The organism is Pseudomonas syringae (assembly GCF_001698815.1).
GTDB classification, from domain to species: domain Bacteria; phylum Pseudomonadota; class Gammaproteobacteria; order Pseudomonadales; family Pseudomonadaceae; genus Aquipseudomonas; species Aquipseudomonas syringae_A.
Window position 1 is genome coordinate 516,168 of record NZ_LGSI01000068.1, and the last position, 41,831, is coordinate 557,998.

Genomic DNA, 41,831 nt, shown 5'->3' on the forward strand with positions numbered 1-41,831 from the left:
CGGGCTCGGTGCGCTGCTGGCAACCCTGCTGCTGGCCTCGCGACGCAATCAGTGGCGGCTGGAAACCTTCATGGCGGGCGGCGCGTTGCTGTTCGGCCTCAGTTGCCTGGGCTTCGCCTGCAATCGGCACCTGTGGCTGGCCTGGCCGTTGATGGTGGCCGCCGGTGCCGGTCTGGTCGCCTGCGTCACGTCCAGCGGCATTCTGTTGCAGAGCCTGGTGACGGATGCGTTGCGCGGCCGGGTGATGGCCTTACATGGCATGGCTTACGTCGGCAGTATGCCGTTAGGTAGCTTGCTGGCCGGTGGCCTGGCGGCCCAGCTATCGGTGCCAGCGGCGTTCGCCATTGCCGGGCTGGGCATGCTGATCCTCTCGGCACTGTTGTTGCGCTGGCTACCGAAACCGGGCATATGCCCGGCTCAGCCCACCAGCGAACCGCTGTCGCTGAAATAGTGATTAAGGTGCAGCTGTGTAGCGCTGTAACGCACCACCAGACAACTGCGGCTGTCGAGCCGTTGGGCATTGACCAGCAAGCCCTGCTGCTGAATCAGCACGTCGCCCTTGTTCAGCGCCAGCAAGCGCAGACCTTGACCCGACGCCTGGGTTTGTCGGGTGTGCATGCCTTCCAACAGGCGACTTTCGAGTGCTTGCCATTGCTCCAGGCTGGCGCCCTCTTCGCGCATCTGTTGCAGAGTCCCGGCCAGCTCCGGGTCTTCGGCCAGCAGGCGTTCCAGGCATTGCCGGTTGTCGGTGTGGCTACCCGGCAAGACACTCAAACCGGCCTCCAGAGTAATCGGCCGCAGGGCAATCCAGGCGGTTATGTGCGGGCTGCCGCCATTGGCCTGGCAAGCATGACAAGTGCGCAACTCCTGGGTGCTTTCCGGCGAACCGATGCCAACCGGGTAACTGCGCTCGCCCGCCAGCATATGCAGCGTCGCGAGCAAACGCTCGTGGTGCACCAGCGTCATCACGCCGCTGGTGCGGCACTCGTAGGCTTGGCGACGGCGAAGGATTTCCGGATGGGCACGGGCGCCAGACTTGCGAATCGGGTCGCTGCGCAATAGGTAAGTCGCCACGGCGGCGGCCTGTTGATCGATCAGCGTCGGTGACAAACAATCGCGCAGCAACAGAAAGCCATCGCGAGCGAAGGCAAAACTGTCCAGGGGCGGCGCTGAAGAGGATAGGGAGTGAAGCATGATCGTTTACCTCGGCTGGCAGAATCCATTTACTGAGAATAATTATCATTCAGATAAATACAAGCACTTTCACTTAAACCTGTTCCAGCGGCCAATCTATATAAGACCGTATACAGATATATTCGACAGGCACTTCTCATGCCAGTCCGACATGATCAATGATTCATGGGTATTGAGCCGATATTTAAGGGCATGATTGTTTATTTATATACATAACACCATAACGAACAGACGCAATTGTCTGCATACCTACAAAGTGCTTTTGTTTTATCGCTGCGGGGGGGCTGGCTTGAGCATGTCGTTCGTCATCAGGATTTTATGTCGTCGATGGATCAAGCACAGACGTAGGTCAGGGCTGGCTTCCCTGGCTGTCGGTTGTCGTATCGGGCTTTGTTAGATTGTCGACAATACGACAATGATTTTCACGTAACCCATTGATTTAACAGGACCACTGTGAGGCATCAATGTTGCAAAGAGACTACTGCAAGGCGCCGTTTTACCTTGCACTCCGTCAACCGCAACAGAGAGAACAGTAATGTCCATCAAGGAAATAAAAGCGTTTTCCGAACACGCCAAAGCGGATCAGGATCTGGCCGAAAAGTTGAAAACCTGTGAGAAGGTTCGCGAGATGATTGCGCTGGGCAAAGAGCACGGCTTCGCCATCGACGAAGTTGAGCTCTATCCGCCTAACGAGCCGCAGTTCACCGAAGACCAGCTCTCCCTCAAGCTGGGCAAGGCGCTGCTGCGCGTCTGAGAACAACCACTGCCAGCCTGGATGGAGTCCACAGACTGCACGGAAGTCTGTCCAGGTTGAGCTGATGATTCACGGCCAACACTACCCGATCAGCACCTCATAGGCCCGACGCAGCAGTTCGCGATCAAGCCAGGGCATACCGATGCTTTTCGTCAGCTCGATCCAGCAGGTACCGGTAGGTGCCGGGCATAGATCGTAGCCGGTCAGCGCGGCGAGGTAGATCGGCATGAGCATGCGCGGGACTTCCAGACTGACCTGAAACTCGCTGACCAGTTCAAGGGCCTGGGTAATGCCAAGATCCTGTTGCAGGTGGCGCAAGGCACTGGCGGGATGGGTCTGTACCGGGTTGTCCGGTACGCCTTCGGCAAATACGGCAAGGGGCGGCAAAGGCAGCGGCAACACCACGCCCTCGCGCTGCGGGATGAGAAAGTGCAGACGCGCACTGACCGGATGCTTGTGACACAGCAACATACGCCAATTCAAAGGATGTTCGTGGCTCATGGTCACAACTCAAGCAAAGCGTATTCGACGGGGCCTGCGAATAGCCGGGTGCCGCCGCCTTCCATGACCACTTGCTGCGCGGCCGCGCCGTCCAGCACGCGCACACCGGCCAAGTAGTTCACGCCGAAGCGACTCCACTCACGCAGCCATGGCAGGCTCGGCCCCATCAGCACCACTTGGGCATGGCGCGACAGCTCCAGCAGGCGCGGCAAGGTTTTGTTGGCGATGCTGCTGGCGCTGACGAACACCCAATCTGCCTGCGGCAGCAAGTATTCAGCGGCGCTGTCCGGCAGATCGCCCTCCTGCACCTGGCGCTCCAGACAGTCATAGGCGACGTCCCGCCACAGCTGTTCGAGGCCGGGATAATGGCCGATCACCACGACCCGTTGCCCTTGCAGGCGGGGGCCGAAATGGCTGAACACCCACAGATGGCCGGGCACCGTGTCGCTGCGCAGCGGGGTGGCCTGCCCGGCGCAGCCATCGGCGGTATTGATGCTGGCATTGAGCACCGCCAGACCGATGGCCGCCTCCGCGTCATTCCACGACAACAGCCAGCGGCGCAGTTGGTCGCTGGGCTGCCCCCGCAGCGTGCCTGCCCAGCTCAGAGTGCGCGGCACCTGTCGCGGGCTGAAGGCGAAGCCCTGATGATCGGCCACTTCGGCCAACGTCCAGTTCAAACCCAGGCAGACGCGCTGCACCGGCGTGACGTGTGTGCTGCTGCCCAGCAGCCAATCGTAGAGCGCGTTCATTCGCCCAGCGCCGGCAATAGACGCAGCTCACTTTTCAGCGCGCCGGGTTTGCCCCAGGCGGTGACGGCTTCGATGACCCATTGCGGCTTGGCCGGGTGCGGCAACAGGATGTCGAATTCAGCGAACACCTGACCATCGCCGGTGAGCAGAATGCTGCCCAAATAACTATTGCGCTCGCTACGCCATTCGGCATACACCGCCAGGCTGTGATCGAATGGATCTTCGCGCAGCTCACTGCGACTGTTTGGCGTGCCGACGACGGCCAATCCGCCCTCGATACCGGCCCGTTGCAGACAGCCAAGCAAGGCGGTCCAGGTCTCCGCGAACAAGGGCTGGGCCTTTTGCAGCATGTGGTCGAGCGGCATCATCAGAAAGTATCCTCATCGAAAGACTGGGCGATCCGCAGAAAGGCCGCACCGCCAATTTCGTCGAACGGGTCAAGCTCAAGCAGTTTTTCCAGCACCCGTCGGGCGTCGGCAACTTTTGCGCGACGCAGGCGGATCACCCCCATTGCTTTAAGGCTGAACAGGTATAAGCGTTCGGCGCCATCACGGCGGCTCCAGTCAGCACTGTCAGGCCCCAAACGGCGATAGTTGCGACTGAATCCGGCGTTCGTGGCGGCGATGCGCAACGCCGCCCACACCGCCGCTTCAGCCTCAACGTAACGGCTGGCGACGAAGTAGAACTTGTACAAACCGATATGCGCGTCCGGCTCGGATGGCCAGCGTCTGCGCGCTTCCAGCAAGGAGGTCTCGACAACCTGCGGCGACTGGGCGCACAGCGCATGGTCAAGCAAATAACGCAGCCCCTGCGGTGTTTTGCTGGAGAAGTACGCAAGCCGGGAACTGAGCAGCGACACGTCAGCCATTGCGTTACCAGATCTGCGCTGGAGTGAGTTTGTCCGCGTAGGGTTCGCCGCCCAGCAAGTGCTGCTCCACGATCAATTCAGCATCCTGCGGCTCGACCCAGCTGTACATGATCGAGCCGGGATAAATCAGCACATTGGCACCCGCCTGGCACGGGCCCAGACACCCGGTGCCGGTCAACGCCATGCGCCATTGCAGGTTGCGACGGATCAACGCCTGAGCAAAAGCATCGAACACCTTTTCGCCGCCCTTGGCGCCGCAACTGCCACGCGGATGCCCCTCCTGGCGGCGCTGGGTACAGATGAAAATATGGAAATCGGGTTTGGCCATGATCGCTTCCTCACTCCTCAACAGACGGTCAGGCCGCTGCGGGCTGATGGGAATGACACTGCTTCGGGCAGACCCTGGAGCACGATGTACAGCCAATGCAGTCCAGACCGTTCTGGATGGTCATGACCTGCATTTCGTCATCGTCGTCGTAATCATCGTCCGCCTCGACCACGCTGCCGCGCTCCACCAAAGTGAAGACGTCCCGTGGGCAGACCTTGTAGCAACGTCCGCAACCGATGCACTTTTGTGCATCCAGAGCAGTAATGAATTGCGGCGTCCACTCGGCTCCGCCCCGGGTAAGCCCGGTGATTGTTCCAGTCATGCCTTATCTCCTATCTCCCCCACGCCTTGAGCGCGGGGTACCCACGGTTTATATGTGTGTCGTCCCTGAATCTGTATTTTTTATGCCGGTCGCCGCCGACCAGACAAAGATCGGTAGGAGCAACTGTCTTCATCCTGCCATTCGTCTGCGCCACTGAGTGCCTGGAGGCCGTCCCGTCCTCATCGCGGGCAAGCCCACTCCTACAGAAGAATGCGCTCGATTGTTGGAACGGGGCGGACGGCCAGTCCTTGCCCGCGATCGACTGCACAGCAGTCGCAGAACGCCAGACGCTGTTTTACTGGAAGAAACGTGAGCGTTGGTTCACGACCGCTACGGTCGGACGCGACCCCGGGCCGATCGCGGGCAAGCCCGCTCCAATTACACGGACCGTGTTTGCTGCGCGACAGCGCGGTATCAGCGACATCGGGAAATCTCCTACTGATCTTTGCCAGCCCGGTCCAGCCGGGCTTTGGCGTCTGCCCAGTCCAGGCAAGCCTGATGGGTGTGCTGCGCCAGTTCCGGCAGCTCTGCATAGGCGCTGAGCAGGCGATCCTCGACCAAGTCGTGGATCTGCCCGGCCCAATCGCTGGCGATGCGTTTCTTCTGGCTGACTTCCTTCTGCAAAGCTTTCAGTTCTTCTTCACTCATGCCTGCGTCCTCAGAGTTCGGCCACGCTACGGTTTTCAGCGATCAGTCGGGTGGCCGTGCCCAGCGCCTTCTCGGACTCAACGATCAACGCTTCAAGGGACTCGAAGCCAAAACGGTGGACATCGCGCAACACCTTGTCCAGCGCCACCAGTTTGCCGACCAGGATCAACGCCCGGCCAAAGCCTTCATGGCTGATATTGATCATTGGCACCGCCATCAACCCGGTTTCGCGTTCGATCATCTGGGCGATGGCGTTGTAATAAGCCTTCACCCGCGCCAGCGTGGTTTCGTCCGGGTCACCGACCACTGGAATAAGGCGACGCCGTTCCTTGGTCAGGACAATCGGGTCGAGCACGCGGGCGTCGGTCCAGGTGTCGTAGGTGCCATAACTGTCCATGGCGCGCAGTTGCACCACCATCTGACGGATGACCGGCTGTTGCAGCGCCGGATCATCTTCGCTGAGCACCTGTGGCTGTTGCGGCTCTTGGTACATGTTATTTCCTCGTTTCTAATGGCTACAACTTAGTCATCCCAGCCTTCGGCGGCCATGGCGTCGAAACGCTGCTGGCCTCCAGCCTGGGTACGTTGAATCGCTTTTGCCAGCCAGGTAGAAGGGCCAGCACGAAGTTCTGCTTGCAACGCCTGGATCAACTCGCCTATGCGCGCCGACTCGCCGACCTTTACCGGCTGCACGCCAATGGCAAGCAGCTGTCGCACTGCCGATGCGCCACAGGCGCGGCAATACACGGCGATGCAGCCATCAAGCAAATCGAGCTTGCTGAGCAGTTTGTCTTCGTTGCCGTCCTGCTCCTGATCGTCGAATTCAGCGAGCGACAACAGCTGCGCCCGCTCCAGGTTGACACCATAGATAACGAAGGCACGCGAGGAGCCAAAATGCTGATCGACCTGATCGCGGTCCGATGAAGCGAAGGCCACTTTCAGCAGCGTGCCGTCATCCTCGCCATCGAGGACTTGCAGTTGTCGAGTAGGGCTGGCCATGGCTCAGTGCCTCTTCTGGTTACGTTCGTCAGTGGGTTTCTGTGCGTAAATCGAGTGATACGCGGCGATGCCCGAATGATGTTCGGTCAGCAGGTTGGCGATATCGAACAGTATCTGGCTGGTGCCGCGATAACCCAGCCAGCAACGTTGAAAGCCCCCCATCAAGTCGTACTGCGGAAAGCCCATGCGCAGCAGCGGTAGATCAAGACGCCGGGCGCAATCGAGTGCATGGCTGTTGCCCAGGATCAGTTGCGCCTGCTGCTCGCGGGCACTGTGTTCGAGGTCTTCGAGATCGCCGACCTGGATCTGTTCCAGGGGCGATGCCGCCAGTGAGGCTGAACGGGCCGGGACCACCGCACTCACGGTGCGCGCGCCCGTGCCGCGCAGCAGCGCATCGAAGCCGAGCAACAAATCCGGGTCGGCGGCAATCGCCACCCGTGCATCGCCGAGCATGAAGTGAGTGTCGAGCATGCAGTCCTGCAACTGCCGACGATGGCGCTGCCAACGCTCCGGGACCGGGTTGCCGCTGATCTCGGCCAGCGCCATCAACCAACCATCCACCGCATCCAGCCCGAGCAGCAAACCGAAGCGCCAATCCGGCACGCCGGTACGCGTGGCCAAGGCATCGGCCGCGCCATGCAGGCTCTGCCCGACCACCAACGTCGCAATACTCAGCGGCGCGGTCGCTAGCTCAGTCAGGCTCAGCCCGCCGGTGGTCAGCGGGTTGAAATCGGCATCGTCCAGGTGCCCGTCCAGCGAGCCGGACAGATCGGGAATCAGCAGCGGGCGCAAACCGAAACTTTCGATGCTGTCGCAGATAAACTCCAGATCGCCCGGCGTCAGATTGGCCGAACACAAGACGTTGACCTGACGCGGGCGTTGACCGGCGCGGCCCCGCTCATTTGGAATCAGGGTTTCGATAATGGCTTTGACCGCCGCCGCGAACCCGCTCTCGAAGCAACCGCTGAAATCCGGGGTGCTTACCGCCACCACCGCCACCTCGTTGTACTCCTCATACTCCTGGCGGAATTCGTGCACGGCCCGGGTCATGTCGCAGCCCTGGGTTTCCGCCAGGCCGGTGCTGACCAGGCCGATAATGGCTGGTTGCTGCTTTTCGCAAATCGTCTTCAGTGCTTCGATGATGTTTTCATCGGCGCCCATGACCGAGCTGACCTGATCCATGGCCGTGGTCTGCAAGGGCACCGGCTCGCGGAAATGGCGCACGAAGAACACCTTGGCGAACGCCGTGCAACCCGCCGAGCCGTGCATCAACGGCATGCTGCGTTGCATGCCAAGGAATGCCAGCGCGGCACCCATGGTCTGGCTGGCCTTCAGCGGGCTGACGGCCAGGGCTTTCTTGCGGTTGACTATCTCGGCCATGTCGCGCTCCTCAACCGTTGACGATTTGCGGATGCGCCAGAACCTGCGCAGTACCAGCCCACGGCGCAGGACGACGTACCGCCTCCCAGACCGGGCTTTCGATGGTCAGGCATAACTGGCGCACCAACTCCAGCATGCCGTCGTAACCGGCGTAGCCAAACTCGCGTTCCTGGTTGATATCCAGGAACGGGATGCGCGCTTTCAGCGCGGTGTACATGTTGCGACCGCCCGCGATAAGAATGTCGGCGCGGTACTCGTCCACCGTCCTGAGCAGTGCTCGCGGATTGCCTTCCTCAAGCATCTTCACGTCGTCGCCCATCAGTTCGCGGATGCGCTCCTTGTCTTCCTCGGTGGACTTCTTGGTGCCGGTGGCGACCACCGTCATGCCCAGATCTTGCAAGGCAGAAATCACCGACCAGGATTTCACCCCGCCGGTATACAGCAGCACGCGTTTGTCATGCAGGCGGGCGCGCCAGGGTTCCAGCGCGGTGCGAATCTTTGCCTCCTCGCGAGCGATCAGCGCTTCGGTACGCGCGCTCAGGTCGTCGTCGCCGATCAACCGGGCGAAATCGCGCAGCGCTTGCGAGGTGTCGGTAATGCCGTAGAAACTGCCCTCGAACCACGGCGTGCCAAAACGCTCCTGCAACTTGCGCGCGACGTTGAGCATGGCCTTGGAGCAGACCATCATGTTCACCTCGGCGGCGTGCATGCTCTGCACCTCGCGAAAGCGCGCATCGCCGGACAGCGTGCAGAGCACCCGCAGGCCCAGCTCGTCGAGCAGCGGCAACACATGCCAGAATTCACCGGCAATGTTGTATTCGCCGATCAGGTTCACATCGTGCACGCGGATACCTTCGCGCTGGCTCTGTGGCGGCAGTACATCCGGCTCCCGGGTGCCGATCACGTACTTGACCATCGCCTCTCCGGCAATGCGGTTGCCCAGGTTCTTGGTGCCATAGAAACCCGCCGCGTCCACCGGGACTACCGGCGTGGCGAACCGCTCACTGGCAGCCTTGCAGATCGCATCCACATCGTCACCTATCAGTGCCGGGACGCAGGTGTTGTAAACGAATACCGCTGGCGGCGCATACGTCTCCACCGCCTGGCGGATGGCATGGAACAGGCGTTTCTCGGCGCGCCCCATGATCACGTCCTGCTCGGTCAGGTCGGTGGTCATGCCGATGCGGTACAACTCTGGCCCGCTAGAGCGGGTGCCGCGGTTGTCCCAGGAACTCCCGGCACAGGCAATCGGCCCGTGGACGATATGCGCCACATCGGCAATGGGCAGCAATGCGATCTGCGCCCCATCGAAGGCACACCCCCCATCGGTGGCGCCCGGTGCGGGTTTAGCGCAGCCGGACTTCTCCTTCTTGTTATGGGTGCAGGCAGGTTCGTCGAGCAACTCGGCAATATTCTTGGCTTTCATCGCACACCCTCCGGTCTTGGCGCATCGCGTAAACCAACTGACGCGACCTGTGAATGACCTTTTGCAATGCCTGTACCAACGCTTAATTTGTTGTTTTATATAAGGTTTTATAGAAACAGAATTGTCGTGAACATACCCGGATGTCGGGTTTGCAACAGACCGAGGGCGGATTGCAGCCATGGTTTGTCTTGGGGGAAGGCTTGCGCATGGCGTGGGTCGCCGGTACTCAGCGCTGTTTCACCCAGAACTGATGGGTCAAGGCATCAAGATTGGCGGTCAATCTGGCCATTTCTACGGCACTCTCGCGGTTGTTTTGCCCAGTCTTGACGTTCATATCAGCGGCGTCACGGATGCTGCTGATACTGCGATTGATATTTTCGCTGGCCGCTCCCTGCTGCTCTACGGCTGCCGCTATTTGCCTGTTCATTTCATTGATTTCGTTCACCTGTCGGCCAATCCCGGACAGCGCATCGGCTGCCTGTTGCGCACGACTGACACTCGCCTGGGCCTGCTCGCGACTTTTACCCATGACGCTCACCGCGCTATGCGCACCGGCCAGTAATACGCCGATCATTTGTTGAATATCGGTAGTCGACTGGCGGGTCCGTGAGGCCAGCGCACGCACTTCGTCGGCAACGACAGCGAATCCCCGGCCTTGCTCCCCCGCACGAGCGGCCTCGATGGCAGCGTTGAGGGCCAGTAAATTAGTTTGCTCTGCGATACCCCGAATCACATCCAGCACTTTGGAAATAGCATGACTATGGTTTTCCAACTCATGGATGACCTGTGCCGCCCGCTCGATATCGTCCTCAAGCTCGCTGATCGAGCCGCTGGTGTGAGCCATCAACTGTTGGCCGCTGAGGGTTTCATCGTCGGCTTTTCTCGCGGCGCCAGCAGCGCTTTGGGCATTGCTTGCCACTTGTTGGACGCTAACGACCATTTGGTTGATGGCGGTGGCGATTTGATCGGTTTCAGCGTGCTGCCTTGCGGTCAATTCGTTGCTGTCGTCGATCTGTTTCACCAGCAATTGGGCATAGGCCCCAAGGCCATTGGCCGAGTCCGCAATACGGCCTATCACTGAGCCGGTCTGCGCCTGTGCCATGCGCAAGGCAAAATCAAGTTGCCCGAACTCATCCAGGCTGGCGCTATAGAGCAGTTGACTCAAAGGATTGTCGGCAACGCTGCGCGTCATGCCCACTAAGGCGCCGAGGGGTGCCAGCAGTACCTTGATGCACAGCGCACTCAGTCCAGCCGCGAGCCCCGACATAAACAAGACGCTGCTCAATGGCAGAGAAAACAGGACAGCACCCGCCAGCAACGCCAGGACGATGACAAGACCGACCAGCAACGAGAGCTTTACCGTCAGGCCCAAGGCAAGGCGCCGGGTCAGGGGCCTGCTGCCCTCTCGCAACTGCGCGTACAGCTTTTCGGCCGCGAGCACTTGGACCTGGTCCGGCCTGGTGCGCACCGATTGGTATTCGACTGTCTGGCCGTTTTTGGCGATAGGCGTGACATAGGCGCTGACCCAGTAATGGTCGCCATTCTTGCAGCGGTTTTTTACCAGCCCCATCCAGGAAGACCCGGACTTGAGGGTCGCCCACATGTGTTTAAAGGCCGCATCAGGCATGTCTGGATGCCTGATGATGTTGTGGGGTTGCCCCAACAACTCGGCTTCGGTAAAGCCGCTTATCCTGACGAAATCAGGATTGACGTAAGTAATGTTGCCCTGAATGTCAGTCGTAGACAGGATGTTGGCATCTGCGGGCAGCTCTATGAACTGTCCGGTTACGGGTTGATTGTGCCGCATTCATGTGTACTCGTATCAGGCTCTCAGGGGACTCCCGTACAGGAGATGGCGTGCATAAGGTGGTATGCAGGAGGTCGTCTCGATTGCATTCCCGCTGCGCAACTAATTGAGAACACCCTCTAAACGTTGTGCTATTGCCATTTTTACTTCGGGGTCTTGCTCGTCCAGTTTGCGCAAGGCATCGAGGGAGGCGTTTTCCACAGCGGCCAGGCGCACGGTCCAATCGGAATCGTGGAGCAGATCAAGCACGTCATCGCCGCTGAGGCGCGCCGCGACCAAACGCCGAACTTCAGGTTCGGGGTCGGTGCTCATCAGCCCGAGGCTTTCTTCGGGCAGGCGCTGGGCAACGAATTTACGCACCTGACGATCATCGTCGCGGATAAAGCGAAACAATCGGCCCGGCGCGATACGCTGCACGACGTAGGCGCGAACCAGATAGTCCGGGTCGCCAGCCATCTGCTCCAGTTGTTCGACCGGCAGGCGGTCAGCGACGGTGATGCGCACTTCGCGGTCAGGGTCGTGCATCAGTTCGCCGAGCTGTTCGCGCGGCAGACGGTAGGCGACGGCGCGGCGTACCACTTCGTCTTCGTCCTGTTTGAGGTTGACCAGCCCCTCCACCGGGGCGTAGCGCACGGCGATGGCGCGGCGCTCCCAAAACGGATCAGCGAGATAACGCACGGCTATCTGCGGATTGTTGCGAAAGAAACGATCGATCTGCCGGCCGCTGTACACCGCCACACAGGTGTCGCCGGGGGTGCAGCGGCCGCTGAGCAGCAGGTTGCCGTGAAAACTGCAGGCGCGGCAGTCGGCAATCGGGGTGATGTCCGCAATCGGGTCGTCGGCCATGGCTCAGTCCTCGATCACTTGGGCCAGGACGATGCCGGAGGCGGCTTCAAGGTCATTGGTGAGCACCGAGCAGTGGCTGCTGGAGTTGACCAGATAGACGTTGAAACCGGGGCAATGGGCAACCGGGCGGGCGTTGGCGACAATATCGTCGTCCATGCAGCAGGTGAAGTGCACGCCGGGCCAAGCGCCGCGCAAGCTGGCGAGCAGCGCATCGTCAAGCGGGCTGCGCTCGGCCTGGTTAATCACGTTATCAAGCAGGCTCTGTTCGATCATGATGGTTTCCATCCGTTGCTATTGCCGGTAAAGCGCACGCGCTGATCGGGCTCGGCACCCATGGCCTTGGCCAGCCAGGGTGGCGGTGCGCTGGCGAGTATGCGTTGCAGTTCTTCGACGATTTCACGGGCTGGCACCGGGGCGGCAACCTTGATCGGGTGCACCCCGACGCGGATCACCTTGGCTGCCGCCGGACCGCCGATGCTCAGGGTGTAAAGCAGTTGGCAGTCGTGCAGCAGTGCGGCGCGGCGGACCAGACGATCCTCTTCCTCCTGCACCGGGGCAGGTTCGCGCAGGGCGATCAGCCGACTGGCCTTGGGCGAAATCTGATAGATGAGAAAACGCGCACAGTTGCCGAAGCTGCCGTTCAAGCATTCGCCCTGATTCGAGGCACAGGCGATGCGCACCGAGTCGCGCAGGTCGCCGTCGCGGTAAGCCTCAGGCGTTGGCAGCGGCTCCTGCGGCATTTGCACACCACGCCCACGCAACAGGCTGACGGCACGTTGCAGCTGACGCTCGTTAATGGCCTGCGGCTGTGCGCTGCCCTCGGTCGGGATGAGCAAGCGCGCGCGCAAGCGCGACAGGCGTAGTTTTTCCAGGCGTGAAGCAGTGATCGGCTCTCCGGTCACCGCGAGTACAGCACGTAACAAACGTGCGCTATCCATCCCCTTGATTTCACGTGCCGCCAAAGCGATACGCAAGGCGAGGTGGGCTGGCAGGCGGGGTTCTGCGTTGGCTGCGGCCATGGGCTCAATCCTCGCTGGCTCGCTTGGCCCGCAGGGTGATGGGCAGGGTCGGCGGGATAGACATGGGCTCCAGGTAATAAGCACTGCCATCGCCCAGAGTGACTTTTCCGCCCCAGCAGTCAGGGCTGTCATGCTCAAGACTGACGATGGTTTCTTCCAGGTCTTTTTTTGCAACGTAGAAGGTCAGTTGACCTTGCGAGTTACGACGGATCATGACGCTCGGCATGGTGTTGCTCCATGGGCGAAGAGTTGGCGTGGCGCTGTATGAAAAGTGGCTGCGACCAACGAAAAAGCCGGGAGGGCGAGCCCTCCCGGCACATACCGGACAGCGACGACTCAGCGAACCAGGTCGTAGTTGTAGTCGGTGGTTTGCATACCACGGGTCTCTTCGTCCAGACGCTCAAGCACGGCGTTGACCAAGGTGGTCAGCATCTGCATGGCGCCTTCGTAACCCATGGTGGTCTGGCGGTGCAGGTGGTGCCGGTCAAAGATCGGGAAGCCGAGACGGATCAACGGCACCTCGAACTCTTTGCCCTTGTGCAAGGTGTCGCGCTGGATGAACTTGCCGTAGCTGTTGCCGATCATGAAGTCCGGCTTGTCGGTGAAGACCAGCGAACGCATGTGCCACAGATCCTTGCCGGTGTAGACCGTGCAGTTCTTGCCATACCGCGAGGTTTCCAGCAGGGCTTCGACTGCCTTTTTCCAGCGCTTGTTACCGTTGTTGCACAGGATGTGTACCGGCTCGGCGCCCAACTCCAGCAAGAACTTGACCATGCCCATGACGAAGTCCGGGTCACCCCAAAGGGCGAAACGCTTGCCGTGTAACCAGGTGTGCGAGTCGGTCATCATGTCGACCAGCCGACCGCGCTCCTTGCTCAGGCTTTCCGGAATTTCCTGGCCGGTGACTTCGCTGACTTTCATCAGGAATTCGTCGGTCCAGTCCAGGCCCATGGGCACGCTCAACTTGGGCACGTCCTGCTTCCAGGTGCCTTCGACCAGTTTGCGGGTCTTGTCCAACTGCCAGGGTTGCAGCAAGAAGGTGGTGTAGGCGTTCGGCGCGTCCTTCATCTCGTCTTGGGTGGTGCCGCCGGAGTACATGCGGAAGTGACCGTCAGCGGGGGTGTCCAGCACTTCGTCCGGGTCGGAAAGGAAGCTGTAGCCAACGTCCATTTCCTTGAGCATGCGCTTGATCACCCGGAAGTTGCCCAGGTAAGTCTCAAAGCCCGGCACGATGTTGACCTTGTGGTTACTGCCAACCACTTTGTCTTCCATGGTCTTGAGGGTGAAGTAACGGGCGATGCCTTCGAACATGTTGTCCCAGCCGGTGACATGGCTGCCAACGAAGCTCGGGGTGTGGGCGTAGGGTACGGCAAAGTCTTCGGGTATGAAGCCGGCAACCTTGGAGTTGTTGATGAAGGCGTTGAGGTCATCACCGATGACTTCAGCCATGCAGGTGGTGGAGACCGCGATCATGTCGGGCTTGTAGGTTTCCCGACAGTTTTGCAGGCCGTCCTTCATGTTCTGCTGACCACCGAATACCGCGGCGTCCTCGGTCATGGAGTCGGAGACGCAGGAAATCGGCTCCTTGAAGTGACGGTTAAAGTAAGTGCGGAAATACGACACGCAGCCTTGCGAGCCGTGCACATAGGGCATGGTCTTCTCAAAACCCAGGGCACAGAGCACCGCACCCAGTGGCTGGCAAGCCTTGGCCGGGTTGATGGTCAGGGCCTCGCGCTTGAAGTTCAGCTCCTGGTATTCCTGAGTGGTGGTCCACTGGAAGACTTCGTCGATTTTTTCCTGCGGGTGCTTCTCTTCGAAATCATCACGCTTACGGGCGAGCGAATCCTTGTATTCGTCTTGCAGAAACAAGGGGTAACTGGCTTTGATGTTGTCGACTTGCTGGCTCATGACTCTCTCCTTCGCCTCACTCATCTGTGAACGGCGATCACGGAAATCGGCTGCGGGCGAGCCCGCAGCGGATGTTGCACTCCAATGGGCGAATCAGGCGCTGGCCGCGACTTTCTCGGCGACCTGCTCCGGTTTCTGCCACGGTGCTTGCAGTTTTTTCCAGCATGGGTTGTTCAGGGTCATGTCCATGTCACGGGCGAAGATGGCGAAGCCGTCGAAGCCGTGGTACGGGCCTGAATAGTCCCAGGAGTGCATCTGCCGGAAGGGCACGCCCATTTTCTGGAAGATGTACTTTTCCTTGATGCCAGCGCCGATCAGGTCGGGTTTGACCTTCTTCACGAACTCTTCGAATTCGTAGCCGGTGACATCGTCGTACAACAGCGTGGCGCTCCCCATTTCCTTGAGCGTGCGGTCGTAGTCGTCGTTGTGACCGAACTCGTAGCCGGTGCCGACCACTTCCATGCCCAAGTCTTCATAAGCGCCGATCACGTGACGTGGGCGCAAGCCGCCGACGTAAAGCATGACGCGCTTGCCTTCCAGACGTGGCCGGTACTTGGCGATCACCGCTTGCCATTCAGTCTCATAGCGGGCGATCACTTCTTCGCACTTGGCCTTGATGCTGTCGTCGAAAAACGCAGCAATGGCGCGCAGCGACTCGGCTGTTTTGGTCGGGCCGAAGAAGTTGTACTCCAAGTACGGAATTCCATACTTCTCTTCCAGGTGGCGGGAGATGTAGTTCATCGAACGATAGCAGTGCAGCAGGTTGAGCTTGACCTTGGTGGTCAGCTCCATCTCTGCCAGGGTGCCATCGCCGGACCACTGAGCCACGACGCGCAAGCCCATTTCTTCGAGCAGGATGCGCGACGACCAGGCGTCACCGCCAATGTTGTAGTCACCCAGGATAGAAACGTCGTAAGGCGTGCTCTGAAAGCTATCGTCATTGTCCCGATTGGGCAGTACCCAGTCGCGGATCGAGTCGTTGGCGATGTGGTGACCGAGCGATTGCGACACGCCACGGAAACCTTCGCAACGCACCGGAACCACGGTGGTTTCATGCTCGATGGCCTTTTTCTTGGCCACGGCTTCAATGTCGTCGCCGATCAGGCCGATAGGGCATTCGGACTGGATCGAGATGCCCTTGTTCAGCGGGAACAGGGTCTGGATTTCGTCGATCAATGTAGAGAGCTTCTTGTCTCCCCCGAAAACAATGTCCTTCTCCTGGAAATCCGAGGTGAAGTTCATGGTCACGAAGGCGTTCACGCCGGTGGTGCCGATGTAATAGTTACGCCGACCGGCACGCGAATATTGACCGCAGCCAACCGGGCCGTGAGAAATATGGATCATGTCCTTGACGGGCCCCCACACCACCCCTTTGGAGCCAGCGTAGGCGCAGCCACGGATGGTCATCATCCCCGGCAGAGACTTCTTGTTGGAAGTGATGCACTTCTTGGACTGCTCCAGCGTTGGATCATTGGGCGCCAAGTGTTTTGCACGCTCTTTGCGCGCTTTTTCGGGGTAAACCTCCAGGACTTCCTGGATAAGGGATTCGACTTCCTCGCGTGACATACCGGACATGGTATGAACTCCTCTTGCCTTGCGTTCATGTGCGGGTAACGGAGGCCCCGCATTGCGCCAGACGCAATGCGGATCTCCGGCAGGGCTAATCTGCCCTGCCCCGTCCGATGAACCCTCACGGCCTGCCTGGCCTGAACTATCGGCAGGCCGTGATCGGGTTCTGAACCTGCGCTTGCCTGAACATGAGCAGGTTCATGGCAGAGCTATCAGGCAATTTCTTCAGCGGTTTTACCGACAATGGCAGCGTCTTCTTCATCCATGATGCCGAACTCCATCAACAGCGCTTCGAGTTCGTCCATGGTGATCGGGGTCGGTATGATCATTTTCTTGTTGTGCAGGATTTTGTTCGCCAGCGAACGGTACTCGTCAGCCTGCTTGCAGGTAGGGTCGTACTCGATAACCGTCATGCGGCGAATTTCAGCGCGCTGCACGATGTTGTCGCGGGGTACGAAGTGGATCATCTGCGTGCCCAGCTTCTCGGCCAGAGCGATGATCAACTCATCTTCACGGTCGGTCTCGCGGCTGTTGCAGATCAACCCCGCCAGGCGAACGCTGCCAGAGTTGGCATACTTCACGATGCCTTTGGAGATGTTGTTGGCCGCGTACATGGCCATCATCTCGCCGGAGCAAACGATGTAGATTTCCTGGGCTTTGTTCTCGCGGATGGGCATGGCGAAACCGCCGCACACCACGTCGCCGAGTACGTCGTAGAACACAAAGTCCAAGTCTTCATCGTAGGCGCCTTCCTCTTCGAGGAAGTTGATTGCGGTAATTACACCGCGACCAGCGCAGCCGACACCTGGCTCAGGGCCGCCCGACTCGACGCACTTAATGCCGCCGTAGCCAGCCTTAAGCACATCTTCAAGCTCCAGATCTTCCACGGTGCCGGCCTCAGCCGCCATTTCCATGATAGTGTTCTGGGCCTTGGCGTGCAGAATCAGGCGGGTGGAGTCGGCTTTAGGGTCGCAGCCGACAATCATCACTTTTTTGCCGCTTTCGGCCAGGGCCGCTACGAGGTTCTGGGTGGTTGTGGATTTACCAATCCCACCCTTTCCGTAGATAGCGCATTGACGCATTGCCATAATAAAAGTCCTCGGTTTCGTTCCACATCGACAGTGGGCTGTAGGCACGAACAAGCCTGCGCAACTGGACAAGTGCAGTGTTTGTGCCAGTGCTTGAAAATGAAGATAACCGATTGTTTTAAATCATTTTTTTATGAAGCACAAAACACCTGAGGCAGTGGCATACACAACAAAAAGTCGCGACTGTCGGTTGTAATGGCGACAACCCAACAAACTTCGCGGCCGCTTTGTATTCATGACCGGCCTGCCTTCAACTGCCTATATAGAGTTGCCTGGGGATAACTTCTGGCGAACTTTAGTAACTGTGATAAATACGACAATTGTCGTGAATACCCCGCCCCACGCCCAACCCTGTGCCGCATTCAATATCAGCGATATCAACGAGTTGCCGGGCAATCAACGCTTGGCGTGTTTATTGCGAATAGCTCCTGCGAACATTTACAGCAGGAGCGTCCCGTGAATAACAGCTCGATGCAGAACATTCTGAACAGCCTGGCGAGCGGCAATATCGTTCCCTACCTGGGCCCCGGCGTATTGCAAGGCGTGGTCGACCGCAGCAGCGGCCTGCCGATACCGGCCGACAGTAATAGCCTGATCCTGGCCATGACCGGAGGCCAGCCCATGGCGCCGCGACTCATGTATGAGTTCCCGCGTGCCGCCATGCACCTGGAAAACAAGAAGGGCCGCAGCTTCATTGAGCGCTTCCTGACACAAACCTACGGCGGCGATAACTGGACGACCTCACCCTTTCACCAGTGGCTGGCCAGCCTGCGCCTGCCTTATGTGATCGATTGCAACCGCGACACCCAGCTGCAACACGCCTACGCCGACCGCCTGCACACCCTGGTCGTGGGCGCGGCACGGATCGCGGCCACCCCCTACCGCTTCGACCTGTATCAGTTCGACGGCACGCGCTATCACCCCATCAGCCTGGAACAGGTGGATTCGGAGTTGCCGGTGTTGTTCAAACCGGTAGGCACCCCGCTGCCCAAACCGAACTACGTCGCCAGCGATGCTGATTTTGTGGACTACATCACCGAGCTGATGGGCGGCTTTGCCGTACCCGCCTGGATAAAGCTGCAACGCCGCAACAAACGCTACCTGTTCCTGGGCATGCGCTTTAACCGTGACACCGAACGCATGGTCATGAGCGACTTGATCCATGACGCCGCCGACGATGCTGGCTGGGTGCTGATCGCCGACCCCAGCGCCAAGGAACGCAAGGTCTGCGAGCGCAAGAACCTGCAACTGATCGAGGCCGACTGGAGCGAACTGTTCGCCCTGGCCTCTCCCGACACCACCAAGGTGGCTTGACGACACCTTCTACTGAACCCGTTCCACAGAGAGAGCCCAACCATGCTGCTGAAAAACTACGAAACCCGATGTCTGCTATGCAACCTGAGCATCCTCGGCGCGTCTACCCAGCCCGACACCTTCGCCTTCCGTGGCGACCTAGTGCTCGAAGAAGGCGACATCGCGGACGCTTCCGGTCGCCGCATGCCTCCCAAATCAGTGGTCAAGCAGGCCGCAGTGCTGGAGCAAAACGGCAAGCTGAGCATGGTCGTCGGCGGGCTGATTGACCTGGCTACCCTGCCACTGTTCGTCGAAAACTATCGCGCAGACCTGGCACCGAACATTAAGGTGCTTTTCTACGTAGAAAACCTCGGCAAAGCACTGATCGTTGACCTGGACGGCGTCAACATCACCCTGCTGCCACACTACGACGGCGGTGCGATCTGGAATACCTTGATGGGCGACCTGAAACTGGACAAGGACGACTTCAAGGGCTACAGCGCTGAAGACAAGCTGCTGGTCATCCAGAAAGCCCTGGCCGAGTACTCACCAAAGCTGGACAGCCTCAGCTTCCCGCAAGCCCTGGGGCATATCGTAGAACTGCGCCGCGAGGCACGCGGGCCAATCTAAACAATGGCTCCCGGACACGGCAGAGCGGTGCAATGTGCCGCTCTTTAATAGGCGAGAGCGGCCCATTTTGCAGGACTGATCCTGGTTTTCGATTTAGTTACTTTTTTGGTTAATTGGACGCCCCCTGGTTTTGTGCAAAAGCGCAGTAAACCAGGGGGACGGACACCAAACCTAAAGCAGGCCATAACCAGCTTCAGGGATGCTGATGCCCTTCGCCGCCGCAGGCTTGTTCATCGTGGGGTTGGCCGGTCGGCAGGGTGCCGGCCAGGTAGGCTTTGACCGCCCGTTGCGGGTCGGTTTCGACGGTCGTCAGCAGGACCACGCCGCGTTCACCCATGCGCCGCGTTACGCCTTCGCCGGCACTGCCGGCAATTGCGATATCGACGCTGTGCAGGGGGTGGCGTTCCGGTTGTGGGCAGACGTGCCATTCATGCAGGCAGGCATGTTCGTCCAGTTCCAGGGTGTAGGCGCCATCGGGCGCCTCGCCGGGCCAGACGTCGAATACCCGCCAACGGTGCGCACGCCCGGCGTGCCCGGCGATCTGGCCGTGGCGGTCGATGGCCACGGCGATCAGTTGACGGGCATTGTGGTGCTCTTGGCCCATGCTCACGCCACCTCATCCGACAGGGCAAAACGCACGCGCTGCTCAGCTGCGACACCCAGTAACTTGGCCAGCCATGGGGGTGGCGAGTTGCTCATTACGGTTTGCAGTTGGGCGATGACGTCCCGCGCGAAACCACCGTCGACCGTCTTCATCGGGTAGATGCCACCCTTGACCACTTTGGCTGCTGCCGGGCCGCCGATGGAGACTATGTAGAGCACCTGACAATCCTTGATCAGCTCGGTGCGGTAGGCGTTCTTGTCCTCGGCGTATTCCGCTTCGAGCGCGGAACGGATGTCGACCAGTACCGTGCTGTCCAGACCCACCTGGTAGACCAGAAAGCGCAGGCACGAGCCAAAGTGGCCGTCCAGCCGTTCACCGTTGTTGGAGGCGACGGCGACGCGGATGGTGTCCGGCGGCATGCTCTCCAGTTGCACCGGCACTGGCATGTCTTCAGACAGGGTTTCGCCCCAAAGAATGCGCACCGCGTCTTTCATGGCGGGCAGATCCAGGCCGGTGCCAATGTCTTCGCCATCCTCGTCGCCATCGATGATGCCTAGGCCGATCTTGATGTCGGTCACGGTGATGGTTTGCAGGCTTTGCTCGCTGAGTTCACCTTCGATGCGCTGGTGCAGCACTTCCAGCAACTTGCCGACACCGACGCCGGGCATGGCCCTGGCGGCCAGGGCGATACGTAAAGCGGTTTCACGGCTCATGTTCACGGGAGTATTCATTTTCAGGCCTCCTAGGGTCTGTTGGCGCAATGCAATAAGGCGCTCGAAGGGCCACGCTGCCCTCCTCGTCGCCGATCATTCATTCGTCGTCATCATCCTCATCGTCGTCATCGAGCACCCGCGTGATGCGCTGGTAGATCTCCACGCGGTCGCCTTCCTTCAACGGGCTATTGAGCTTCACGAACTTGCCGAACACACCGACCTTTTGTGTGCGCAGGTCGATTTCCGGGCAGCAGCGCAACAATCCGGATTTTTCTATGGCCTGCTCTACCGTGCTGCCGTCGCCGACTTGACAGGTCAGCAGCAACGGCTGGGTGGGCGCGGCATACACGACGGCGACTTTCATGGTGTGCCTCCAGAGTGGGTCATTGCAGAAGGACTCATTGCAGAGCGGTTCATTGCAAAACCACCAGCTCGCCGTGGGTCTTGATACGCCGCTCGGAACGACGGCGGTCGAGGATGCGTTTGCCCGCCAACAAAAAGCCCAGGACGATGAACGCCCCCGGTGGCAATACGGCCAGCAACACGCCTGAATAATTCGGTATCACCGTGATTTCCATCCAGTGGAAATGCGGCCCGAGCAGCAACGAAGCCTGGGAGAACAGCGTACCGCTGCCGATGATTTCGCGAATGCCGCCGACCAGCGTCAGGAACCAGGTAAACCCCAGACCAATACCGGCGCCATCGAGGATCGACGGGATCAGCGGATGCTTGAGGCAGAACGACTCGGCCCGACCCAGCACGGCGCAATTGGTGACGATCAGCGCGATGAACAGCCCGAGCACCTTGTACAGTTCATGCACCCAGGCGTTCATGGCCATGTCGATGATCGTCACCACGCCCGCGATGATGCCGATCATCAGCGGGTTACGCACTTCCGGGGAAATGGTATGGCGCATCAGCGAGATGATCGCGTTGGTGCAGATCAACACGGCGGTCGTCGCCAGCCCCATGCCCAGCCCGTTGGTCGCGGTCGAGGTGACCGCCAGTACCGGACACAGCGCAAGGATCTGCACCAGCGTTACGTTGTAATCCCAGAGCGCGCCTGTGAAGAAACGCCAGGTCGGGACGTGCTCGGCAGAGCTGCTGCTCGGGACAGTGGGGGAACATTGGCTACTCATGGTTGTGACTCCTGTTTCTGCTCAAGACTTTCGACGTGGCGCGCCTGGAACTGCAACGCCTGGAGGATGCCCTTGACCACCGCCCGCGGGGTAATGGTGGCGCCACTGAACTGGTCGAACTGGCCACCGTCCTTCTTCACGGCCCAGGCTTTGATCGGGATATTGGTCAACGACAAGCCGTTGAAACGGGTGATCCAGTCACTCTTGGCAATGTCGATTTTATCCGCCAGACCGGGGGTTTCCTTGTGGGTAAGCACACGCACACCAAGGATTTTGCCCGAGCTGTCCACAGCGATCAGTTGCACGATCGGCCCGCCATAGCCGATGGTGCGGACGCGAAAGGCGATGGCCGTGAGTTGACCGGCCAGCCGCGCCGGATAGACCTCCACGTCACCCAATACGGTATCGGTGACGTGGAAGGCATCGCCCAGCGGGTTGTTGTCATACAGCTTGGCGGGCAGTACCTGGCGTAACACCGTGAGCTGATCATTCTGTTGTTGCCGGGCGATACCATCGCGGGTGTAGAAGTCGCTCAGCAGCAGCGCAAAGGCCACCAAGGCACAGACCACGCCGAGCGATACGCTCTGGTAGGCCAGCTTGGCGCGCCAGCGTTCGAACAGCGAGGGCGGTGTCGGCGGCGGCAGGCTGTCCGACTCGATTCTTTCACTGCTCATACCTTGTCCACCTCTTTGGTTTGCCGGGTCCAACTGGCTGCCACCAACGGTTTTCCACGCACGTTTCGACCGTAGACCCGCGGCCGACAGTAGCGATCGATCAGCGGAGTGAGGGCGTTCATGAACAGTACGGCGAAGGCCACCGCCTCGGGAAAACTCCCCCAGGTGCGGATGACATAGATCAGCACGCCGCTACCGACGCCGAAGATCAAGCGCCCCGTGCGACCGACCGGCGAGGTGACCGGATCGGTGGCGATGAACAGCGCGCCCATCATCAGCCCGCCCGAACTCAGGTGAAACAGCGCGCCGGGGTAGCGCAACGGTTCGAGCTGGTGAGCCAGCGCCGCGAGCAGCGCCACGCTTAGCAGCATGGTCACGGGGATTTCCCAGTGGATGATGCGCAACGCCAGCAACCACAAGCCACCGACCAGCAGCAGCATTTCGGAGGTTTCGCCCAGGCTGCCGCCGCTATGCCCGAGAAACGCCGGTAGCAGAGAGAAGTCACTGGCCAGAATGTCGACGGCGCTGCGGTGCAACGTCAACTGGGTCTTGAGGTTACCCAGCGCAGTGGCGCCGGAGACACCATCCGCTTGCGGCGCGCCGGCAAACGTAATGCGCAGCCCTTCGAGGAAATCCGGCGAGCCAATCGCCCACAACGAGTGCGGCAGTGCCCAGTGGGTCATTTGCAGCGGGAAGGAAATCAGCAAAGCGACTCGCGCCGCCATCGCCGGGTTGAACGGGTTCTGGCCGATGCCACCGTAGACCTGCTTACCCAGGCCAACGGCGAAAAAGCTGCCACCTACGCCGATCCACCAAGGTGCCCACGGCGGCAGTGTCAACGCCAGCAGCCATCCGGTGACTAATGCCGAGCTGTCCAGCAGGCGCCGTTGCGGCTGTTTGAGGAAGCGCAGGCACATCGACTCGCAGAGCACCGCGCTGGCTGTGGTGACCACCCAAAGGTTGATCGCGGGCCAGCCAAACAGGTAGCAGCCAAAGAAGGTCGCCGGCAACAAAGCCAGGCAGACATGCACCATGATGCGGCGGACCGACGAACGATCATGGGCGAACGGACTGGATGCGATGCTCATGGTTGCACCTCCTCATTGGCCGTCACCGGCTTGGCGCGGTTCTTCTTGGCTGCGGCCTTGAGCGCAGCTTCCTCGGCCAGGCGCTGCGCACGAGCATCGGTCGCCTGCTTGATGTAGTCGTTCTTGCGCGCGGCATTGCGCTGCTCGTCATGTTTGCCCATGGCGTATTGGAAATACTGCACAAGCGGGATATGCGACGGGCAGACGTAGGAGCAGCAGCCACACAGGATGCAATCGCGCAGGCCAAAGTCGTTGGCCCGTTCGAAGTCATCGACGCGGGTGTGGGCCGCCATTTCCAGCGGCATCAGACCCATCGGACAGGCGTCCATGCAGCGTGCGCAACGAATGCAGGGTTCGGCTTCGTCGTGCGGCACTTCATGGCGATCCAGCGCCAGCACGCCGGTGGCGCCTTTGATCACCGGCACCTGACTGGACGGCAACAGCGCGCCCATCATCGGCCCGCCGAGCAACAGGCGTTGTGGCTGATGGGTGAGCCCGCCGCACGCATCCAGAAGCGTTTGCACCGGGGTGCCGATCCTGACTTCCAGATTGCGCGGGGTGGCCACACAACCACCGGCCACCGTAACGACACGGGATATCAACGGCCGACCGAAACGTAGCGCCTGCTGGATGGCGTAGACCGTGCCGACGTTATGCACCAACACCCCGACCGAGGTGCTGCGCCCTTCTGCCGGTACTTCGCGCCCGGTAATTTCCTGAATCAACTGTTTGGCCGAACCCATCGGATAGAGCGCCGGAACCGCGACCACCTCAATGGCCCCGTGCTCCTTGCTGGCCTCGCGCATGGCTGCCAACGCTTCGGGCTTGTTGTCCTCGATGGCGATAACAATGTTGTAGGCACGCAGGATGTGCTGGACCAGTCGCGCACCTTCAACGATGGCATCGGCCCGTTCGCGCATCAGCATGTCGTCGGTGGTGAGGTACGGCTCGCACTCGCTGCCGTTGATCAGCACCGTCTTGATTTCGTGTTTCGCGCCCTGCTTGAGCTTGACCGCTGCCGGGAAAATAGCGCCGCCGAGGCCGACGATACCGGCCGCCGCCACGCGGTCAGCCAGTACCGTGGGGTCTTCGTCGAACGGGTCGGCTGGCACATCCAGCGTCACCCAGCGGTCTTCGCCGTCACACTCAAGGACGATGCCGTTGGTGACCAGGCCCGAGGGGTGCGGTGCGTCAATCGGGCCGATCTCGACAATGCGCCCGGAGCTGGGTGCATGCACTGGCGCCGACAGCTCGGACGGCGAGCTGGCAAGCAACTGACCCTTGAGCACCAGATCACCGACCTGAACCAACGGCAGGCATTCGGCACCGGCATGTTGACGCAGCGGCAGGTACAGCCGCTGCGGCAGCGGCACTTCGCCGATGGGCAGCAACGTTGACCGTTCCTTGTTCGGCGAAGGGTGGATACCACCGCGTATACGGGCGAAATTGAACATGGGGAAGCTCCGTGAATCGGCTCAGGCGATCTGGGGTTTTGCCCACTGCCAGCTATCCAGGGACAGGCCCTGCGGATTAAGGGAAACGCAATCTTCCGGGCAGGCCGTTTTGCACTTGCCGCAGCCGGTGCAGACACTCTGCAATACGTTGTGGACCTGCCCGTTGGCGCCAACGATGGCGTCGGTCGGGCAGGCCCGGTAGCAGCGGGTGCAGCCGGTGCACTGTGCGGCATCTATGTGCGCCAATAACGGCGCGCTCATTGTTCCGGGGTCCAGCCCCACACCGAGCAGTTCCGAGAGTTTTTGCGCCAGGGCCATGCCGCCGGGAGGGCAACTGGTAACGCTGGCGCGCCCCTCTACCATCGCGCTGGCCGCCGCGGTGCAACCGGGAAAACCGCATTGCCCACACTGGCTGCCGGGCATCAGTTCCAGGACTTCCTTGAGCAGAGGGTCTTCATCACTCACCGCGAAAATTCGTGCAGCTACACCCAAGCCGCTGCCCAGCAATACACCCATCAACGCCAATACCGCTGTCGCTATCAACATATCCACCTCCCTGCCCGGCAATGGCCGGGGATCGTTATCAGACCAGGCCGCCAAAACCCATAAAAATCAGCGCCAACATGCCACCGGTGACAAAGGCAATCGGCGGACCGCTGAAGGACACCGGCACGGTGGCCACATTCAGCCGCTCGCGCAGCCCGGCGAAGATGATCATCACCAGAGAAAAGCCGACCGACGAACCGAAGGCGAACAGCCCCGCCTGAACCAGCGTATGGCCTTCGCGCACGCTGATCAGTGGCACGCCGAGCACGGCACAGTTAGTGGTGATCAGCGGCAGGTAAATGCCCAGTGATCGGTAGAGCTTGGGGCTGGTCTTGCGCAGCGCCGTTTCGATCAACTGGACCAGGGCCGCAATAATCACGATGTAAGCCAGGATGCGCAGGAAGCCGATACCCAGCGGTTGCAACACCATGTGTTCGACCAGCCAACTGGAAATGCCCCCCAGCGTGATCACGATGGTCGTCGCCACGCCCATTCCCAGGGATGGCTCCAGCTTGCCGGACACACCCATGAACGGGCACAGACCGAGGAAGCGAACCAGCACCACGTTATTAACCAACACGGTGCCGAGCAAAAACAGCATGTAATCCATAAACGCCCACCTTTTGAATCCGATCCCCGTGCCCGCCATGGACGTCGAGTGCTGAGGGCGTTTTTTGCATCAACTATGCCAGATACCTCGTAGCTGCCCGTTGAGCCCCCAGGAGCCGGAAAAACCTGATCCAGATCAATTCAAACCCAGAAAACACGGGCAACCCATAGACGCGTCCGGGGGGGCGTGTAGGTTTTACGACAGAGAAGTCCGGCCACAGCCCAGCCTCTGTGAGCTTACGTACAAGAAAATCCCGCTACGCAGGCAAACCGGCTTCTGTATGGCGTTGTTATGCAGTAAACCCGCGCGCTGTCGGGTTTTTTGCCCAGCGGCACAGGGTTTGCACCAACTTGTAGTCCAAGCGGCCCTATCTATGTAGAACCATTCAAATGGTTCTGCTGCATTTCCAGTTCGCGGGTATCCCTCATTAGACGAGGCAAAGCGCATGACCCAGGCCACGCAAATCCCAGGCAGTAAAACGCCGAACTCCACCACGATTGATTCCGAACTGTTGCCGGAGGTATTCCAACAGGCGGTGGAGCACGCCCCTGTCGCCATTTCGATCACTGACCTGCGCGCCAATATCCTTTATGCCAACCGCGCATTCAGCAGCACCACCGGCTACTCTCGCGCCGAAGTGCTGGGCAAGAATGAGTCGGCGCTGTCCAGCGGTACGACCCCGCGACTGGTCTACCAAGCGCTGTGGAGTCGACTGGCGCAAAAAAAACCGTGGTCCGGAGTGCTCGTCAACCGCCGCAAAGACGACAGCCAGTACCTCGCTGAACTGACCGTCGCGCCAGTGCTCGACGAGCATGGCGAAACCATCTATTACATCGGCATGCATCGCGACACCAGCGACCTGCATGAACTGGAGCAACGCGTCAGCAATCAGCGCCTGATGATCGACGCGGTGGTGAATGCGGCGCCTGCGGCGATGGCCGTGGTCGATCGCGAGCATCAAGTGTTGCTGTCAAACCCCAGCTTCTGCCGACTGTCGCGCGAGTTGACCTCCGACGGTTCGGCCGAAAGCCTGGTGACGCTGCTGCGCGATAACCTGCCCGGCCCGTTCAATGACCTGGAACAACATGACAAGGCGTTCGGCGGCAAGGAAATCTCCTTCGACCTCGGCGGCTACTCGCCACGCTGGCTGTCCTGCCACGGCATGGCGATCCATATCGAGGACGAACGCGCCGACGTGTTTTTCGCCCCCGGTGAGGATCGCTATCTATTGCTGACCCTCAACGACATTTCCGAGCTTCGGCAGAAACAGCAGGACTCGCAACTCAATGCCCTGAAGGCGCTGATGGCCGAGGAAGAACTGCTCAACGGTATGCGCGAGACGTTCAACGGCGCGATCCATCGTCTGCAAGGGCCGGTCAACCTGATCAGCGCCGCCGCGCACATGCTCGAACGCCGCCTGGGCGACAAGGCCGAGAACGACGCCGTGCTCAAGGCCATGCTCGATGCGAGCGCGGCCGGCATGGAAGCACTGGAAAGCCTCAGTGGCTCGATCCCGGTACGCATGGCCGAAGCCAAGCTGCCGGTGAACATCAACCAGTTGATTCGCGAAGTCATCACCCTGTGCACCGACAGCCTGCTCGGCCAGGGCATCATTATCGACTGGCAGCCTGCGATGCGTCTGCCTTGGGTGCTGGGTGCCGAAAGCCGGCTGCGCAGCATGATCAAGCAGTTGATCGAAAACTCCATCGACGCCATGAGCCAGAACCAGATCGTGCGCCGCGAGCTGTTCATCAGTACCCGCGTGGAGAACCAGCAGGTGGTGCGCATGGAGATCAACGACAGCGGACCTGGCATTCCGCCGGAACTGATGCTCAAAGTCTTCCAGCCGTTCTTCAGCACCAAGCCGCCGCACAAGGCGGGGCGCGGCATGGGCCTGGCGGTGGTCCAGGAAATCGTGACCGAACACGCAGGGGTCGTGCATATCGACAGCCAGTATCACGACGGCTGCCGGGTGATAGTCGAACTGCCTTTCTCGGCAGCCAGCTGATCAGCGGAGGACACCCTATGAGTTCGTCGTTAGCCCAACGCCCTGTCATGCCAACCCGAATCGAGCTGTACGACGGACAATTACAAGCTCTGTCAGGGATTGCCCGGATCATTTCCCGAGAACAGCAGATCGAGGAAGTCCTGGCCAAGATTCTCGCCGTCATGCACAACGACCTCGGCCTGTTGCACGGGCTGATTTTGATTTCCGACCCGGCCAACGGTTCGGTGCTGGTCGGTGCCATCCACAGCGACTCGCAAGATGTGATACGTGCTTGCGAGAACGTGCGCTACCGGGTTGGCGAAGGCGTCATCGGCAATATCTTCAAACATGGCAACAGCGTGGTATTGGGGCGCATATCCTCGGACCCGCGCTTCCTTGACCGTCTGGCGCTCTATGATCTTGAAATGCCTTTTATTGCCGTGCCGATCAAGTCCCATGAGGGCAATATCATCGGCGTGCTTGCCGCGCAGCCCGACAGCCGCGCCGACGACTTGATGGCCGAACGCACGCGCTTTGTGGAAACCGTCGCAAACCTGCTGTCGCAAACCGTGCGCCTGGTGGTGAACATCGAGAACGGCCACGAAGTCAAGAATGAGCGTGATGAACTGCGCCGCGAGGTTCGCGCCAAATACGGTTTCGAGAACATGGTGGTCGGCCACACCACGACCATGCGCCGGGTATTCGATCAAGTGCGTCGGGTCGCGAAATGGGACAGCACGGTGCTGATCCTCGGTGAATCGGGCACCGGCAAGGAGCTGATCGCCAGTGCCATCCATTACAACTCGCCGCGCGCGCATCGCCCGCTGATCCGCCTGAACTGCGCCGCGCTGCCGGAAACACTGCTGGAGTCAGAGCTGTTCGGCCACGAGAAAGGCTCGTTCACCGGCGCGGTAAAACAACGCAAGGGGCGCTTCGAACAGGCCGATGGCGGCACGCTGTTCCTCGACGAAATTGGCGAAATCTCACCGATGTTCCAGGCCAAGCTGCTGCGCGTATTGCAGGAAGGAGAACTGGAGCGGGTCGGCGGCACCCAGACGGTCAAGGTCAATGTACGAATCGTTGCAGCCACCAACCGCGACCTGGAAAGCGAGGTGGAAAAGGGCCGGTTTCGCGAAGACCTCTACTATCGCCTGAACGTCATGGCCATCCGCGTGCCACCGCTGCGTGAACGTACCGCCGACATTCCCGAACTGGCTGAGTTTCTCGCCGAAAAAATTGGCCGCCAGCAGGGCCGCAAACTGACCCTGACCGACAGCGCTGTCCGCCTGCTGGTCAGCCATCGCTGGCCGGGCAATGTGCGAGAGCTGGAGAACTGTCTGGAACGTTCCTCGATCATGAGCGAGAACGGCAGCATCACTCGTGACGTGGTATCGCTGACCGGCCTGGATAACGACTCCCTGCCACTGACGCCACTGCCGGAGGTGAACCTGGCCGATGACAACCTGGACGACCGTGAAAAAGTCATCGCCGCGCTGGAGCAAGCCGGCTGGGTTCAGGCCAAGGCTGCGCGCCTGCTGGGCATGACACCACGACAGATCGCGTACCGCATCCAGACGTTGAACATCCATATGCGCAAGATATGAAGGCCCTTGCTGCTGCCCTGTTGCCCGCGCCTGCTTGCAGTCGCGTGGCCATTGGCTGTTTATGACCGGCCGCGACAACAACCTGTGGCTGGAACTGTGGCGCAAGCGTACAACTGACTTTCATCAAATCGCTGTCAACCCCTTGCTGTCGCGCTTCTGGCCTGCCTTGGGGCTTGAGCCCGGCTGCCTGGTTTTTGTGCCTTTGTGCGGTAAAAGCCTGGACATGCTCTGGCTCGCCGAGCAGGGCCACGAGGTGATCGGTGTCGAGTTGAGCCCGTTGGCGACGCGGGCATTCTTTCGGGAAAACCAGCTGCATCCCACACGTACCCAAGAAGGCCAATTCACCCGCTGGCAACATGGGCGAATCAGCATTCTGTGCGGCGACTACTTTGCTCTGACGTCGGCCGACCTCGGGGACATTGACACGGTATACGACCGCGCGGCCCTCACGGCGCTGCCGATGGAGCTGCGCCAACGCTATGTCACGCATTTGCGGCGGATCGTACCGGCCAGCGCCAATGTGTTTCTGCTGACCATCGAAGACGCCGAAGCAAGCGACACCCTGCAACAAGCCATGGGCGTGGATCAGGAACTGGCCGCGTTGTATCGGGCCGATTTCGAGATCAATCTGGCCCATGTCGAAAGCCTGTTCGAGAACGACCCGCAGGCACCGCAAACCGCCCCGACCCGCGCTGAATATAAGGTGTACCAACTCACCGGCAAATCCGTCGTTGACGCTGCGAAAACCTGAAAGCGCTGTTTGTCGTTTGTCTTACAGTTCCTCTGAATGGGCCGTGCGCTTTGTTAGCTGCCAAACAAAATCCGCAGCCAACATAAGGAAAAAATTCCTGTAAATCAAATAGTTAATAAAGCGGCACGGGGCTTGCTCAGTATTACTCCACAGACTCTCTCTGCAATGGGGATCGACCATGGAACTGAGCATACTTGGGCAAGACGAATCGACGCAGCACAGTGCGGGGGGATGTTCCTCCGGCTCTTGCGGCAGTACGGACGATCAGCTCAACCATCTTTCGGATGACATCCGTGAGAGGGTACAAAACCATCCTTGCTACTCCGAAGAAGCTCACCACTACTTCGCCCGTATGCATGTGGCGGTGGCACCGGCCTGCAACATCCAATGCCATTACTGCAACCGCAAGTACGACTGCGCCAACGAATCACGCCCAGGCGTCGTGTCGGAAGTGCTTGACCCGATCCAGGCGGTGAAAAAGGTCAAGGCGGTGGCTGCGACCATCCCGCAGATGACCGTACTGGGTATCGCTGGCCCCGGCGATCCGCTGGCCAACCTGGAGCGTACTTTCGAGACCTTCCGCATGCTCAGCGAGCAAGCACCGGACATCAAACTGTGTGTGTCCACCAACGGGCTGGCGCTGCCGGATGCCGTGGATGAACTGGCCAAATACAACATCGACCATGTGACCATCACCATCAACTGCGTGGACCCGGAGATCGGCGCCAAGATCTACCCGTGGATCTTCTGGAACAACAAACGCATCCGCGGCAAGAAGGCGGCGAAGATCCTCATCGAACGCCAGCAGAAAGGTCTGGAGATGCTGGTGGCACGCGGCATTCTGGTCAAGGTCAACTCGGTGCTGATCCCTGGCGTCAACGACGAGCACCTCAAAGAAGTCAGCCGCGTGGTCAAGGCCAAAGGTGCCTTCCTGCACAACGTCATGCCGCTGATCGCCGAGGCCGAACACGGCACCTTCTACGGTGTAATGGGCCAGCGCAGCCCCGAGCCCGAAGAGCTTCAAGATTTGCAGGACGCCTGCTCCGGCGACATGAACATGATGCGCCATTGCCGTCAGTGTCGCGCCGATGCGGTCGGCCTGCTGGGCGAGGATCGCGGTGACGAATTCACCCTCGACAAGATCGACGAGATGGAAATCGACTACGAAGCCGCCATGGTCAAACGCGCAGTGATCCACGCAGCGATCAAAGAAGAGCTGGACGAGAAAGCCACGAAAAAAGCGCGTCTGGCGAACATATCGGTCAACGCCACCGCCACCGACGAAACCGCCAGGCACCATCGCCCCGTGCTGATGGCCGTAGCCACCAGTGGCGGCGGTCTGATCAACCAGCATTACGGCCATGCCACTGAGTTTCTGGTGTATGAAGCTTCGCCCGCCGGGGTGCGTTTCATCGGCCACCGCAAGGTCGACCAATATTGCGTGGGCGATGACAGTTGCGGAGAGAAAGAGTCCGCGCTGTCCGGCAGCATCCGCGCGCTCAAGGGCTGCGAAGCGGTGCTCTGCTCGAAGATCGGTTTCGAGCCTTGGGGCGATCTGGAAGCGGCAGGCATTCAACCTAACGGCGAACACGCGATGGAGCCCATCGAGGAAGCGGTTATGGCGGTTTACCAGGAAATGATCGCCAGCGGGCGGCTGGAGACACAAACACCACAACTGCGAGCCAATGCCTGACCCAGGTCTATGGATCAACGTTTAGGGAGGTGCAAAATGGCACTGAAGATTGTCGAGTCCTGTGTCAACTGCTGGGCCTGTCTGGATGTTTGCCCGAGCGAGGCGATTTCGTCGGGCACCACCCAGTTCACGATCAGCGCGCAGAAGTGTACCGAGTGCGATGGCGACTTTAGCGAGCAGCAGTGCGCAAGTATCTGCCCGGTCGAGGGTGCCATTCTGCTCGCCGACGGCAGCCCGGCCAACCCGCCGGGTTCCCTGACGGGAATTCCACCGGAGCGTCTGGCGCAAGCCATGCGTGAAATTCAGGCTCGTTGAGGAAAGGACTATGTCTTGTATCGTCTTCTACGAAAAACCCGGCTGCGCCACCAATAGGTTGCAGAAGGAGTTGCTGCGTTCCAAGGGCCTGGAACTGGAAGTGCGCAACCTGCTTGACGAACCCTGGACGCGAGAAAGCCTGCTGCCGTTTTTCGGCAGCAAGCCGGTTGCCGAGTGGTTCAACCCGTCGGCACCGGCAATCAAATATGGCGAGCTTGATCCGCTCCAGCAGACCCGCGAGCAAGCATTGGCAATGATGCTGGAACGACCGCTGTTGATCCGTCGCCCACTGATCCGCTTCGGCGAACAGTTCATGGTCGGCTTCGATCTGGTCGCGCTCAATGCCTTGCTGCCCTGCAACGGCAAGCTGTCCACGCTGCCCACGGCTATCGACAGCTGTAGCCGCGGTCAACATTCGCATCACGGCTGCCAGCCCATGGCAGATGCATCGTGAACGGCGCTCAGGCGCTCCGGATCGAGCCCCTCCAGGCGGCTCCGTTACCAAGCCAGCGGCGCGCCAACCGCATGTGGCTGGCGCGCATCATCCAGGCGCAACGCAGCGGGCAAAGCTGCCTGCCGTTTCACTTGGGTCTGGCCGAGGATGAATACGCCCAATTGATTGGTGAGCACTTTCCCGAGCAGGCCGGTGCGACCAGCAAGGGCTTGGGGTTATTGGCTCACGAGTGCGCCGAGTTACGCGAAGAGCTTCTGATGATGCGCAACGACGAATGGCAGGACTTGCGGGGCTTGCTGCTCGCTGGCCGTCGCGGACGCGGGGTCGATGAAGTGTGGATGGCCAGCATCGTCGCGGCGGGCTGCATGGGAGGCAGCCACCTGTGGCGCGACTTGGGGCTTGCTTCACGCCTGGATCTGCGCGAGCTGCTGGTGCACAACTTCCCGCTGCTGGCGATGCGCAACGTGTTGGACATGCGCTGGAAGAAGTTTTTTTACAAACAATTGTGCGAACAGGAAGGCGGTTATGTCTGCCGCTCGCCCAGTTGCAATATCTGCCCAACCTTTCAGGACTGTTTTGGAGAAGAACTATGAGCACCAAGCGCATCACCGTAGAACAAGCCCAAGCCCTGCTTGCCGGGGAAGATAACGTCATGCTGCTGGACATGCGAGATGCGCAAGCCTATTGCCAGGGCCATGATCCACGCGCCCTACACCTCAGCGACCCGACCCTGCGCGGCCTGCTGAAAAACCTGCCCCGCGATATGCAGCTGATCATCAGTTGCTACCACGGCAATGCCAGCCAGAAGATGGCAAGCCTGTTCGCCGACTTCGGCTTCACCGCCTGCTACAGCCTGGACGGTGGCTACGAAGCCTGGAAATCGCGACCACTGCTCACGATGCCGTCGGCCAGATCGAAAAGAGCAATCTCACCGGCCGCCTTGGCTTGATCACGGAGAAACCACCATGCAGGTAATGGACACTGAAGCACGCATCCGCGAGCAGCTCGCCAAGAACCCAGTGATGCTTTACATGAAAGGAACACCGGAAAATCCCGAGTGCGGCTTTTCCCGTGCGGCGATAAAAGCGCTCGGCGAAATCGGCCATCCGTTCTCCTACGTGAACGTACTGGCGGCCCCGCATATTCGTGAGAAACTGCCGAAAATTTCGAACTGGCCCACCTACCCTCAGCTTTTCATCAATGGCGAACTGGTTGGCGGCAGCGACATCGTGCTTGCCATGCATGCCGATGGCAGCCTGGTAACGCTATTGGCGACCGCCAGCGCCCAATCTGAAGTGCCAGACCTGTGAGGTAATGTGCAAGTATTCGGAGGTGACATGCGCCAACTCAAGCCGGGGCTCGTCCTCATGGCTCTGCTACTGGCAGGCTGTGGTGACAAGGTAGAAAGTTTCGGGGGCCCGACCATGGGCAGCACTTACTCGGTGAAGTATGTCCGCAGCAGTGGCGGTCCGGCTCCAGACGAGGTGCAGGCCAAGGTCGAGGCACTCCTGGCGCAGGTCGACGAGCAGATGTCGACCTATCGGGCAGACTCACTGGTTTCGCGTTTCAACGACCTCCCAGCACAAAGCTGCATGCAACTGCCTGAAACCATGCTCGATCTGGTGCGCTACGGCGACCAGCTCTCCAGGGAAAGCGACGGTTCTTTTGACCTCACCGTCGAACCATTGATGGACCTCTGGGGCTTCGGCCCGCATGGAAAAGGCGAACGGGTGCCAAGCGCTGAACAAATCGCTCAGGTACGCCAACAAGTCGGCTTCGGCCATTTGCGGATCGACGGCACGCAGCTGTGCAAGGATGCCAATATCAAACTGGACTTCGACTCCATCGCCGCCGGTAATACCGTGGATCAGGCCGCCCAACTGGTCGAGAGCCTGGACATCAACAGCTATCTGGTCGAATTCACCGGCGAACTCAAGGCCAGAGGTCACAAGCCCGATGGCAGCCCCTGGCGGATCGCGATCGAAGCCCCCCGCGACGACGCGCAGGTAGCGCAGGTGGTACTGGCACTGGATAACCTGGGCATGTCCACCTCAGGCGACTACCGTAACTACTTCGAAACCGATGGCAAACGCTACTCGCATACCTTCGATCCCCATAGCGGCGCCCCCATCACCCATAACCTCGCATCGGTCACCGTGGTATCACCTTCGGCACTGCACGCCGACGGCCTCTCCACGATGCTGGAAGTTCTGGGCCCGGACAAAGGCTACCGCTACGCCATCGACCACCAAATCGCCGCCTTCTTCATCACTCGCGAACCCCAAGGCTTCGTCACGCGCAGCACACCGGCGTTCACGGCAGTACTTGCGCAACAGAGCGCCCCGCAGTGAAGAGGTTCAAAGCAGCCAAATGAACCAGCAGTCAACACGACACAGTAAAGGGTCACTACGCCAAGGGAAAAATTAAAACGCTGGGTGCTTCGTAAACCACTGGACAAGACACGAGGATGGGTGATGTACGCGGCAGGCGTTAAGATCGAAATGATTGCCAAGGTGCTCAACCACAGCAGTCCAGCAATCACGATGGCGTACATCGGCATCACTCAAAGCGAGGTCAACGCAACATGCGATCAGCTCGTCATTTGAGACGCCTCTACAGCACGCATCAGCGGGCTTCGTAGCACCTTCGCATCCGCTCCATCCTTCCTGCACACCTCTCCAGCACCACCACAGACCGGGTAGCGGCGCCCACTGATGATAACTGTTCTTATTTCGCACTCATTCAGCAAAGCACCACGATGGGTCGCGGTCGTCTTGATAGCCCCGGTAGAACGGACGAATCCGTGTAAGTTGGTCCAGCTTATTTTTCCTGGCCCTGCATAGATCGACCCCCACCCTGTTCGAAGTCCCGAGAAACGGGGATCAAATTATCGGAGAAAACTCCTTCAAATTTATCTCGGCTGACGAAGATCGGACGTAGGTGCTGCTTTTGTCGGAACCATCTACTTAGTACTGATAGGTTGCCCAAACTTTGGTGCAGATGTAGCACAGCAAGCCGAGGAGCAAGAGGATGTTCCGACCCCAGTAGTAGCGAGTTGTGGCCCTAACGAAGCCAGTAGCCCATTCATGGTATATGCGCTTTGCTTCGTCGTTCCCCAATCACTCTACGTTTCCAAGAATCGGCACGGTCGTTTTCGTGACAGCTCGCTGTTTCGCTGGCTGTTCAACGAGGTGCTGCGTCGCTGCATGGACGCAGGTCTGGTCAAGGCGAAGGTTTTGCTGTGGACGCCAGCGTCGTCAAAGCGGATGCCAGTCGACAACGAGGCGTACCCGGCAACGAAGAGGTCAACTGGAGCGATCCGTCGCTGAGTACTCGCGCCGTGCGTGAGTACCTTGAAGCTCTGGATGAAGAGGCTTTGGCCGAAGCACTGCCCAAGCGCCTGTCGCTGACCGATCCACTTGCACGTTGGACCGCTGCGCCAGGAGGTCCAGCGTTTTTCGCTTACTCGACGAACTATCTGATTGATGTCGAGCATGGCGTGATCATGGACGTGGAGCCGACGCCAGCGCATCGAACTGCCGAGGTCGAGAGCACCAAGATCATGATTGAGCGGGTCGAAGAACAGTTCGACATCAAGCCGGATCGGCTCATCGGCGATACCGCTTATGGAACCGCACCGATGCTGGCCTGGATGGTGGACCAAAAAAACATTGAGCCTCATGTGCCGGTTTGGGACAAAACCGAACGCAAGAACGACAGCCTCTCGAGCAGCGATTTTCAATGGAATGAAGAAACGCAGGAGTATCGCGGTCCCACCGGACACGCCCTGCGTAGCGAGTGGCGGGCCTTCAAGAACCAGCGCTCACATGTCACGAAAGCTGGCACCATCATCTTTCGATCCCGACAAACCGACTGCGCTACATGCTCGATGAAAGCGCGCTGCTGCCCGAACACTTCGTTCCGAAAAATCGCCCGTAGTGTCCATGAAGCGGCGCGCGATGTTGCGCGGCGGATCGCTACGACACCGCAATACGCGTGCTCTCGCCATGAGCGCAAGAAGGTCGAAATGTTGTTCGCGCACCTCAAGCGAATCCTGAAGCTGGATCGATTGCGGCTACGAGGCATGACCGGTGCAAACGACGAATTTACCTTAGCGGCAGCGGTACAGAATCTAAGGAAATTAGCGAAACTGACCTCTCAAGGGCCACCGACCACGGGATAGGTACGCCCGCAATCAGCAAAAACCCTCAAATTAACCCACTGACCAAGCTACAAAGATCAACGTAGAACCGAAAAACCACGCAACGTGGTGCACAGGTTCTGAAGTGACGGCCAACCTTGATGCCTTCCAGTCTGAAATTTCGACTTTTTCAACAGAGTCGGCCGATTACTGCCAGTTGTCTGTTGCCCCGGCAGCTCATCATGAATGCGGAGCACTCCAGCTAACGCGGATATGAACGGTTGTCAGACCGAATACAAACGAACGGCCAAGTGGAGTGCAATTTCGCAAGGTATCCAATTGGTATTCCAACTAAAAAACAACAAAAATATTAACCATAAAAATCAATAAGATAAAAGTCAGGTTCAGATTATCCCGGCCCACCACATTCAGCAGTACAAAAAAGCACCTCGCGTTGAGCAGGTGCTTTTTTTGTGTCTCCAGGAATCTGTCCGCAGAGCAGGTATAACTCAAGTCCCGTCTGAATCAAGATCGAGCAAAGCCTGCCCACAACTCGCCGTCAAACGCTACCCCCACTTGCAGCCCAACCCCCGCATCGCTACCCTTGCGCTCGCCGCTGCCAAATCAGCGGCCTGGGCGTAGGAACCCGGAACTATCTAGGTATGCATGTGCCAAGCTTTACGACTGCAATTCTGTTTTGTGTAGTCAATATGGCGGCTGTGCGTGGGCACGCTTCGGCGTGGCCGGATGCCTAGAGTTCCGGTATTCCTACCCTGCGCACAACTGCCACCCAAAGCCTGTAGGAAGGCCTCTGGCAGCTCCAATACTCTAGGAGCAAACCATGACTCATCACGAACAAACCCACACCATTGAACAGCTGATCAACGACACCGACGAATTACTTCGCTGCGCCAAGGCGACAGCTTATGAAAGCGCCGATGCCTTGCGAGGGAATCAGCGGGACCATGCATTTTCGGTTGTTTATTTGATTGAAATGGCACGCGGGAAGCTGGATCAGCTCATCCACGCCCAAGCGGAATGTGGGTCTTGGTAATCGCAATGAAAGCAAGCTGATCAGCAATAGCCTCGAAAAAAACTCGGAACCGCGCCTGGTGAGAATATTTTTCAGCCATGCGCGGTCAACATCTTCTTCTTGAAGTCATCAGCGCTGAATGGACGAGGCTCTCCGCTGGATTCACCCTCAATCAGCGCGAAGCGGACAGCTTCGAGTTCCGCACTGCGTTCCTGCTCACGCCGGATCAGGTCGCGGATATATTCGCTGTCGTTGGAGGAGCGCTCTGCATCGATTTCCGCCACGATGCCCGGCTCACTTCGAGTCAATGCCTGCAAAAAGCACCGCCCTCAATACCTCACCCAATTGCACTTCGCTGAAAGGCTTCGCGATGCAATGCCGATCTGCCCACAACCCGGGTATGCCAACGTGGCCGTACCCTGAACAAAACACGAAAGGTATGCCGCGCCCGGCAATCGCTGCGGCTATTGGGAAAGATGTGCCGCCGATGATGTTGACGTCGAGAATGGCCAGATCGAATTGCCCCGTGAGTGCGTACTTCACGCCGTCGGCGAGCGTGCTGGCGTGAAACGCCGTTGTGAAACCCAGGTCTTCGAGCATTGCTTCGATCAGCATCGCCAGCATTGTCTCGTCTTCGACAATGAAAACCCGGGGCAATGCGAAAGCTGAAATCATACTGCGCCTGCCGATGGTTCAAACCGTGAAATGAGCATCGAATAATGCAGACCTGAACTTAAGAAATGCACCTCTGCCTTGCCTCCTAGCTCGCCCTCGATGCTGCGGCGGATCAATCGAAAACCAAAGCCTCTGACCGCGCTCTCAGTGACCGGCGGACCGCCCGTTTCGACCCAGTCGATCTTCAACGCCTGCGGGTTTTCGGCCGGGTTCAGAGTGGCGGTAATCGTTACGCGGCCGCTGGGCGACGTCAGGGCGCCATGCTGCAGCGCATTGGCCATCAATTCGTGGAACACCATTGAAAGGGTCAGTGAGGTTCTGGGCTCGAGCGTAACCTGATCGCCTTTGAACGTGATCTGATTTGTCCCGCTACCCTTGGCCTGTAGCTGGAGTATCAGATCCGCAAGCCGACTGGATGTCCATTCTGCCTTCGCGAGGGCGTCATGTGCCTGACTCAAGGCAAACAGTCGCGCATCGAAACTCTTGCGAAACGACGCCAGGGAGTCAGAGCTGCTGGCAGTGAGGGACGCCATCGCCTGGACGGTCGCCAGTGTGTTTTTTACCCGATGATTCAGCTCGTTGAGCAGTGCCGCGCGCGAGATGCGATCCTCCCGCAGTTGCCGTTCCAGCCTGATGGAAATCGACTGCGCCAGGCGCTGGGCAGTGCCGCTCTGCTTCAGGAACGTCGTCTCGCCAGCGATGGTCGGCCCTTCGTGAGCGCGCAGATTGAAAGTGAAAACGCTTCCCGGCCCCGGCCCGCTCTGCGCCCGTAACTGACCGCCATGCGCTGCGATGATGCCTTGGAAAATGTAGAGCCCCAGACCATTGCCATTGGGATTGCCTTTCTTGACGGACCAGTAGCGCTGGAAAATATAGGGCAGGTGTTCTCCGGGTATTCCGATGCCATTGTCGCTTACGCGGAACAGGACATCGTCCCCGATACGGGTCGCGGCAATATTGATCTGACCGCCTTCCGGCGTGAACTTGATTGCGTTGCCCACCAGATTGGAGAGCACCTGAAAGATTCGCTCGGGATCAGCGTCGATCACCAGGCCCGGCTCGGCAGTGCAATTGAGTTCAATGTTTTTGTCTGCTGTCAGCGTAACGAGCAGGCTGCAGGCTTCTTCCAGCAGGCTGGTGACTGTCAGCGGGAAGCAGGACAGCTGATAACGGCCAGAGTCGATTTTCGCCGTGCCGAGTAAATTCTCCAACAGGCTGCTTATGCGGGTCGTAGCTTTTTCAATGGTCCCCAACGCGCGCGAATGCGGCCGTTTTCGACGGTAGCATCACTGGTCGCCCAGCGCTGCAGCATGCCGCATTGCATGATGATGATGGACATTGGATTGCGCAGGTCATGGAGACCACTGCCACCAGTTCGTCACGAAGGCGCACCGCTTCCTGCTCGCGGTGTACCTGGCGCTCCAGATCGTGCTCCAGTGCCGAACGGCGAATATCCTCGGCCGCATAGAGATCTCCCCTCGACCAAGGCTGCGCGATCCCGGTGACCTGCTCTTCCCAAATATCAAATGATTGCCAAGGGTGCAGGCGATGGCTCGCGGAGCCGACCGGACCGGGGCTCAAGTGCTGGGCCGGATTTCCGCTCCAGTTCATCGTAGAGGTGAGCTGGGGACGAAACCACATGACGGCGTTGTCGATGGGCTTGGGCAATATGAAGGCGATAACCCCGCTTGCCACATCGCAATAGGCGGCGCTGGCGGGATTTTCCTGATGCATGGAGTTGGAATGGAATACGCCCAGGCCTAGAAGACCCATGGCGCGCTCCTTCAGTTTTTTTTTGCGTCAGACCGACATCACGAATCCAAAGATATAACGCTCGCACCTGCTCCTGAGTCGGGCAGTTTCCGAACAGGTGAAGTCGATCCTCGATCAGCACTGCGGCACCGTCGGCCAGTGTCAGCGACTGAAGCAGTTCGGGCCGACTCACCAGGCCATCCAGAACTTCCCGGTCCGCACGGCTCATGGCCGATGCCAGCTCCCCGAGCAAGATGACTTTCTCCTCTCGCTCTCGCTGGATCTGGGTTGCGATAATCGAGGCGATTGTCACTGACAACAACTGACCGATCAGAGTGCAGGCATCACGAAACTCACGCGGAACCAACAGCGGCTCGGGATGACCACAGGCAATCAGTCCCCAGAGCTCGCCGTTGTCCAGCAGCGAAATGCTCATCGATGAACGCACGCCCATAACAGCAGATCGAAGCATGCGGGACTTCTTTAGAGCATTGGATGGAGAGGAGCGGAACGAGCGTTAGGGCCACACCATTCAGAATAAAGCCAGACGAAATAAATTCAATTCATTCGACTGTATAAGCCTGATTAACATCGTGACTGAGCCGGACCAAACATCACCCCGGCTTCAACAGGATATTCAATAAAATTGCAGTACATGATCCTCTTGCCGGAGAGCCCGTTCTTCCAAAACATCAGGCTGCCACAATCCATCACATTCAAATTTACTTCCGCATCGCTGGATAGCTGGAATACGAATTCGAAACCATCCCCTGAATCGATGCCCGACTGGCATAACGAAGGATACCCACCGATCTTGTGGTCGTAGGTGTGGCGGACTGGATCATCAAAACTTTCTATTTTGCCAGTGTCCTCCAGCTCGCATATTTCCGCTTCAAGGTACCGTGCGACCTGGCGGATAACAGGCGTGTCCCTTGGGCACATCAATGGATTTAGTGACCGTGCACTGTTGATTGTGGGGCGGCGGTACTGGTGCAGGTTACAGCCTTTCAAGTTCGGCCAGCTCAATTGCTTTGCGTTCGCGTGACTTACGTATCTGCTGTTGGCGTTGCAGTTCCCGTACATCGTACTCGGCATTAATCACTCTATTTCTGAATGACACTCGCCATTCAGAAATCCCTGATAGAGATTCAGCGGTTTTGCATCGGCTCGGTAGGACCGGACTTGTCCGGGAAGGCGTCGGCGCAGGCAATGAAGGTGGGTCGGGTGGATTGAGATTGGCGGGGCTGGCCTCTCGGGGACAAGTCCCCT

At 59.3% G+C, this 41,831-nt stretch carries 48 protein-coding genes and 3 pseudogenes (1 of these 51 only partly in view); 17 read left to right on the plus strand and 34 right to left on the minus strand.

The features are described 5' to 3' along the window. A protein-coding gene (locus AFK24_RS25860; protein WP_065835929.1) for an MFS transporter crosses the window boundary here: on the plus strand, positions 1-451 show its end. 788 nt of this gene lie to the left of the window's left edge; 451 of the gene's 1,239 nt are visible here — the last part of the coding sequence; the start codon falls outside the window, past its left edge; its stop codon occupies positions 449-451. On the opposite strand, the gene AFK24_RS25865 is transcribed toward AFK24_RS25860, so the two are convergent. Beyond that, positions 418-1,194 (minus strand): phytanoyl-CoA dioxygenase family protein, encoded by a 777-nt coding sequence (locus AFK24_RS25865; protein ID WP_065835930.1) that lies wholly within the window; start codon positions 1,192-1,194, stop codon positions 418-420. The two genes, AFK24_RS25860 and AFK24_RS25865, sit on opposite strands and share 34 nt — an antisense overlap. A gap of 535 nt (positions 1,195-1,729) precedes the next feature. Here AFK24_RS25865 and AFK24_RS25870 point away from each other — a divergent pair. After that, entirely contained in the window at positions 1,730-1,948 is a 219-nt protein-coding gene (locus tag AFK24_RS25870) for a Nif11-like leader peptide family natural product precursor (RefSeq protein ID WP_065835931.1), read from the plus strand. An 81-nt stretch (positions 1,949-2,029) separates the two neighbouring features. Here AFK24_RS25870 and AFK24_RS25875 read toward each other — a convergent pair whose 3' ends face one another. From AFK24_RS25875 to nifH, 20 genes and pseudogenes are all read right to left on the minus strand, one after another. After that, positions 2,030-2,449 (minus strand): hypothetical protein, encoded by a 420-nt coding sequence (locus AFK24_RS25875; protein WP_240500450.1) that lies wholly within the window; start codon positions 2,447-2,449, stop codon positions 2,030-2,032. Positions 2,450-2,451: 2 nt separating this feature from the next. Next, positions 2,452-3,198 (minus strand): DUF364 domain-containing protein, encoded by a 747-nt coding sequence (locus AFK24_RS25880; protein WP_065835932.1) that lies wholly within the window; start codon positions 3,196-3,198, stop codon positions 2,452-2,454. After that, entirely contained in the window at positions 3,195-3,566 is a 372-nt protein-coding gene (locus AFK24_RS25885) for a hypothetical protein (protein WP_065835933.1), read from the minus strand. Before AFK24_RS25885 ends, AFK24_RS25880 begins: the two co-directional genes overlap by 4 nt. Further along, positions 3,566-4,066, minus strand: a complete 501-nt coding sequence (locus tag AFK24_RS25890; protein WP_065835934.1) for a hypothetical protein — start codon at positions 4,064-4,066, stop codon at positions 3,566-3,568. Before AFK24_RS25890 ends, AFK24_RS25885 begins: the two co-directional genes overlap by 1 nt. 4 nt (positions 4,067-4,070) lie before the next feature. Continuing rightward, positions 4,071-4,394 (minus strand): 2Fe-2S ferredoxin, encoded by a 324-nt coding sequence (locus AFK24_RS25895; protein ID WP_065835935.1) that lies wholly within the window; start codon positions 4,392-4,394, stop codon positions 4,071-4,073. 28 nt (positions 4,395-4,422) lie between these two features. Then, positions 4,423-4,716 (minus strand): ferredoxin III, nif-specific, encoded by a 294-nt coding sequence (fdxB, locus tag AFK24_RS25900; protein WP_065835936.1) that lies wholly within the window; start codon positions 4,714-4,716, stop codon positions 4,423-4,425. Positions 4,717-5,151: 435 nt separating this feature from the next. Further along, entirely contained in the window at positions 5,152-5,364 is a 213-nt protein-coding gene (locus tag AFK24_RS25905; RefSeq protein ID WP_065835937.1) for a CCE_0567 family metalloprotein, read from the minus strand. 10 nt (positions 5,365-5,374) lie between these two features. Next, complete coding sequence (locus AFK24_RS25910) at positions 5,375-5,857, minus strand: NifX-associated nitrogen fixation protein (RefSeq protein ID WP_065835938.1); 483 nt, start codon at positions 5,855-5,857, stop codon at positions 5,375-5,377. A gap of 29 nt (positions 5,858-5,886) precedes the next feature. After that, positions 5,887-6,363 carry a NifB/NifX family molybdenum-iron cluster-binding protein gene (locus AFK24_RS25915; protein ID WP_065835939.1) on the minus strand — a complete coding sequence of 159 codons (477 nt, stop codon included), beginning with the start codon at positions 6,361-6,363 and terminating at the stop codon, positions 5,887-5,889. A gap of 3 nt (positions 6,364-6,366) precedes the next feature. Continuing rightward, positions 6,367-7,743: a nitrogenase iron-molybdenum cofactor biosynthesis protein NifN gene (nifN, locus tag AFK24_RS25920; RefSeq protein WP_065835940.1), complete on the minus strand. Its 1,377-nt coding sequence runs from the start codon at positions 7,741-7,743 to the stop codon at positions 6,367-6,369. A gap of 10 nt (positions 7,744-7,753) precedes the next feature. Further along, positions 7,754-9,169, minus strand: coding sequence for a nitrogenase iron-molybdenum cofactor biosynthesis protein NifE (nifE, locus tag AFK24_RS25925; protein ID WP_065835941.1), 1,416 nt, complete (start codon positions 9,167-9,169; stop codon positions 7,754-7,756). Positions 9,170-9,395: 226 nt separating this feature from the next. Then, complete coding sequence (locus AFK24_RS25930) at positions 9,396-10,436, minus strand: methyl-accepting chemotaxis protein (protein ID WP_430962181.1); 1,041 nt, start codon at positions 10,434-10,436, stop codon at positions 9,396-9,398. A 210-nt stretch (positions 10,437-10,646) separates the two neighbouring features. Further along, a pseudogene (locus AFK24_RS32150) lies at positions 10,647-10,976 on the minus strand (PAS domain-containing protein); the annotation flags it as partial. 102 nt (positions 10,977-11,078) lie between these two features. After that, positions 11,079-11,822: a 4Fe4S-binding leucine-rich repeat protein gene (locus tag AFK24_RS25935; protein ID WP_065835943.1), complete on the minus strand. Its 744-nt coding sequence runs from the start codon at positions 11,820-11,822 to the stop codon at positions 11,079-11,081. Between the two features lie 3 nt (positions 11,823-11,825). Further along, on the minus strand, positions 11,826-12,095 hold the full coding sequence (locus AFK24_RS25940; protein WP_065835944.1) for a DUF6129 family protein: 270 nt from the start codon (positions 12,093-12,095) through the stop codon (positions 11,826-11,828). Next, positions 12,092-12,841: a dinitrogenase iron-molybdenum cofactor N-terminal domain-containing protein gene (locus tag AFK24_RS25945; protein ID WP_065835945.1), complete on the minus strand. Its 750-nt coding sequence runs from the start codon at positions 12,839-12,841 to the stop codon at positions 12,092-12,094. The genes AFK24_RS25940 and AFK24_RS25945 overlap by 4 nt, the downstream gene beginning before the upstream one ends. A gap of 4 nt (positions 12,842-12,845) precedes the next feature. Further along, positions 12,846-13,067 (minus strand): putative nitrogen fixation protein NifT, encoded by a 222-nt coding sequence (nifT, locus tag AFK24_RS25950; protein ID WP_065835946.1) that lies wholly within the window; start codon positions 13,065-13,067, stop codon positions 12,846-12,848. 110 nt (positions 13,068-13,177) lie between these two features. After that, a complete protein-coding gene (gene nifK / locus AFK24_RS25955) occupies positions 13,178-14,749 on the minus strand; it encodes a nitrogenase molybdenum-iron protein subunit beta (protein WP_065835947.1) in 1,572 nt (523 codons plus the stop codon). A gap of 93 nt (positions 14,750-14,842) precedes the next feature. Then, entirely contained in the window at positions 14,843-16,324 is a 1,482-nt protein-coding gene (nifD, locus tag AFK24_RS25960; RefSeq protein WP_065835948.1) for a nitrogenase molybdenum-iron protein alpha chain, read from the minus strand. A 206-nt stretch (positions 16,325-16,530) separates the two neighbouring features. Further along, complete coding sequence (nifH, locus tag AFK24_RS25965; protein ID WP_065835949.1) at positions 16,531-17,406, minus strand: nitrogenase iron protein; 876 nt, start codon at positions 17,404-17,406, stop codon at positions 16,531-16,533. Positions 17,407-17,862: 456 nt separating this feature from the next. Between nifH and AFK24_RS25970 the strand changes: the two genes are divergently transcribed. Then, a complete protein-coding gene (locus AFK24_RS25970) occupies positions 17,863-18,720 on the plus strand; it encodes an SIR2 family protein (RefSeq protein ID WP_065835950.1) in 858 nt (285 codons plus the stop codon). Positions 18,721-18,762: 42 nt separating this feature from the next. Then, a complete protein-coding gene (locus AFK24_RS25975; protein ID WP_065835951.1) occupies positions 18,763-19,329 on the plus strand; it encodes a hypothetical protein in 567 nt (188 codons plus the stop codon). 193 nt (positions 19,330-19,522) lie between these two features. Here the strand turns inward: AFK24_RS25975 and AFK24_RS25980 are convergent, their stop codons facing one another. The 9 genes from AFK24_RS25980 to rsxA form a co-directional block, all read right to left on the minus strand. Beyond that, entirely contained in the window at positions 19,523-19,933 is a 411-nt protein-coding gene (locus tag AFK24_RS25980) for a NifB/NifX family molybdenum-iron cluster-binding protein (protein ID WP_065835952.1), read from the minus strand. Positions 19,934-19,935: 2 nt separating this feature from the next. Then, positions 19,936-20,664 (minus strand): dinitrogenase iron-molybdenum cofactor biosynthesis protein, encoded by a 729-nt coding sequence (locus AFK24_RS25985; protein ID WP_065835953.1) that lies wholly within the window; start codon positions 20,662-20,664, stop codon positions 19,936-19,938. A gap of 79 nt (positions 20,665-20,743) precedes the next feature. Then, positions 20,744-21,010 carry an RnfH family protein gene (locus tag AFK24_RS25990; RefSeq protein ID WP_065835954.1) on the minus strand — a complete coding sequence of 89 codons (267 nt, stop codon included), beginning with the start codon at positions 21,008-21,010 and terminating at the stop codon, positions 20,744-20,746. Between the two features lie 49 nt (positions 21,011-21,059). Next, a complete protein-coding gene (locus AFK24_RS25995) occupies positions 21,060-21,785 on the minus strand; it encodes an electron transport complex subunit E (protein ID WP_065835955.1) in 726 nt (241 codons plus the stop codon). Then, entirely contained in the window at positions 21,782-22,459 is a 678-nt protein-coding gene (rsxG, locus tag AFK24_RS26000; RefSeq protein WP_065835956.1) for an electron transport complex subunit RsxG, read from the minus strand. Before rsxG ends, AFK24_RS25995 begins: the two co-directional genes overlap by 4 nt. Further along, positions 22,456-23,547 carry an RnfABCDGE type electron transport complex subunit D gene (locus AFK24_RS26005; protein WP_065835957.1) on the minus strand — a complete coding sequence of 364 codons (1,092 nt, stop codon included), beginning with the start codon at positions 23,545-23,547 and terminating at the stop codon, positions 22,456-22,458. The genes rsxG and AFK24_RS26005 overlap by 4 nt, the downstream gene beginning before the upstream one ends. Then, complete coding sequence (gene rsxC, locus AFK24_RS26010; protein ID WP_065835958.1) at positions 23,544-25,001, minus strand: electron transport complex subunit RsxC; 1,458 nt, start codon at positions 24,999-25,001, stop codon at positions 23,544-23,546. Before rsxC ends, AFK24_RS26005 begins: the two co-directional genes overlap by 4 nt. A gap of 21 nt (positions 25,002-25,022) precedes the next feature. Next, positions 25,023-25,547 (minus strand): RnfABCDGE type electron transport complex subunit B, encoded by a 525-nt coding sequence (locus AFK24_RS26015; RefSeq protein ID WP_065835959.1) that lies wholly within the window; start codon positions 25,545-25,547, stop codon positions 25,023-25,025. 37 nt (positions 25,548-25,584) lie between these two features. Next, positions 25,585-26,157: an electron transport complex subunit RsxA gene (gene rsxA, locus AFK24_RS26020; RefSeq protein WP_065835960.1), complete on the minus strand. Its 573-nt coding sequence runs from the start codon at positions 26,155-26,157 to the stop codon at positions 25,585-25,587. Positions 26,158-26,602: 445 nt separating this feature from the next. Between rsxA and nifL the strand changes: the two genes are divergently transcribed. From nifL to AFK24_RS26080, 13 genes and pseudogenes are all read left to right on the plus strand, one after another. Further along, positions 26,603-28,165, plus strand: coding sequence for a nitrogen fixation negative regulator NifL (gene nifL, locus AFK24_RS26025; RefSeq protein WP_065835961.1), 1,563 nt, complete (start codon positions 26,603-26,605; stop codon positions 28,163-28,165). A 17-nt stretch (positions 28,166-28,182) separates the two neighbouring features. Next, positions 28,183-29,748: a nif-specific transcriptional activator NifA gene (gene nifA, locus AFK24_RS26030; RefSeq protein ID WP_065835962.1), complete on the plus strand. Its 1,566-nt coding sequence runs from the start codon at positions 28,183-28,185 to the stop codon at positions 29,746-29,748. Between the two features lie 61 nt (positions 29,749-29,809). Further along, positions 29,810-30,499 carry a thiopurine S-methyltransferase gene (locus tag AFK24_RS26035; protein ID WP_065836007.1) on the plus strand — a complete coding sequence of 230 codons (690 nt, stop codon included), beginning with the start codon at positions 29,810-29,812 and terminating at the stop codon, positions 30,497-30,499. 178 nt (positions 30,500-30,677) lie between these two features. Then, positions 30,678-32,192, plus strand: a complete 1,515-nt coding sequence (gene nifB, locus AFK24_RS26040) for a nitrogenase cofactor biosynthesis protein NifB (protein ID WP_065835963.1) — start codon at positions 30,678-30,680, stop codon at positions 32,190-32,192. A gap of 36 nt (positions 32,193-32,228) precedes the next feature. Then, the gene (locus tag AFK24_RS26045) at positions 32,229-32,507 is read left to right on the plus strand and encodes a 4Fe-4S binding protein (protein ID WP_065835964.1); all 279 of its coding nucleotides are present in this window, start codon (positions 32,229-32,231) and stop codon (positions 32,505-32,507) included. 10 nt (positions 32,508-32,517) lie between these two features. After that, complete coding sequence (locus AFK24_RS26050) at positions 32,518-32,961, plus strand: ArsC/Spx/MgsR family protein (protein WP_065835965.1); 444 nt, start codon at positions 32,518-32,520, stop codon at positions 32,959-32,961. Between the two features lie 71 nt (positions 32,962-33,032). Continuing rightward, complete coding sequence (locus AFK24_RS26055; protein WP_080482309.1) at positions 33,033-33,554, plus strand: nitrogen fixation protein NifQ; 522 nt, start codon at positions 33,033-33,035, stop codon at positions 33,552-33,554. After that, positions 33,551-33,910, plus strand: a complete 360-nt coding sequence (locus tag AFK24_RS26060; protein ID WP_065835966.1) for a thiosulfate sulfurtransferase GlpE — start codon at positions 33,551-33,553, stop codon at positions 33,908-33,910. Before AFK24_RS26055 ends, AFK24_RS26060 begins: the two co-directional genes overlap by 4 nt. A 25-nt stretch (positions 33,911-33,935) precedes the next feature. After that, a complete protein-coding gene (gene grxD / locus AFK24_RS26065) occupies positions 33,936-34,271 on the plus strand; it encodes a Grx4 family monothiol glutaredoxin (protein WP_240500459.1) in 336 nt (111 codons plus the stop codon). Between the two features lie 27 nt (positions 34,272-34,298). Further along, entirely contained in the window at positions 34,299-35,312 is a 1,014-nt protein-coding gene (locus tag AFK24_RS26070; protein ID WP_065835968.1) for an FAD:protein FMN transferase, read from the plus strand. Positions 35,313-35,435: 123 nt separating this feature from the next. After that, entirely contained in the window at positions 35,436-35,567 is a 132-nt protein-coding gene (locus AFK24_RS31825) for a hypothetical protein (RefSeq protein ID WP_276205004.1), read from the plus strand. Positions 35,568-36,072: 505 nt separating this feature from the next. Further along, positions 36,073-37,144, plus strand: a pseudogene (locus AFK24_RS26075) (transposase); the annotation flags it as partial. A gap of 799 nt (positions 37,145-37,943) precedes the next feature. Beyond that, the gene (locus AFK24_RS26080) at positions 37,944-38,156 is read left to right on the plus strand and encodes a DUF6124 family protein (RefSeq protein ID WP_065835969.1); all 213 of its coding nucleotides are present in this window, start codon (positions 37,944-37,946) and stop codon (positions 38,154-38,156) included. A gap of 71 nt (positions 38,157-38,227) precedes the next feature. Here the strand turns inward: AFK24_RS26080 and AFK24_RS26085 are convergent, their stop codons facing one another. The 4 genes and pseudogenes from AFK24_RS26085 to AFK24_RS31710 form a co-directional block, all read right to left on the minus strand. Continuing rightward, on the minus strand, positions 38,228-38,443 hold the full coding sequence (locus AFK24_RS26085) for a ribbon-helix-helix domain-containing protein (RefSeq protein WP_430962182.1): 216 nt from the start codon (positions 38,441-38,443) through the stop codon (positions 38,228-38,230). Continuing rightward, the gene (locus AFK24_RS26090) at positions 38,430-38,810 is read right to left on the minus strand and encodes a response regulator (protein WP_065835971.1); all 381 of its coding nucleotides are present in this window, start codon (positions 38,808-38,810) and stop codon (positions 38,430-38,432) included. Before AFK24_RS26090 ends, AFK24_RS26085 begins: the two co-directional genes overlap by 14 nt. Continuing rightward, positions 38,807-41,016, minus strand: a pseudogene (locus AFK24_RS26095) (ATP-binding protein); the annotation flags it as partial. The pseudogene AFK24_RS26095 and the gene AFK24_RS26090, both read right to left, overlap by 4 nt. A 131-nt stretch (positions 41,017-41,147) precedes the next feature. Further along, positions 41,148-41,588: a DUF1963 domain-containing protein gene (locus tag AFK24_RS31710; RefSeq protein ID WP_430962175.1), complete on the minus strand. Its 441-nt coding sequence runs from the start codon at positions 41,586-41,588 to the stop codon at positions 41,148-41,150. Between the last annotated feature and the right edge of the window lie 243 nt (positions 41,589-41,831).

Coding starts and splice junctions, on each gene's coding strand:
- AFK24_RS25865 (WP_065835930.1), bottom strand. CDS start 1,194: ATGCTTCACTCCCTATCCTCTTCAGCGCCGCCCCTGGACAGTTTTGCC.
- AFK24_RS25870 (WP_065835931.1), top strand. CDS start 1,730: ATGTCCATCAAGGAAATAAAAGCGTTTTCCGAACACGCCAAAGCGGAT.
- AFK24_RS25875 (WP_240500450.1), bottom strand. CDS start 2,449: ATGAGCCACGAACATCCTTTGAATTGGCGTATGTTGCTGTGTCACAAG.
- AFK24_RS25880 (WP_065835932.1), bottom strand. CDS start 3,198: ATGAACGCGCTCTACGATTGGCTGCTGGGCAGCAGCACACACGTCACG.
- AFK24_RS25885 (WP_065835933.1), bottom strand. CDS start 3,566: ATGATGCCGCTCGACCACATGCTGCAAAAGGCCCAGCCCTTGTTCGCG.
- AFK24_RS25890 (WP_065835934.1), bottom strand. CDS start 4,066: ATGGCTGACGTGTCGCTGCTCAGTTCCCGGCTTGCGTACTTCTCCAGC.
- AFK24_RS25895 (WP_065835935.1), bottom strand. CDS start 4,394: ATGGCCAAACCCGATTTCCATATTTTCATCTGTACCCAGCGCCGCCAG.
- fdxB (WP_065835936.1), bottom strand. CDS start 4,716: ATGACTGGAACAATCACCGGGCTTACCCGGGGCGGAGCCGAGTGGACG.
- AFK24_RS25905 (WP_065835937.1), bottom strand. CDS start 5,364: ATGAGTGAAGAAGAACTGAAAGCTTTGCAGAAGGAAGTCAGCCAGAAG.
- AFK24_RS25910 (WP_065835938.1), bottom strand. CDS start 5,857: ATGTACCAAGAGCCGCAACAGCCACAGGTGCTCAGCGAAGATGATCCG.
- AFK24_RS25915 (WP_065835939.1), bottom strand. CDS start 6,363: ATGGCCAGCCCTACTCGACAACTGCAAGTCCTCGATGGCGAGGATGAC.
- nifN (WP_065835940.1), bottom strand. CDS start 7,743: ATGGCCGAGATAGTCAACCGCAAGAAAGCCCTGGCCGTCAGCCCGCTG.
- nifE (WP_065835941.1), bottom strand. CDS start 9,169: ATGAAAGCCAAGAATATTGCCGAGTTGCTCGACGAACCTGCCTGCACC.
- AFK24_RS25930 (WP_430962181.1), bottom strand. CDS start 10,436: ATGTCGGGGCTCGCGGCTGGACTGAGTGCGCTGTGCATCAAGGTACTG.
- AFK24_RS25935 (WP_065835943.1), bottom strand. CDS start 11,822: ATGGCCGACGACCCGATTGCGGACATCACCCCGATTGCCGACTGCCGC.
- AFK24_RS25940 (WP_065835944.1), bottom strand. CDS start 12,095: ATGATCGAACAGAGCCTGCTTGATAACGTGATTAACCAGGCCGAGCGC.
- AFK24_RS25945 (WP_065835945.1), bottom strand. CDS start 12,841: ATGGCCGCAGCCAACGCAGAACCCCGCCTGCCAGCCCACCTCGCCTTG.
- nifT (WP_065835946.1), bottom strand. CDS start 13,067: ATGCCGAGCGTCATGATCCGTCGTAACTCGCAAGGTCAACTGACCTTC.
- nifK (WP_065835947.1), bottom strand. CDS start 14,749: ATGAGCCAGCAAGTCGACAACATCAAAGCCAGTTACCCCTTGTTTCTG.
- nifD (WP_065835948.1), bottom strand. CDS start 16,324: ATGTCCGGTATGTCACGCGAGGAAGTCGAATCCCTTATCCAGGAAGTC.
- nifH (WP_065835949.1), bottom strand. CDS start 17,406: ATGGCAATGCGTCAATGCGCTATCTACGGAAAGGGTGGGATTGGTAAA.
- AFK24_RS25975 (WP_065835951.1), top strand. CDS start 18,763: ATGCTGCTGAAAAACTACGAAACCCGATGTCTGCTATGCAACCTGAGC.
- AFK24_RS25980 (WP_065835952.1), bottom strand. CDS start 19,933: ATGGGCCAAGAGCACCACAATGCCCGTCAACTGATCGCCGTGGCCATC.
- AFK24_RS25985 (WP_065835953.1), bottom strand. CDS start 20,664: ATGAATACTCCCGTGAACATGAGCCGTGAAACCGCTTTACGTATCGCC.
- AFK24_RS25990 (WP_065835954.1), bottom strand. CDS start 21,010: ATGAAAGTCGCCGTCGTGTATGCCGCGCCCACCCAGCCGTTGCTGCTG.
- AFK24_RS25995 (WP_065835955.1), bottom strand. CDS start 21,785: ATGAGTAGCCAATGTTCCCCCACTGTCCCGAGCAGCAGCTCTGCCGAG.
- rsxG (WP_065835956.1), bottom strand. CDS start 22,459: ATGAGCAGTGAAAGAATCGAGTCGGACAGCCTGCCGCCGCCGACACCG.
- AFK24_RS26005 (WP_065835957.1), bottom strand. CDS start 23,547: ATGAGCATCGCATCCAGTCCGTTCGCCCATGATCGTTCGTCGGTCCGC.
- rsxC (WP_065835958.1), bottom strand. CDS start 25,001: ATGTTCAATTTCGCCCGTATACGCGGTGGTATCCACCCTTCGCCGAAC.
- AFK24_RS26015 (WP_065835959.1), bottom strand. CDS start 25,547: ATGTTGATAGCGACAGCGGTATTGGCGTTGATGGGTGTATTGCTGGGC.
- rsxA (WP_065835960.1), bottom strand. CDS start 26,157: ATGGATTACATGCTGTTTTTGCTCGGCACCGTGTTGGTTAATAACGTG.
- nifL (WP_065835961.1), top strand. CDS start 26,603: ATGACCCAGGCCACGCAAATCCCAGGCAGTAAAACGCCGAACTCCACC.
- nifA (WP_065835962.1), top strand. CDS start 28,183: ATGAGTTCGTCGTTAGCCCAACGCCCTGTCATGCCAACCCGAATCGAG.
- AFK24_RS26035 (WP_065836007.1), top strand. CDS start 29,810: ATGACCGGCCGCGACAACAACCTGTGGCTGGAACTGTGGCGCAAGCGT.
- nifB (WP_065835963.1), top strand. CDS start 30,678: ATGGAACTGAGCATACTTGGGCAAGACGAATCGACGCAGCACAGTGCG.
- AFK24_RS26045 (WP_065835964.1), top strand. CDS start 32,229: ATGGCACTGAAGATTGTCGAGTCCTGTGTCAACTGCTGGGCCTGTCTG.
- AFK24_RS26050 (WP_065835965.1), top strand. CDS start 32,518: ATGTCTTGTATCGTCTTCTACGAAAAACCCGGCTGCGCCACCAATAGG.
- AFK24_RS26055 (WP_080482309.1), top strand. CDS start 33,033: ATGTGGCTGGCGCGCATCATCCAGGCGCAACGCAGCGGGCAAAGCTGC.
- AFK24_RS26060 (WP_065835966.1), top strand. CDS start 33,551: ATGAGCACCAAGCGCATCACCGTAGAACAAGCCCAAGCCCTGCTTGCC.
- grxD (WP_240500459.1), top strand. CDS start 33,936: ATGGACACTGAAGCACGCATCCGCGAGCAGCTCGCCAAGAACCCAGTG.
- AFK24_RS26070 (WP_065835968.1), top strand. CDS start 34,299: ATGCGCCAACTCAAGCCGGGGCTCGTCCTCATGGCTCTGCTACTGGCA.
- AFK24_RS31825 (WP_276205004.1), top strand. CDS start 35,436: ATGTACGCGGCAGGCGTTAAGATCGAAATGATTGCCAAGGTGCTCAAC.
- AFK24_RS26080 (WP_065835969.1), top strand. CDS start 37,944: ATGACTCATCACGAACAAACCCACACCATTGAACAGCTGATCAACGAC.
- AFK24_RS26090 (WP_065835971.1), bottom strand. CDS start 38,810: ATGATTTCAGCTTTCGCATTGCCCCGGGTTTTCATTGTCGAAGACGAG.